Annotated in this window: 38 protein-coding genes (2 of these 38 only partly in view); 23 read left to right on the top strand and 15 right to left on the bottom strand. The window is 34.9% G+C overall.

Annotated features, from left to right (window positions below; genetic code table 11):
• The 4 genes in view from P5P89_RS13580 to P5P89_RS13565 are tightly spaced (each overlapping or abutting the next) and all read right to left on the bottom strand, a layout consistent with a single transcriptional unit that may run on beyond the window.
• Positions 1 to 2,196, bottom strand: the 5' portion of a protein-coding gene (locus P5P89_RS13580) for a hypothetical protein (protein WP_278008812.1). 27 nt of this gene lie to the left of the window's left edge; only the first 2,196 of its 2,223 coding nucleotides appear in the window; its start codon is at positions 2,194 to 2,196; its stop codon lies beyond the left edge, outside the window.
• On the bottom strand, positions 2,193 to 2,792 hold the full coding sequence (locus P5P89_RS13575; RefSeq protein ID WP_278008811.1) for a hypothetical protein: 600 nt from the start codon (positions 2,790 to 2,792) through the stop codon (positions 2,193 to 2,195). Before P5P89_RS13575 ends, P5P89_RS13580 begins: the two co-directional genes overlap by 4 nt.
• Positions 2,779 to 3,018 (bottom strand): OmpH family outer membrane protein, encoded by a 240-nt coding sequence (locus tag P5P89_RS13570; protein WP_278008810.1) that lies wholly within the window; start codon positions 3,016 to 3,018, stop codon positions 2,779 to 2,781. Before P5P89_RS13570 ends, P5P89_RS13575 begins: the two co-directional genes overlap by 14 nt.
• On the bottom strand, positions 2,985 to 3,281 hold the full coding sequence (locus P5P89_RS13565) for a hypothetical protein (RefSeq protein ID WP_278008809.1): 297 nt from the start codon (positions 3,279 to 3,281) through the stop codon (positions 2,985 to 2,987). Before P5P89_RS13565 ends, P5P89_RS13570 begins: the two co-directional genes overlap by 34 nt.
• A 324-nt stretch (positions 3,282 to 3,605) precedes the next feature.
• On the opposite strand from P5P89_RS13565, the gene P5P89_RS13560 reads away from it, so the two are divergent.
• The 8 genes from P5P89_RS13560 (at position 3,606) to P5P89_RS13525 (ending at position 19,840) form a co-directional block, all read left to right on the top strand.
• The gene (locus tag P5P89_RS13560) at positions 3,606 to 3,971 is read left to right on the top strand and encodes a hypothetical protein (protein WP_278008808.1); all 366 of its coding nucleotides are present in this window, start codon (positions 3,606 to 3,608) and stop codon (positions 3,969 to 3,971) included.
• A gap of 660 nt (positions 3,972 to 4,631) precedes the next feature.
• Entirely contained in the window at positions 4,632 to 6,836 is a 2,205-nt protein-coding gene (locus tag P5P89_RS13555; RefSeq protein ID WP_278008807.1) for a fasciclin domain-containing protein, read from the top strand.
• A gap of 1 nt (position 6,837) precedes the next feature.
• On the top strand, positions 6,838 to 10,125 hold the full coding sequence (locus P5P89_RS13550; RefSeq protein ID WP_278008806.1) for a SusC/RagA family TonB-linked outer membrane protein: 3,288 nt from the start codon (positions 6,838 to 6,840) through the stop codon (positions 10,123 to 10,125).
• A 16-nt stretch (positions 10,126 to 10,141) separates the two neighbouring features.
• Positions 10,142 to 11,641 carry a RagB/SusD family nutrient uptake outer membrane protein gene (locus P5P89_RS13545; protein WP_278008805.1) on the top strand — a complete coding sequence of 500 codons (1,500 nt, stop codon included), beginning with the start codon at positions 10,142 to 10,144 and terminating at the stop codon, positions 11,639 to 11,641.
• Between the two features lie 11 nt (positions 11,642 to 11,652).
• Positions 11,653 to 13,353: a fasciclin domain-containing protein gene (locus P5P89_RS13540; RefSeq protein ID WP_278008804.1), complete on the top strand. Its 1,701-nt coding sequence runs from the start codon at positions 11,653 to 11,655 to the stop codon at positions 13,351 to 13,353.
• A 97-nt stretch (positions 13,354 to 13,450) separates the two neighbouring features.
• Positions 13,451 to 14,872: a fasciclin domain-containing protein gene (locus P5P89_RS13535; RefSeq protein ID WP_278008803.1), complete on the top strand. Its 1,422-nt coding sequence runs from the start codon at positions 13,451 to 13,453 to the stop codon at positions 14,870 to 14,872.
• A 20-nt stretch (positions 14,873 to 14,892) separates the two neighbouring features.
• Positions 14,893 to 18,072 (top strand): SusC/RagA family TonB-linked outer membrane protein, encoded by a 3,180-nt coding sequence (locus P5P89_RS13530; RefSeq protein ID WP_278008802.1) that lies wholly within the window; start codon positions 14,893 to 14,895, stop codon positions 18,070 to 18,072.
• A gap of 28 nt (positions 18,073 to 18,100) precedes the next feature.
• The gene (locus P5P89_RS13525; protein ID WP_278008801.1) at positions 18,101 to 19,840 is read left to right on the top strand and encodes a RagB/SusD family nutrient uptake outer membrane protein; all 1,740 of its coding nucleotides are present in this window, start codon (positions 18,101 to 18,103) and stop codon (positions 19,838 to 19,840) included.
• Between the two features lie 619 nt (positions 19,841 to 20,459).
• Here P5P89_RS13525 and P5P89_RS13520 read toward each other — a convergent pair.
• The 8 genes from P5P89_RS13520 to P5P89_RS13485 all read right to left on the bottom strand — a co-directional run bounded on the left by P5P89_RS13520 (position 20,460) and on the right by P5P89_RS13485 (position 35,969).
• On the bottom strand, positions 20,460 to 21,959 hold the full coding sequence (locus P5P89_RS13520; protein WP_278008800.1) for an aminotransferase class V-fold PLP-dependent enzyme: 1,500 nt from the start codon (positions 21,957 to 21,959) through the stop codon (positions 20,460 to 20,462).
• Positions 21,960 to 21,979: 20 nt separating this feature from the next.
• Complete coding sequence (locus P5P89_RS13515) at positions 21,980 to 23,995, bottom strand: protein-disulfide reductase DsbD family protein (protein ID WP_278008799.1); 2,016 nt, start codon at positions 23,993 to 23,995, stop codon at positions 21,980 to 21,982.
• Positions 23,996 to 24,270: 275 nt separating this feature from the next.
• Entirely contained in the window at positions 24,271 to 27,063 is a 2,793-nt protein-coding gene (locus P5P89_RS13510) for a M16 family metallopeptidase (protein WP_278008798.1), read from the bottom strand.
• Between the two features lie 75 nt (positions 27,064 to 27,138).
• Positions 27,139 to 28,272 carry a TlpA disulfide reductase family protein gene (locus P5P89_RS13505; protein ID WP_278008797.1) on the bottom strand — a complete coding sequence of 378 codons (1,134 nt, stop codon included), beginning with the start codon at positions 28,270 to 28,272 and terminating at the stop codon, positions 27,139 to 27,141.
• Between the two features lie 30 nt (positions 28,273 to 28,302).
• The gene (locus P5P89_RS13500; RefSeq protein WP_278008796.1) at positions 28,303 to 29,502 is read right to left on the bottom strand and encodes a TlpA disulfide reductase family protein; all 1,200 of its coding nucleotides are present in this window, start codon (positions 29,500 to 29,502) and stop codon (positions 28,303 to 28,305) included.
• A 73-nt stretch (positions 29,503 to 29,575) separates the two neighbouring features.
• On the bottom strand, positions 29,576 to 30,985 hold the full coding sequence (locus P5P89_RS13495; protein WP_278008795.1) for a RagB/SusD family nutrient uptake outer membrane protein: 1,410 nt from the start codon (positions 30,983 to 30,985) through the stop codon (positions 29,576 to 29,578).
• A gap of 14 nt (positions 30,986 to 30,999) precedes the next feature.
• Positions 31,000 to 34,563 carry a SusC/RagA family TonB-linked outer membrane protein gene (locus tag P5P89_RS13490; protein WP_278008794.1) on the bottom strand — a complete coding sequence of 1,188 codons (3,564 nt, stop codon included), beginning with the start codon at positions 34,561 to 34,563 and terminating at the stop codon, positions 31,000 to 31,002.
• A 254-nt stretch (positions 34,564 to 34,817) separates the two neighbouring features.
• A complete protein-coding gene (locus tag P5P89_RS13485) occupies positions 34,818 to 35,969 on the bottom strand; it encodes a FecR family protein (RefSeq protein ID WP_278008793.1) in 1,152 nt (383 codons plus the stop codon).
• A gap of 279 nt (positions 35,970 to 36,248) precedes the next feature.
• On the opposite strand from P5P89_RS13485, the gene P5P89_RS13480 reads away from it, so the two are divergent.
• Both P5P89_RS13480 and P5P89_RS13475 read left to right on the top strand, forming a co-directional pair.
• Positions 36,249 to 36,851, top strand: coding sequence for an RNA polymerase sigma factor (locus tag P5P89_RS13480; protein WP_278008792.1), 603 nt, complete (start codon positions 36,249 to 36,251; stop codon positions 36,849 to 36,851).
• A gap of 207 nt (positions 36,852 to 37,058) precedes the next feature.
• Entirely contained in the window at positions 37,059 to 38,339 is a 1,281-nt protein-coding gene (locus P5P89_RS13475; protein ID WP_278008791.1) for an acetyl-CoA C-acetyltransferase, read from the top strand.
• A 55-nt stretch (positions 38,340 to 38,394) separates the two neighbouring features.
• Here P5P89_RS13475 and P5P89_RS13470 read toward each other — a convergent pair whose 3' ends face one another.
• Positions 38,395 to 39,006, bottom strand: a complete 612-nt coding sequence (locus tag P5P89_RS13470) for an FMN-dependent NADH-azoreductase (protein ID WP_278008790.1) — start codon at positions 39,004 to 39,006, stop codon at positions 38,395 to 38,397.
• 112 nt (positions 39,007 to 39,118) lie between these two features.
• On the opposite strand from P5P89_RS13470, the gene P5P89_RS13465 reads away from it, so the two are divergent.
• The 12 genes from P5P89_RS13465 to P5P89_RS13410 all read left to right on the top strand — a co-directional run bounded on the left by P5P89_RS13465 (position 39,119) and on the right by P5P89_RS13410 (position 56,047).
• On the top strand, positions 39,119 to 39,493 hold the full coding sequence (locus P5P89_RS13465) for a winged helix-turn-helix transcriptional regulator (protein ID WP_278008789.1): 375 nt from the start codon (positions 39,119 to 39,121) through the stop codon (positions 39,491 to 39,493).
• A 112-nt stretch (positions 39,494 to 39,605) separates the two neighbouring features.
• Positions 39,606 to 39,962 carry a hypothetical protein gene (locus P5P89_RS13460; RefSeq protein ID WP_278008788.1) on the top strand — a complete coding sequence of 119 codons (357 nt, stop codon included), beginning with the start codon at positions 39,606 to 39,608 and terminating at the stop codon, positions 39,960 to 39,962.
• Between the two features lie 278 nt (positions 39,963 to 40,240).
• Positions 40,241 to 40,936: an ABC transporter ATP-binding protein gene (locus P5P89_RS13455; RefSeq protein ID WP_278008787.1), complete on the top strand. Its 696-nt coding sequence runs from the start codon at positions 40,241 to 40,243 to the stop codon at positions 40,934 to 40,936.
• Positions 40,937 to 40,964: 28 nt separating this feature from the next.
• Positions 40,965 to 43,268 carry a TonB-dependent siderophore receptor gene (locus P5P89_RS13450; protein ID WP_278008786.1) on the top strand — a complete coding sequence of 768 codons (2,304 nt, stop codon included), beginning with the start codon at positions 40,965 to 40,967 and terminating at the stop codon, positions 43,266 to 43,268.
• A 6-nt stretch (positions 43,269 to 43,274) separates the two neighbouring features.
• Positions 43,275 to 44,711: an ABC transporter permease gene (locus P5P89_RS13445; RefSeq protein WP_278008785.1), complete on the top strand. Its 1,437-nt coding sequence runs from the start codon at positions 43,275 to 43,277 to the stop codon at positions 44,709 to 44,711.
• A 1-nt stretch (position 44,712) separates the two neighbouring features.
• On the top strand, positions 44,713 to 46,065 hold the full coding sequence (locus P5P89_RS13440) for a DUF3526 domain-containing protein (RefSeq protein ID WP_278008784.1): 1,353 nt from the start codon (positions 44,713 to 44,715) through the stop codon (positions 46,063 to 46,065).
• A 450-nt stretch (positions 46,066 to 46,515) separates the two neighbouring features.
• Positions 46,516 to 46,959 carry a T9SS type A sorting domain-containing protein gene (locus P5P89_RS13435; RefSeq protein ID WP_278008783.1) on the top strand — a complete coding sequence of 148 codons (444 nt, stop codon included), beginning with the start codon at positions 46,516 to 46,518 and terminating at the stop codon, positions 46,957 to 46,959.
• A gap of 111 nt (positions 46,960 to 47,070) precedes the next feature.
• Positions 47,071 to 47,199 (top strand): SpvB/TcaC N-terminal domain-containing protein, encoded by a 129-nt coding sequence (locus P5P89_RS13430; RefSeq protein ID WP_278008782.1) that lies wholly within the window; start codon positions 47,071 to 47,073, stop codon positions 47,197 to 47,199.
• A 75-nt stretch (positions 47,200 to 47,274) separates the two neighbouring features.
• Positions 47,275 to 53,760, top strand: coding sequence for an FG-GAP-like repeat-containing protein (locus tag P5P89_RS13425; protein ID WP_278008781.1), 6,486 nt, complete (start codon positions 47,275 to 47,277; stop codon positions 53,758 to 53,760).
• 6 nt (positions 53,761 to 53,766) lie between these two features.
• On the top strand, positions 53,767 to 54,453 hold the full coding sequence (locus P5P89_RS13420) for a hypothetical protein (protein WP_278008780.1): 687 nt from the start codon (positions 53,767 to 53,769) through the stop codon (positions 54,451 to 54,453).
• A gap of 410 nt (positions 54,454 to 54,863) precedes the next feature.
• Positions 54,864 to 55,364: a hypothetical protein gene (locus tag P5P89_RS13415; protein ID WP_278008779.1), complete on the top strand. Its 501-nt coding sequence runs from the start codon at positions 54,864 to 54,866 to the stop codon at positions 55,362 to 55,364.
• A 92-nt stretch (positions 55,365 to 55,456) separates the two neighbouring features.
• Complete coding sequence (locus P5P89_RS13410; protein ID WP_278008778.1) at positions 55,457 to 56,047, top strand: hypothetical protein; 591 nt, start codon at positions 55,457 to 55,459, stop codon at positions 56,045 to 56,047.
• 86 nt (positions 56,048 to 56,133) lie between these two features.
• Here the strand turns inward: P5P89_RS13410 and P5P89_RS13405 are convergent, their stop codons facing one another.
• Complete coding sequence (locus P5P89_RS13405; RefSeq protein ID WP_163392859.1) at positions 56,134 to 56,439, bottom strand: hypothetical protein; 306 nt, start codon at positions 56,437 to 56,439, stop codon at positions 56,134 to 56,136.
• Positions 56,440 to 56,655: 216 nt separating this feature from the next.
• A complete protein-coding gene (locus P5P89_RS13400) occupies positions 56,656 to 57,261 on the bottom strand; it encodes a leucine-rich repeat domain-containing protein (protein WP_278008777.1) in 606 nt (201 codons plus the stop codon).
• 209 nt (positions 57,262 to 57,470) lie between these two features.
• On the opposite strand from P5P89_RS13400, the gene P5P89_RS13395 reads away from it, so the two are divergent.
• Positions 57,471 to 57,671, top strand: the beginning of a protein-coding gene (locus tag P5P89_RS13395; protein WP_278008776.1) for a DUF1761 domain-containing protein. Its footprint extends 288 nt past the window's final position; 201 of the gene's 489 nt are visible here — the first part of the coding sequence; its start codon is at positions 57,471 to 57,473; its stop codon lies beyond the right edge, outside the window.

Below are 57,671 nucleotides of genomic sequence, written 5' to 3'. Positions count from 1 at the left end.
TTCGCCGGCAACACCAATGGCATCTTTTCTGTCTTCAAGATCAAAGAACGCTACATGGGTTTTGGTTACTATTCTGGTAAGATATTTAAGTTCTTTTTGTCCATACAAATAATTTCCCTTCTGATCATCTTTTTTTGAAATAAGTCCTTCGTTATAGGTTGCCTTATTTTCTTCAAATGGGACTCTCCATTGATAATTTGGCACCGTAGTATATTCAAACTTGGTAAAAGTCCCTAAATCGTTTAGTGTAGGCCCATTATCATCAATATCCTGATAATCTGATGATAAAACGGTAGATAATAAATAACTGTGGGCATAGGGAGGAGTTTTTACTCTGTTTACATACTCATCGCTGGTATTCGTTCCGTTTCCATAAAGAGATCCATTGTATTTTACAAGGCCATTGGTATTATTACCATTTTGTTTCGAAACATCAAAAGTCGTTTCTATTTTATTCGTATTGTAAGCTGTTTCGCCATACACGTAAGTATTGCCATCTGCCTGCAGCACTTTAATTCCTGCTGTATGATGCGGTTCAGCATTATCATTTTTTATGATAAACTTATCTCGCAACGCTTCTGATTTCGTGATTTTCTGAACCACCTGACTTCTTAAAAATCGTTTAGTTCTTTTTATTTCCCTGTCGCCATAATTCTGATTTGGAGACAATGTGTAAGCACTGGTGTAGGTGTTTTTTTGGTTTCCCGCAATATCGACTCTTAATACTTTTGTCTCATATAGTCTATCCTTATAGATGGTTTCCGGATCTACAATTGTAGCCCCTACCATCTTGAAAGTAACCGGTTCATAATCTATTGCCTTTTTATCGGTACTTTTTTCGTTAAAATGAGCGAGCACATTATTATTCTGAAACCAACCTCCAGTTGTACTTTCAGAGGGAGCTTTCTTAAAGTCAGCACTCGCATGAAACAAATTCCCTAAACCAACTTCTGCACCAAAATTTTGACTTTGTCCCAGATCTACAACCTCATCATTATAAACGCTACTCACTTTAGATCTGTAAGGCCTGAACATTCCGGAAACTCCCTGACCATCTATACTGTAAATATCATATGTATAATTAGTTACCGGCAATGCTAATGTATTTTGAGTTACATTCCTTTCGTTTTCCCTGTTGAAATCTAAGACTCCGGATTCTGTTATTTTTTTGTATTCAGTATTTTCATAACCGTATGCCTTTTCTTTTTTCTTTTTATATTCGTCTGCAATATTTTGATAAGATCCGTATCCGGTAACCTGTACCTGACCTTCTACACCAAAAACTTCACCTCCAAGAGCTCCGTTAAAAGAAAAATTTTCATTTCTGAACCCAATTCTTTTAGAAGGTGTAAAGCTTAAGTTATTAAATGAGATACTTCCGCCAATACTTCCACCAGCACTGACATCTTTAATATTTTTATAACCAGTACTGCCGGCTGCATTGGTAAATTTATCTGCTGTTTCACCTTTTTGACTTACACTTGCAGAAACATTCAGATTTTCAACTCCTTTCCTACTATTTAAACCTAAAGAAATAGAACTTTTTAAAGAAGTACTCTCACAGCCGTTATCTGACATTTTATTAGAAATCCCAATTCTTGGAGTTACGGTAGCACCTCCATCCAGAGAACTTGAAAAATCCATACCAACAGATACATTGCCATTAAAATTAAACCCTATCCCGTAAGAAGGCTTAAATGATATCCCTTCATAATTATTGGATTCTACTCCCAAACCAACCCCTAACTGTAAAGCATCAAATCCTGTATAAGCTGCATTTACACCTACATTAATTCCAACTGTTCTGTTTTGCTTTAAGTTGTTTTCATAGACCATTTCATCACCTCTGAAATCATCCGGTAAACCCCTAACCTGTCTTTCTATCTGTCCCACATTTAGATTCCAGCCAAGTCCTACCCAGGACGCTTCCTGATCCATTGTGATACCCGAATTGTAAGCAAGATTCAAAGGATACCCGCCAACATCCATTATGGGAATGTTATAATTAAAATCACCGCTTGCCAAATCAACCATATCCGAAGTTCCTATAGGAGTAAAAGAATTGAACTCAGGCTGTGTTGGACCACTGGTCAAGGCATAAATCTGCATTGGCTGCAGGGTTTCCAGAAGAATCATCATTGCTAAATAAATAGCAACTACTTTTTTTAATTTACTTATTTTTTTTGGCTTAATCATAAGGCTATAGGGGTAAAAGGATCTTTAAATTTAAATTTTAATGTTCCCTTTCTAAAAAGATAATCATTATAAATTAGTTGTATTTTGTCATTGGGATCAATTCCTGAGAAAAACAACAATACTTTTTGAAAAGGGGCGATTTTATAGTTACGCTCAAAATTAACCCCTGAACATGGAATAGTATCTTTTCTTGAAGTCACAACATAAAAATCATTTGTAAGCCCAAATGACATATATTTTACAGCATCTGTGTATTCCATACCTGTAAAATCTTTACCAAGCAAATCCTTTTCTTCATCTTGCTGAAATACAAATTCTATCACACGCTCTCTCTTATTTTCCTCATAAAGTGAATCAACTTGACGAAGGTTTTCAACGCCCTGATCTTTTAACAAATAGTATTGTATAGGAACTTCAGTTGCGGTAAAGCCAATATCATCTACCATTTGGGTATAAGAGCGGGATTTCCATCCTATTTTTTCAAGATTAAAATATCGATCCCTGATTGCAGAATCGTCCGGAGTATTTTTCTGTTCTTTATTACATGAAATAAAAAAAAGAATAAAAAGGATAAAACCTAAATTAAAGACCTTCATACTTTTTATTTATATAGACAAGGAGCTCATTAGTAATGTCAATTTTTTCATCTGCAAACAAAACATCTTGTTTACTATCAGTCCCAATTACTAACTCATAATTTTTTTCCTTGGAAAATTCAGCAGTATAGCTTTTTATTCGCGCCCAGATCTTTGAAGACTGCTCAGAACCAAAAGCCTGATTAAATTGCTCTAATTCTTCTTTCCCCTGAATAAATTGCTGCATAAGCTGTTTTTTTCAGCATCAGAAACTGTTGGAGACTGCAAATCTGAATATAACTTATCCAGAATCGATTTTCTGGAATTGAACTCTTTTTCACCTGTCCTTTTCATTTCTTTGGTCATTCTAAAACCATCAAATAATTTTACATTGTCAACATATACAATTTCTTTATTTGATTTAAAAATGCAAAAAAGCAAAAGAATTGCTAACACACTTATTAGCAAAACATTAATTAATCGCTGGGAATTTTCTTTATATTTAATCACAATACTTGTTAATTTTTTTACGGCAAAAGTAAAATTTTTTAGGAAACTTCAATCAAAAACTAAAAAAAGATAAAATGTAATATGAAAAATCATGTTAAACAAAAAAAATAAAATGTAAGAAAGTTTATAATGTTAAAAAAGCATATTCTGCAGCAAAATTTAATTAACAAAGATTAATTAACAGAAATATTTAGGCAACATTCTATTAATTATAGAACTATCAATCCTTTTTTTGTAATAACTGCGTGAATTCATTAGAATAAATTTGTAAATATTAAGTCAGGCTGACTGACAAAACAACAATTATTCTAAAACAATACTATCATGGAAAATCAAAACAACAACGAATATGGCCAAACAGATCCGGATTTTATTGATCAAAATACACCTGTGGATGGTAGTGAATTTCAAAATGAAAATCATTTTCAAAAGGATCTAAACAAAGAAAGCAAAGCAGAATTTGGGGAAAGCGATCCTGATTTCATAGATCAGAATACGATTATTGACAATGACAACTATGCAAAGGATGAAGATCCATATCAATATCAGGAAGAATTTATTGAGGATCTTAAAAATCCAAAAATCGATTTCGAAACCAACAGAAATATCAATTCAGAAAATATTGTGAATGAGGAAAAACCTAAAACAAGAAACGGTTCTGATAGTGATGAAGAAAAAGAGAACGAATAAATAATCATTAAGTTTAAAAATTGTAAAAACGGGTATGCTGCTGGTATGCCCGTTTTTTATTTATTATAATTTCTACAAAGACAATGAAGTTAAAAGTCAAATGGATAGATATATTTATAGAACAAACATGCAAACTAGGTAATTGGATATTCGTACTGTCTAAACACTGTTTTGTAATAAATATCCCTAAATCGTTTATTAATGAATTTAACATAAAAAATGTTAAAGCCTTAAATTTCTAAAACTCATTGAAATTTTTAAGCGTAAAGGAAAAATTTTGTTACTTATTTAAAAAACTACATCAAAAAACTATATGAATTTTCTTGAAAAAAAATCTGGTTTTTACTTTATAATTACTTATTTAACTCATCTTATCAATGATTTTTTGTTAAAATAAATAATTCTTTTCAATTGTTATTTCAATCATAAATATATAAGCGACTTGAGTCAAACCCTTATAAATACTATATTTTATAGATTTTTAAAATATTAACATATAAATTATGGTATTATCATTTAATTGAGATAAAAAAAAACACATATAAAAAAAACAGGATAGTGCAGGATAGAATTAGCAACATAACCTTTTAGGTTTGACATATCTATATTTTACTAAAAAAAAGTTAAAACCAATCGTCCTCATTATTTAAATTAACCAGAATGAAGAAAAAAATACACCAACTACTTGCCTTTTCATTTTTAATACTTCTGTCAAGTTGCAGCAAGGATGCTTATGATGATTATTATGGCCGACCAGATACCTTAGAACCGCCTATTTATCAACAGTTGGAAGCCCGAGGTAATTTTAAAAATCTTCTGGTGTTAATTGAAAAAGCGGGTTACAAGGATATCTTAGGCAAAGCCGGTTATTGGACTATGATGGCTCCTAATGACGAGGCTTTTACTAAATATTTTCAGCAGCAAGGCATTATAGATGTAAATAAAATTGACGCAGAAACTGCTGGTAAAATTGTTCGTTATGCGCTTATCTACAATGCTTTCCGTACAGAACAACTTTCAGACTACCAGTCCGGAACGGGATGGGTTGCAGACAATGCTTTTAGAAGAAGAACAGCTTTTTATGATGGGTTCATTACTAAAACAATTAATGGACAACCTAAAGTGATTGTGGGTGCCAATCGTAATGGGGGTTATGCAATTGGAGATAATAATAATAAATATATCAGTTACTTTACAGATGAGTATTTTGCAGCAAAGAGTTTAAGTGCTGTCGATTTTAATTATTTCTATCCGAATGCGCAATACTCCGGATTTAATGTACTCGATTCTAAAGTTACCCAAGCCGACATTATTGCTGAAAACGGAATCATACATGAGATTGACAAAGTAAATCTGCCGTTACCTACACTTGAGCAATATTTAGAACAAAACCCAAAATATAGTAAGTTTCGTGAATTACTGGAAGATCACGGGCTGGTTTCTTACTTTTTTAGTCAGGAAGTTACAAACACATATCGTAATTACAGTGGGAAATCAGATGATGTTTACATTAAATTTTACGATCCTTCTCTATCTTTTTCTCCTAACAATGAAAACTATTTGAAACAGGCTGATAATGATGGCCAAAGTGATTTGTATACCATATTAGTTCCGGAAAATGCACCTTTACAAGAATTTATAGACAAGGTGTTACTCAAAAATTATTCTTCTCTGAATGTACTTCCTCTATACATCTTTCGTGATTTCATTAATGCCCACATGGTCCAAAATGCTGTCTGGCCATCTAAAGGCCCGAGTAACAGTAATGCTTTAAATGAGAATTTAAGATTTGATTTTAATAGTGATATTGTTGAGGCTAAAATTTTGAGCAACGGATTCTTTTATGGCACTAAAAAAATTCAAAAATCGAATTTGTTTTATAGTGTTTATACCTCCGCATATTTAGATCCGAAATTCACCATGGCAACAAGATTAATGAATGATGGATCTGGACTGAAGGAAATGATTAGCAATATTAGTACAAGATATACCCTTTTCTTACCATCAGATGCTAAACTTATGGAGATGGGATTTGGATATAATGCTACACTTTCATCATGGACCTATATTAATCCCGCAGTTGGAGGTTCGTCAATTGCAAGTGGTCTGGCAAGGGCCCGTTTATTACGCATTTTGTATAATGGAATAGTACTAACTCCAAACGGTGAATTAGATGATTTGTCAGGTTCAGGGATTATTCGCACAGGCGATATGGATCTTCCTGGCGAATATATCAAATGGAAGAACAATAAACTATATGCCGCCGGAAATGAAGTAACAGGTGGTGTACCGGTTGGAATAATCGGTCACGAAGACCAGCAAAATGGCCGAACTTATTATGTAGATAATTTACTTCAATATAGTGAGGAAATGCAGGGTTTAAAAATAAAACGCTTATCTGAAACGGCTAATTCTGAATATCTTTCTTTTTTTAATTACCTTAAAAATTCTTCTCTATATGACGCTGTTACGGGTAAAATCCAAGGCGTTGAATTAGGTACTTCTTACACTTTTGTAATCCCAAATAATGCTGCAATTGCAAAAGCAATTACTAAAGATGTTTTACCTCCATCTGTTACCCCTTCTTCTCAATATGATAAGGACAGGATTGCAAATTTTATTCGTGCACACATCTTAGTAAACAAAATAGCTTCTGATGACGGATTGACAACCGGTGAGTTTGAAACGCTAAGAAAGGATGATTTTGGTGAAAAAACCTATGTATTAGTTCAAAGTACCCCAGGGACTTTATCTTTCAGGGATTCGTATTTAAACCTGGCACACTACATACCCGCCCAAAGCAACAACTTGGCAGACAGATCTTTAATTCATTTAGTAGATAACTATCTTACATATCAACAATAAAATGAGACAAAAAATTACAAATATATTTTACAGTTTTACTTTTGCCTTAGTTTTACTGACTGCTTTTCCAGCTTTGGCACAACAAGGAAATAAAACTTTTTTAGTTCGTGGTCAGGTTATCGACTCAAGTGATAAACTAAGTATTCCGGGAGCAACAATTGCAGAACAAGATTCTGAAAACCGTACTGTTTCCGGTGCCGTAACAGATATCGATGGAAATTTTGCCATACGTGTAAAAGATCCAAATAATAAATTATTTATTTCTACGATAGGATATAAATCTCAACGCATCGAAATTAAAGGCAGGGAATCGATTAAAATTGCACTTGTTTCTACTGTAGAATCATTGACCGAGGTAGTGGTTACCAACACAAAAAAAGCTGATAACGGTTTAATGAAAATTGATGACAGAAACAGGACTACCAGTTCAGTTTCGATAAATGCTGCCGATTTAGCTTATACTCAGGCACCTACTATTGATGAAGCTTTACAGGGACGTCTGGCCGGGGTAGACATTACATCTACCAGTGGTGATCCGGGAGCAGGGATGCAAATCAGGATAAGGGGAACTTCTTCTATTTCCGGCTCCTCAGACCCCTTGATTGTAGTTGATGGTATGCCATATGAAACAGCTGTACCGGATGATTTTAATTTTGGAACAGCAGATTCAGAAAGTTATTCTGCTTTATTAAACATTGCCCCTACAGATATTGAAAGTATCACAGTTTTAAAAGATGCTGCTGCTACCGCAATGTGGGGGTCACGTGCTGCCAGCGGGGTTTTATTAATCACGACTAAACGCGGAGGAGTGAGTTCACCTAAAATTTCTTACACTTATAAGTCAACTTATTCAAAATTACCTTCTACTATTCCGATGTTAAGTGGTGACCAGTATTCTCAGCTGATTCCTGAAGCAGTTATGAACAGAAACGGAATTCCATTGAATACCTGGCTTGTCAAAGAATTTCAATATGATCCTATAGATGTTTACAACTATAAAAATTACGGACAAAATACAGACTGGGTAGGCGCTATTTCACAAACAGGTTTAACACATGAACACAATCTTTCTTTACAGGGTGGAGGAGAAAAAGCACGCTATTTTAGTTCTGTTGGTTACTACAAACAAAAAGGGGTAACTGTAGGAACGGGGCTGGAAAGATTAAATGCCAGATTAAATTTGGATTATATCGTTTCTGACCGAATTAAATTCAGAACCGATATCGCTTATACTCATACTAAAACGCAGCGCAACTATGTAAACAGTTTTGATGATAAGGATGGCGACCGTTTACGCGCTGTTGCTTTTACTAAAATGCCAAATATGAGTATTTATGAATATGATGAAATGGGAAATCTTACACCAAATTATTTTTCTCCTGCATTTAACATTCAGGGAACTTATTCTGGCACATATAATCCGCTTGCAATGGCTGAATATGCTATGAACGATCAGGTGCAGGATCGTATAACACCCCATTTTAATGTAAATGTTGATATTATCCCTAAAATATTCATCTCCACTTTTGATTTACAATTTGATTATAAAAGCACAAAATCAAAAGCATTTCTGCCACAAAATGCAACAGGGCGTCCTTTTACTGAAACAGCAGTAAACAGAGCCTCAGATGCAGATAGTGACGAGTCTAATATTGTAACTAAAACAAACTTTATCTGGACACCAAATATTGGAGAAAAACAAACTTTACAAACCTTATTATCATTGCAGACCAATGATTTTATTTACACAACTCACAGATCAATGACCTCTAATACGGCTTCATCTGTATTAACAGACCCATCGGTTCCTTCAAGAACGCAAAACTCTGATCTATTTTTATATACCAGTAATGGTCAGGCCAGAACTGTAGGTGCATTAATGAGCGTACAATACGGTTTACTGGATCGTTACATTCTTAATGTCGGTGTACGTGGAGATGGAAGTTCTAAGTTTGGGCCGGAGAACAGATATGGTTTTTTCCCTTCTATATCAGGTCGCTGGAGAGTTTCAGGAGAATCGTTCATGAGAAACATTTCATTTCTTGACGATTTGAGTATCAGGGCGAGTTACGGAGAATCAGGAAGAGCCCCAAAAGCTGATTATACTTATTTCAACACTTATTCTAACTATACTACTCAATATTTAGGCCTTAATGGGGTTTTCCCTTCTAATATTGAATTGAGTAATTTACGCTGGGAAACACTACAAGGTACTAACTTAGGTTTTAACCTTCAATTATTTAAAAGCCGTATTACTTTAGATGTCGATTTGTATAAAAATGTTACTAAGGACCTTATTTTCGATAACCTTCAGTTAAGCAGTATCTCTGGGTACAATAGTGTGGATCAGAACGTAGGTACACTACAAAATAAAGGATTCGAAATAGCGCTTAACACTACTCCTCTAAAATCTAATAAATGGAAAATTGATTTCAATTTCAATGTTTCAAGTAATGAAAACACGGTTACGGAAATCTCCGAATACTATCCAAGTGAAAGTGGAAATACTGACAGAAACGGAGAATACAAGCGATTCCTTCAGGTGGGCAATCCTTTTGGGTCATTTTACGGTTACCGCTTTAAAGGAGTCTATACCGATCTCAATGCAACAAAAGCTAAAGATGCCAGTGGTAACACTATTGTTGGCCCTAATGGTCAGGACGTATTTATGCGTTTCAATTATCCTATTACGGATTATGTGTTCCAGCCCGGAGATGCTATGTACGAGGACGTAAACCATGATGGAAATATCGACAGTCGTGATGTTGTTTATTTAGGAAATAGTAATCCTAAATTCTCAGGTGGTTTTGGACCTACAGTATCTTTTAATAATCAATTCAGGCTATTACTTTATTTCACATACAGAGTGGGTTATGAAGTAGTAAATGAGGCTGATATGAAAACTACTAACATGTACGGATACAGTAACCAAAGCACGGCCGTTTTATCAAGATGGCGTAATCCGGGTGATGTAACCGATATGCCAAGAGCAGTTTATGGTGCGGGTTACAACTGGTTAGGCTCAGACCGTTATGTTGAAGATGCCTCATTTGCCCGCCTTCGTTCGGTCACTTTTAGTTATACTTTCGGTAAGAATTTAATAAAAAAATTAAGACTGGGTGACTTAAACTGCTACATAACGGCAGACAATTTAATCACATTTACTAAGTACAGAGGTCAGGATCCTGAAGTAAGTATGAAGTCAGGAGATCCTTTCGCTATTGCAAGGGATAATTCCAGTACGCCGCCAACAAAACGTATTACAGTAGGAGCTTCAGTTCGTTTCTAATAATAAAATTTGAATTATGCAAACTAAAATAAAAACCATTCTCGCCATCTTCACCCTCTTTATCTCTGTAACATCATGCGATGATTACTTAGATTTACGCCCACAGGACGGAATTATCCGCGAAGAATTTTGGAAAACCAAAGAAGACATTCAGGGAGCTGTAATAGGTATGTATTCTTCTCTTTTAAACTCGCCTCCTGGGGTAAGTGATCTACCTATGTCTCAGTATTTATTCATGCACGGAGAATTAAGAGGAGATATGATTGCCCCGGGTCCAAATGTTACTGAGGATCAAAGAGACATTATGTACTCGAACATTATGGCATCCAATGATTTGACTAACTGGGCTATCTTTTACAGAACTATCAATTACTGTAATACTATAATAGATCTTGCACCTACTGTTCTAAAAAATGATCCAACATTAACTCAGGTTCAGCTCAATCATTTTCTTTCTGAAGCTTTGGCAATAAGAGCCTACTTGTATTTTACACTGGCACGAACTTTTAAAGATGTCCCTTTAAAATTAACAGCAACACTTACTGATGAAGATAATTTTCAATTGCCTGCTACTCCCCAAAAAGAAATATTTGCCCAGGTAATCAAAGACCTCAAATTAGCAGAAGGATACGCTGTTACAGATTATGGTGATAATGCATCTAACAAAGGACGCATTACGGTTTATGCCATTAATGCAATGCTGGCAGATGTTTATCTGTGGAATGATAATTTTCAGGAAGCTTATGATGCAGCTGAAAAAATAGTTAAATCGGGTAAATTTGATTTAATTGAAGCTTCAAACAATGTATGGTTTAATACTGTTTTTGCAAAAGGAAATTCGATTGAAAGTATTTTTGAATTTCAGTATACAAAAACAAATTTAGGTCCATTTTACGGTATATTTACTTTTAGACCACAGTTTTTGGCTTCAGCAACTGTTTTAGAAGATGTGTTTGGGGTTGACTTTGAAAATCCTGCTAATAAAGATATTCGCGGTGACCGTACTGCTTTGGTTGCCGGAACAAATGAGATTTATAAATATGTAGGTTTAGATAACGATAACAGAAAAGATTTGCAGGATGCAGATACCCATTGGTTTGTATATCGTTATGCAGATGTATTACTGCTCCAGGCTGAAGCACTAGCTGAATTGAACAGAGGATCAGAAGCCCTCGCAATTATTGATTATGTCAGGTTAAAGCATGATGCAATAGACCAGACAGCTGAGTCAATTGGTACTGATAACAAAAAAGAAGTGATTGACTACATATTAGCAGAGCGTTCGCGTGAACTTGCTTTTGAGGGCAAACGCTGGTTTGATATGCTTCGTAATGCCAGAAGAAACAACTACGAAAGATTAGATATTTTAACTGATGCTGCTCTTTTAAGCGCACCTCCTGAGCAACAGCAATCGATAGTTGCAAAATTAAAAGACCCAAACAGCCACTATTTGCCTATTAATACTTACGAGCTTTATACCAATAAAAAACTTGTACAAAATCCATTTTATAAATAAAATAACAAGACATGAAAAGACTATTAAGATTACCTGGCCTCTTGAGATTTACTTTAGTGTTTTTGATTGCTTTAGTGTTTCAAAATTGCTCTGAGCAAAAAATTAAGGAAAGTACAGATGAAACTCTTAACATTACCGAATATTTAAGAGATACTCCTGATTATTCTATGTTTTTAGAAGCTCTGGAGATTACTAATTATGCTTCATTTATGAATACTTATGGAACTTACACCTTATTTCTTCCCACTAATGATGCAGTAAATGCGTATTTAAAGGATGTAGGTGTCAATTCATTAAAAGAAGTCCCTTTGGCAGATTTACAGAATGTTGTTAAACTTCACATCTTAAGCCAAACAATAAATACCACATCCTTTACCGATGGAAAAATAGCCACGCCAAGTTTATATGGCCAGTTTTTAGTAACAGGTGCGACAAATAAAAATGGGCAATCCAGTATAACAGTTAATAAACAAGCCAGTATCCTTAAATCGAATGTTGAAGTTGGAAATGGCGTTATCCATGTTATTGACAAAGTATTGCGTGTTGCAGATAAAACATTAGCAAAAACTATTGAACAGGATACAAACCTTTCTTTATTTACTGAAGCATTAAAAATTACAGGATGGTATGATGCACTTGATAAGCCTATTGATTATACAAAAAATGATATAGATAGTTATCTTACTGTTTTAGCTCAGACTAATGATGCTTTTAAAGCGGCTGGTATTAATAATATAGAAGAGTTAAAAACAAAATATAGTCATTTGCATGAGCCTTTAAATCCAAAAGACAGTCTGAATTTATTTGTAAGCTACCGTATTTTACCAAAATTACAGTATTTAGCCGATGTAGCAATTTCTCCAGCTTTAGTTACTAAAGCTCCGCTTGAAGTTATTAGTGCAAAACTTGACAAGGATGTAATACTGTTAAACGAAGAGGTTTTTAATGGCGTATTAGAAAAAGGTGTTGCTATCACAAGAGAAAAAAGTGATGTCACTGCCTCAAACGGTGTCTTGCATATTGTAGGTGCTAATTTTGCAATCAAAAAACGTTTACCGGCTCCTGTATATTTTGATTTTTGTGATCAAAATGAATTTAGGCAGCTTACATCTGTTTTTAGAATTCCTGGAGCAGCTCCTAAAACCTCTTTGGCAAAAGCATTATTCAAAGATGTTACCTGGGATGGAAATGATGTTCTTACTTATTTCAAAGATGCAGCCAAAGGGGGTACAGTAGGGTTTGGCTGGCATGGTGATTGTCTGGAAATCAATCGTTTCAGAGACGGAAATTGCCAAAATATCACTTTTACGACTCCAGTCATTATAAAAGGTAAATATAAATTATGGATTTCTTACAGAGGACAAGATACAAAAGTAGGCCTTGTAAAAGTATTTGTTGACGGAGTAGAAATGTCCCGACAAATAAACATGCTGGAAAACGGGAACAAATTCAGCAGTATAGAAGCAAGAGTATTAGAGTCGCAAGGCTACAAACGTCATGTTTACCCTCATACCACCAAAATGAATTGCCGCTTAGTAGGTACAGTAGATATTACAACTACAGGAAGACATAAGCTAATGTTGCAAAGTAATAATGCATTCTCAGCGCAGGCCTGGTTTGATGTGGCAGAGTTTCGCCCGGTAGATATGGATCAGTTGTATCCACAATTCAATTCTGGCACAGGTGGTTTTTATACTCCGCCAGCTCCATAATTCAATAGTCGACTCAAAAATCTAATTTCAAACTTAATTAAGTAAAAATGACTTTATTAAAATATATAAAACTTCTTTTTTCATTCTCACAATCGGATTGGTTGCATGTTCCAGTCCGTGGGATGATAAAGAAGATAATGGTGATGCAAATTTAAATGTGACGCTAAATGAGGCTATCAGTACTACACCGGAAACAGCTGAATTTGGTAAATTATTAGCTCAAACGGGCTATGACAAAATATTAGCAGCCTCTAAAACCTATACTGTTTTTGTACCAACAAACGAGGCTGTGAAAGCTGTTAGTACAATAATATTAAATAACCCTGAAGCACTAAAGAAATTTGTTGAAAACCATATTACATTAACCTCTTTTTCATCTGTAAGAAATACAAATGAGGAAAGAATCAAAATGTTAAGTAATAAATATTTAACATTCAAAGGAAGCACAACAATTGGTGATGCTACAATAGTGACTGCAGACCATTATGCTGCCAATGGCGTATTCCATATTGTCAATAAAGCCCTTGCTCCAAAGCTGAATATCTGGGAATATGTTACTACACAAGCAGGTACTTCGGCAATGAGCGATTATTTACTAAGTCTGAAAGCGTTTAGTATTTATGATGCTGATGCAGTTGCGAAATCTACTGCTGTTCCGGGATTTCTTGCGGATTCATTATCAAATTCGTATTTAAAAAATGTTTATAATCTTAATAACGAGAAGAATTCATATACGCTTTTCTTAATGGAAAATGATGGTTTCGATGCTGAAGTAACCAAAATGAAGCCGTATCTGATTAAAACATCTAACAATCCTGCTGTTGATTCAACTGCTATTTATTCAAAATATTTTACAGTAAGAGACATGGTTTTTCCAAAAGCCTATACAAAAGAGGCACTGCCTGCTACGTTAACATCCAGATTTGGTGTTGAGTATAATGTGGACAAAACACAGATTGTAGGAGAGCCAATTGTGTTAAGCAACGGAATTGTTTACATTATGAAAAAAGTAGATGTTCAGCTGGAAAAACGTTTAGTCACTACAAAGATTGAAGGAGAAAAAAATATCGGATATTGGGGAGTTCGTAGCAGAATGCTTTATCGTGATAAAAAAGGGCCAATTAGTCCACTTTACCCGGATGGTCTTTACAATGATCTTATGGTAGAACTTCCTGCTCTGGCTAAGTTTACTATATTTTATAATACGCAAGACATGTACAGCACCAAATACAAGGTGTACTGGAGAGCAATAAACGACAGAACAGCCAATCTTTTTGAGCAACAGTTAGGTATTGGTGGAAAAATCAACCCAACTGCTACAGGATTCCCTGTTGAAAATATTACCACCTTGTTTCCTATTGTTGTAGTGCCTCTTAATAATTATGAGGAAGTAGAAATAGGAGAAGTTACATATAGTGCTGCAGGTAATAGCGGTTTGATTTCTCTAATAGGTGGGACAAAATCAACCAGTGCCCTTACCCTTGATTATTTGAAGTTTGTTCCTGTCCTTAAAAATTAATATTTTATAAAAAGTTAATTATGTTAAAAATTATAAAACTAACTTGCCTTGTAAGCCTCTTTTTTGCCGGTAGTCTTGAAACGCAATTATACGCCCAGGAAGTTCAGGATTCAACTGCAACAACTCCTCAGAAAAAAATACAGGGAATTTTAGTGCAGGGTGTTGTTAAAAGTGCAAAAACTAAAGCACCTCTATCAGGAATCAACATCGCTATTGAAGGATTTTCTGCAGCCATTACAGAAGATGACGGTAGTTTTGAAATTGATGTACCCAATTTAGGAGTACTTCTTACCGTAAGTGGTCAGGATTTTCAAACTAAAGTTTATCCCATCAAAAACAGAAAAACAGGTTTAGAAATATTCTTAAATGAAACCAACTACTCTGCTACCTATCAGATAGCAAATTTGCCATCAGGAAATGTGATGCAGTATAACAATACCAATGCAGCCAGTGTTGTTGACTTCGAAAAAGATCAATGGTCCAGTTCTGTAACCGAATCTGTTGCTGGATTTCTTCAAGGCAGAGCAGCTGGACTAAATAGTGTCAGAAATTCCGGTGCCCCCAACGCCGGAAGTTATCTGGCCTTGAGAGGCTTTAATTCATTATATGGCAGTAACAGACCTTTAATTATTGTAGACGGAATGATTTATGACGATGAAGATTACGGTTCCGGAATCATACAAAACAACAGCTCTTCTCCTTTAACAAATATTGATGTTAAGGATATCGAAGACGTAACTATCATTAAAGACGGGACTTCATTATACGGGACAAAAGGAGCTAATGGTGTGATAAACATAACAACGACCAGAGCAAGCGAGTTATCAACCAAAATTGATTTCACGATGTATGGAGGTGTTAACCAAACTCCTGATGAATTACCACTTTTGGGTGCTGATGCTTATCGTACGCACATCTCTCAGCTAGAAGCAAGCCGTGGTTTGTCACAGCAGCAAATTGCTGATTTGCCTTATATGAATGACCTTGTTGGTTCTCCTGGATATTACCAATACCATAACCAGACCAATTGGCAGGATCAGGTTTTTAAATCCAGTTATAATCAAAATTACTTCCTAAAAGTTCGTGGAGGTGACGATATTGCAAAGTTTGGTTTGTCTGTTGGTTACTTAAACAGTCAGGGAATTATTACAGGCACAAATGCAAAACGTTATAGCGTTCGTTTAAATGCTGCACTGAAATTAACAGAAAAACTAACTATAGATGCTAATCTTTCTTTTATTGACAATCAGCAAAATCAGTGGAATCAAGGTTTCGCTTATAAAACAAGTCCGCTGTATTTAGCATTGACAAAATCTCCTTTTTTAACTTATAATGATGTTAGCGATGCCGGAGAAGTTTCTCCTAATTTTGCTGATACAGACTACTTTAATGTAAGTAACCCAAATGCTATTCTGGCAAATGGATTTGCCAAAAATAACAACTATCGCTTTTTTGGTAACTTAAAATTTAACTATGCCCTAAATAAAGCATGGAATATTACTTCAATAGTTGGTTTGAATTATAATAAAGAAAGAGAATCATTTTTTCTTCCGGATATGGGGGTTGCAGATCTTATCTTGCCTACTGCTATTGGTAAAAACCAATCAGGAAGCGAAGTTCAGATTTATAATGGCCTTTATACAGACACTTTTGCGAGTTATATGAAAAACTTTTCTAATGACCATAATTTAGATGTCCGTTTCGGATTCAGGGCTCAGACCAATAAAACAGAAAGCGATTTAGGTTTAGGATACAATTCTTCTACTGATGATTTTACAAGCGTGGGTGCAGGTTCTAACTTGTTGCGCCAGGTAGGTGGAGCGTTAGGTGAATCGAACTGGATGAATATGTATGCTAATGGAAATTATAATTTCCGTAATAAATATTTTCTAACCGCAAGTTATGCTGTAGATGGTTCAAGCCGTTTTGGAGATGATGCAGCAACAGGAAAAAGTAAATATGCCTTGATGACTTCAATTTCAGGTGCATGGTTAGTATCATCAGAAAATTTCATGAAAGATATAAAAGACATCGATTATCTTAAACTCAGAATTGGTATCGGTACAAGCGGAAACGATGATATTGGTAATTATACGGCTCAAACGTATTATGTTTCTCAAAATTTATTGGGAATGCAAGGTTTGGTTCGTGGTAATATTGGAAATCCTGATTTGCAATGGGAAACCGTTTTAAAAAAGAATTTAGGTATGGATTTAGGCTTGTTCAAAGAACGTATCAATCTTTCTGTTGACTATTATTTAAATAAAACATCCAACATGATTACCTACGAAACAATCGCTGCTGAAAGCGGATTTGATTATGTAGTTACCAACGGTGGCGCAATGCGTACATATGGAACTGAACTTGCTTTGAATGCACGTGTTGTCAACACTAAAGACTTTACTTTTGACTTTGGATTTAATGTTAGCCATTATAAAAATAAAGTTGAAAGTCTGCCAAGCGGCGATATTCTTACGCAATTTGGCGGAGCTACTTACTTAACTTCTGTTGGTAAAGATGCCAATTTATTTTACGGATTAAATAGTAACGGAGTATACAGCACAACTGCTGAAGCAACTGCTGAAGGATTATCAAGACGTTTAACAAATGGCAGCTTAGTTCCGTTTAGTGGTGGAGATATGCGTTTTACAGATGTGAACGGAGATAAAGTAATAGATGATAAAGATCGTATGGTTATCGGAAACCCGAATCCGGATGTAACAGGAAGTTTTAGCACAAATTTCACATACAAGCGATTTAGCCTGCAGGCATTGTTTAATTTCTCTGTTGGCAACGATCTTTACAACGGAGTGCGTTACAATCTTGAAAAAATGAGCGGATATGAAAATCAAAGTATAGCTGTTGCAAACAGATGGAGGGCCGAAGGACAGCAGACAGATATGCCAAAAGCAACCTGGGGAGACCCAATGGGCAATGCCGAATTTTCAGACAGATGGATTGAAGATGGTTCTTATCTGAGATTGAAAACATTAGTGTTAGGATATAACATTCCTATCAACAGTAAATATGTCAAATATATTCAAGCGTACGCTACAGCCAACAATTTAGTTACTTTCACTAAATATCTTGGATATGATCCTGAATTCAGCGCTACCTCATCTATTTTTGGACAGGGAGCAGATATTGGTCTGGTTCCTCAGTTTACAAACTATCAGCTTGGATTACGTTTAGGGCTTTAAAATTATTATTACAACATACAACAGACCAATGACAACAACAATAAGAACAAAAAAATCGACCAAAGCCATTTTATGGGTATCAGTGCTTTTACTGAGCCTTGGCTCTTGTGAGCAATATCTGGATGTAGAGCCTCAGGATAAAGTAGCCGAAGAGCAAATGTACCGCAACGTATACGATGCCGATGCTGCTGTTATAGGGATTTATGGGAAATTTATGGGACTTGCAAAAAAGTACGTTATCCTTAATGAAATGCGGGCAGATTTGATGACAACAACCAATAACTCTGATCCTTATCTAAAAGAACTTTCAGAACAAAATGTTTCGGCAGAGAACCCATATGTAAGTCCAAAAGACTTCTATCTGGTGATTCAAAACTGTAATGACGCCCTTAAAAATTTCGACATTATGGTTGCCGAAAAGAAATTCACGCAATCGCAATACGAACAGCGTTATGCAGATGTTGCCTGTATCCGTTCCTGGATTTATTTACAATTAGGGATTCAGTATGGTACTGTTCCGTACGTCACTGAACCTTTGGCAAACCTAGAAGATGTTAAGAATATTAGTAAATTTCCAAGACTTTCTTTTAATCAGCTTTTGGATGAACTGGTAAAATTTACTGAAGGATTGAAGTATAAAAAAATATACGAATCAGGCAGCAGCTTATTAGTAACTGTGGACGGTTATAATACAGAGAAGTTTTTTATCAATAAAGAATGTTTATTGGGCGATTTGCAGCTTTGGAAAGGAAATTATTTACAGGCGGCTACACATTACAAAAATGTAATGGAAACCGGAACCCCAAGAAACGATGTTGACATGTATAGAATTAAATATGCTGAAGTTGTGACAAACAATGACTTAGCTGTAGGTTATTTAAGATATTACGAACAGGACGCAACAACATTAGTAGATAACAATACGCAAGGCTGGAGATCCATATTTGGAAGAGACAGGGATGTATTGTGGAACACAGAATGGATTTGGTCATTACCTTTTGATAGTGATTTTGCACCTAAAAATCCATTTATTGAAATTTTTTCAAAAACAGGTGGAAAATACTTAGCAAAACCATCTAAACGAGCAATAGATCTTTGGCAAAGCAACACACAAAGCAATGGGTTTCCTTATGATGCGCGTGGGCAAAAATTCACTTATAAAATGGTGGGCGGCGAACCTGTCATCATGAAATATATTTATAAATATGAAGCTGCTGCCAATACATTCAAAACAGATGGAGACTGGTTTTTATATCGTGCAGCCAAATTACATTTGCGTTATGCAGAAGCAGCCAACAGAGACAATCAACACAGAATTGCTGATGCCCTTTTAAATTTTGGTATACAGGAAGCCTATACCCCTGCAGGATATAATAATGCTACTGGAGATGCTACAAATATTAAGCAAACCAAAGAAGCCTTCCCATATGATTTTGATGCACGTCAGGGTGACTTTCCATCTTTTAGAGCAATCTGGCACCGTGGGGGTGGTATCCGTGGTCGTGCGAGACTTCAAAGAGCTGCAGTCGTAGGAGACAGTTTAACTTCTATTGAAAATAATATCATTAATGAAGCTGCTTTAGAATTAGCGTATGAAGGAAATCGCTGGGAAGACCTCGTACGTATTTCTTTACGTAGAAATGACCCAGCCTTTTTAGCTGATAAGGTCCGTGATAAACTTAAGGAGGAAGGAAATGCAAATGCTGATGCAGTACGATCTAAATTGATGAATGTTAATAATTGGTATTTGCCCTTTACCTGGAAATAACTTTAGAATGATAATTCAATAAAAAGACCTTAGCAGTAATTCGTTTACTACTAAGGTCTTTTGTTTTTTCAGGAGCTACTCCAGCCATCCACTCTATCTTTGCCTGCTTAAAGAAAGCAGTCAAAGGATGCCGCTTCTGTCTGGGCTAAGGCAGCTGTATTTCAAAAGAAGCTCAATTTAAAAAATTACCTTAAAACTATTTAAAAATCCAAAACAAATTCCCTCGAAACAGATTTTTAAAAATACATTTTAAAGCTGCCATATTCATTAAGCAATGTCAAAGCAGCAGCATCGGTATTCTTTACATCTTGCCATTCCGGAAATAAGTCCCCACTTCGTCCCTACTCGTTTATTCTGTTTTGACAAAAGTACCTTCAAACAACCGTTGTCATAACCAAAAACAACACAATCAATTGTGATCTCATTCACAACTAATCGCTTTTGTATTAATAAAACAGATAAGATTTCTAACCAAATCTGGTATTCCTATTAACGAACATATTTATTAGAAACAAAACCGACCTGTCCTGTCGTGCTTGTAGTTTATGAAATCACTGATTTTTTCAAAAAAGCACACTACTAAATGGAGTGACTTTATTTTCTTTTCAAAAAATTACCTTTAGTCTAAACAGAACCATTCTTTTACATCTTCTCCAATCTTTTCTTTTGCTAAAATACTTTCAAATTCATTATTAGAGGGATTGTATTCATACCCTATTTGCCATTCTTTATAATTAAGAACTACTTTTTGTATAGCCTCACAAATAAATAAAAGTTCTTCATTAGCCATAGTTGGATGTAATGAAAGGCGAACCCAGCCGGGTTTATTACTTAGGTTTTTCTGAAGAAGTTCATGAGTAAAAGTTTTTGATGTATGTTCATCAATATCAAACAAATAATGAGCATATGTACTCGCACAGGACCATCCTCCCCTAACCTGAATTCCAAAACGGTCGTTCAAAAGTCTTACTATTAAATTATAATGAATATTTTCAATAGTAAAAGAAACACAGCCAATACGTTCACTTTTCAAATCTCCCAGAATTGATAAACCTTCAATTTTTTGAAGTTCTTCAAAACACAGATCTAATAATTCTTTATCTCTTTCTTTTATGTTTTGAATCCCCATTTGTTCTTTCAATTCCATACATAAAGCGGCACGCATGACCTGTAAAAAACCCGGAGTTCCGCCGTCTTCCTTTACCTCTATCGCATCACTGTAATAATAACCGCCCCAGGGATCTGTGCATTTTACATTTCCTCCTCCGGGATTGTCGGGAAAATTCGACTTATATAATGCTTCATTAAAAACCAAAACACCACAAGTTCCCGGCCCTCCTAAAAATTTATGAGGCGAAAAGAAAATCGCATCTAAACGTTCTTCTGGATCTTTAGGATGCATATCGATTTTCACGTAAGGTGCCGAAGCTGCAAAATCAATAAAACAATAACCTCCATGCTCATGCATGATTTTTGCGAGTTCGTGATAAGGCGTAATAATTCCGGTAACATTAGAACAGGCTGTGAATGATCCAATTTTTAAATTTCTGTTTGAATACTTTTTTAACTCCTCATCCAGAATCTTTGGATCAACCAGATTATTTTCGCCGGCACGCAAAACCACAACATCAGCAATGGTTTCATACCACGGCACCTGATTCGAATGATGTTCCATATGCGTGATAAAAACCACTGGACGTTCATCATCATATTTCAGTTTAACATTGTAAATATTATCAGCAGAACGTAGTCCCATGATACGCTGCAGCTTATTCAAAGCAGCAGTCATTCCGGTTCCGGTTGCTACCAAAACATCCGATTCATTAGTATTAACATGCTTTTTAATTAGTTGTCGGGCATGTTGGTAAGCATAAGTTGATGCTTTTCCTGTTTCACTTGAAAAAGAGTGTGTATTGGCAATCATCGGACCTATCTTATTGAGCATAATATCTTCTATCGGAATGTACAATCTTCCGCTGGCAATCCAGTCGGCGTAATATAATTTTTGTTCCCCGTAAACCGATTCGAAGGTATGATTCACGCCAATTATATTGCCTCTAAACTTTGAAAAATGTTGTTCTAATTGGGTGATTTCAGTTTTATTCAGAATAGTATCCATCCTTTAATTTCTTTTAAAACTTATTTTTTAAAATTTTTAATTCCGCTTTGAAGCCAGTTGTAATAGGCTTCGATATCCGGATTGTAAGCAGAAGGCTCAGTCAGATTGGCACTGTTATGATCTACAATTACATAAAATGGCTGTGCATTGGCTTTGTAGGTTTTGATCTGAAGGTCGCTCCATTTATTCCCAATCGTTTTGATTTTTTTACCGGTTGTTTCAGAAACATATTGCTCACTTTCAGGCAGTTCCCTTTTATCATCAACGTACAGCGAAATCAAAACCACATCGTTATTTAAAACACCTAAAACTTTAGGATCAGACCAAACCAGTTCTTCCATTTTTCGGCAGTTTACACAGGCATAACCTGTAAAATCAAGCAATACAGGCTTTCCTTCTTTTTTGGCAAATTCCATTCCTTTGTCATAATCATGAAAAGTAATAATGTTCTGCGGACCATATTCTGCTCCCTCAGGCAAAGGTACTTTTGTTGCCGATTCATTTTTAGCCCCAAATCCGTCCGGAGATTCGCTGTAATGCATTGCCGGAGGAAATCCGCTGATCAATTTTAAAGGTGCACCCCAAAGTCCGGGAATCAGGTAAATCGTAAATGCTAAAACAACCAAGCCAAGACTTAATCTTCCAACAGAAATATGATTTAAAGGCGAATCATGCGGCAGTGTAATTTTTCCGAATAAATAGAAGGCTAAAGCTCCAAAAACGGCAATCCAGATGGCAAGGAAAACTTCTCTTTCAAGCCAATGAAGCTGTAAAACCAAATCGGCATTCGATAAAAATTTAAAGGCTAAAGCCAATTCTAAAAAACCAAGAACCACTTTTACCGTATTTAGCCAGCCTCCGGATTTTGGCAAAGCATTCAGCCAGCCCGGAAAAGCAGCAAATAATGAAAACGGCAAAGCAATCGCAATCGAAAATCCTAACATTCCGACAATTGGAGCGATTCCTCCTTTTGAAGCCGCTTCAACCAACAAGGTTCCGACAATTGGACCTGTACACGAAAATGACACAATAGCCAAAGCCAAAGCCATAAAGAAAATTCCGATCAGTCCTCCCCTGTCGGCTTGTGAATCTACTTTATTCGCCAATGCATTCGGCAACATAATTTCGAAAGCTCCCAAAAATGAACAGGCAAAAACGACTAATAAAATAAAGAAAATAAGATTGAACCAAACATTTGTTGAAAGGGCATTCAGCGAATCGGCACCAAAAACCGCGGTTACAATCGAACCCAATAAAACATAAATAATTACAATCGAGAATCCATAAATCAAAGCATTTCTGATTCCGGAAGCTTTGGTTTTACTCTGCTTCGTAAAATAACTTACGGTCATCGGAATCATCGGGAAAACACAAGGTGTCAATAAAGCCGCAAAACCTGAAAGAAAAGAAATAATAAAAATGCTCCATAATCCTTTTGAAGATGCTTTAAGTGATAAATTTACTAATGGTTTTTGAGAATCTTTTTCATTAACAATCGGAGTTTTGTTTACTGCTGATGTATCATTCTTTGCGATTACAGTATCATTTTTTGTAACAGTAGTTTCTTCGGCAGCGGCCACTTTTGAAGCCGGAATTTTAAAAATCAATTCTTCTGAAGATGGCGGTAAACAATTGCTGTCATCACAAACCATAAATTCAACCTCAGCATTTACAACTGTTATGGAACCTGAAACAATTTTGATTTTTTGTGTAAAAAGCGCTTTCCCTTCAAAATATTTAATTTTCATATCGAAAATTTTATCCTGAACTTCATGTCCTTTTTCTTCTGTTGTTTTACCTATTAATTCGAAATTTTTATTCGGATTTTTAAAACTAAAAGCAGTTCTTGACGGACCTCCTTCTTCAATATATTGTCCGTATAAATGCCAGCCTGACTGAATTTCGGCCTGAATTTTTAAAAGATATTCTTTTTCTGAAAGCTGTTCTGCAGAAGTTTTCCATTTTACGGGATTATACATCTGCCCAAACATGCCCGCACTCAGCAGCAGCATGAAGGTAATTATGCTATTTTTCATTGGATTTTTGATTTGATATTTTTTAAAGAAAAAGCTGCTTGCCGACAGCTTCTTCGGGTCTTTCACAGAAAATGGCTTACTAATTCAGATTCTAAAAATGAGGTAATGAAAGACTTATGAATGTTGTTTTTTTGTTTCAGGTTTAAAGTTTCAGGTTGAGAGAACTTTGTCAAAGTTTAAGAATTTGACAAAGTTTCTTTATCCACATAATTATGGGTGTTTTTGTCATTCCGAGGGACGAGGAATGAAATAAATTTAGGCTAAATAATTAAAAACTATTTCAAAGGATTCCCATCTTTATCCAAAGAACCTGATTTGATGATGATCATTTTATCCAGCTGAATGTATTTTTTAATCGCATCGTTAACCTGTTTCAAAGTCACTTTTTCGATATCATTCGGATATTGCTCAATGTAATTTGGCTCCAGCCCTCTTTCTACAAAACTCAAAATCGTTCTTGCCATTCCGCTTGTAGTAGACATTCCAACTTTAAAACTTCCAATCAAATTCGTTTTTTTGTTCTCCAATTCAGTCGCTGTGATTCCGTCTTTTACCCATTTATCCACCTGAACCATAGTAGCATCCAGTCCTTTTTGAAATAAATTTGGATTGAAAGAAGCGTTTACCATCCAGTAGCCTCCCGTTTGAATATTTCCTCCTAAACCAGATGAAATGCTGTACGTTAACCCATCATTATCACGAACGGTCTGCATCAAACGACCAGCAAAACCGGCACCTAAAGTATAGTTTGCAATGTAAAACGGAATATAATCGGCATCGGCTCTTTTTAAACCTGTGTATTGTCCGATGTATAATTCGGCACTTGGTTTTTCGGCGATTGTAACTACTTCTGTTTTAGGAGCCGCTTTTACAGCATCTTCAAATTTTAAGGTTTCAGAAACGCCGCCATTCCAGTTCTTGAATGATTTTTTCAAAGAAGCATTCAAATTAGCACCTTCTGTATCACCAACAATTACCAAATGCATCGAAGCCGGTCCGAAGTATTTTTTATGAAATGCTTTTACCTCATCAAGGGTTGCATTTTTAATATTGTTTAAATTGTCTTCAACACTTAAACTGTAATTTGGATTCCCTTTCGGATAAATCGCCTGAGACAAAGCAATTTCTCCTCTTTCACCCGGATCGTTTAAGCTTTGCTGCGTGTTTCCTGTAAACTGCTGTTGCAATTTTTCGAATTCTTTTTGATCAAATAAAGGATTACGAATTTCTTCGGCCAATAAAACAATTACCTGATCCAAATCTTTTTTAAGGCATTTAAAACCTATATTTATTTTGGTAGTTGAAGCACTTACATTCAGATTCACCCCTAACTTTTGAAGCTTTTCTGAGAATTTAAATTTGTCATTCAGCGTAGTACCTTTTGATAACATCGAAGCTGCTAAAGAAGAAATCATCGGATTTTTAGTTTCATTAATGAAATTTCCCAATGAAATACTGGCTGCAACGGTAACAAAATCCTTAGCAGATGTTTTTACAGAAATTACGTCAATTCCCGCTACTTTTTCTCTTCTGTAAGCTGAAGTTCCTTTTTCAACTGCATTATTATCTTCTGCTGATATTGTTGCTAATGTTGTTTCTCCTTCAAAATTCTCATATTCAAAAGCTTTTTCAGCATCATTATGTTCCGGATGTCTATAATAAAACGGCTGGTTTTCTGGAATAAAATTATTAGCATGCGCTGCATCCTGATTTTGAGTTCCGGATTGTTTCGGAATAAAATAGCCTGTTGTGCTTTGGTCTTCCACTAAATATGTTTGAGCCACACGCAAAACATCAGCCGGAGTTACTTTTTTCAATCGGTCAACTCCTGTTACAAAATCTGTCCAGTCGCCTGACGCAATCGCTTCGTTCAATTCTGAAGCAATAACGCCCGAACCATCACGCCCTAAAATAGTTTGTGCACTAATTTTGGCAACAACCCGGTTTACCTCATCCTGAGTTACGCCTTCTTTTTGAATTTTAGCCACAACTTCGTTTATTTTAGCCTCGATATCTTCATGTTTTGAAGTGGTTGGAAAACCAACTCCAATAGTAAAAAGACCAACTTCTTTAAAATTCGTTGCACTAGCATATGAATAAATTCCCATACGGGTATCTACAAAAGTTTTATTCAAAATTGCCGAAGGTCCTGCTCCGATGATTTCACCTAAAATATTCAGAGCCGGCAAATCTTCGTGTAAAGCTCCTGGAATTTTATAGGCTTTGTTTACTACACCTAACTCGCCCGGTTTTTTAACGATAATTTTACGCGGACCATATTGTTGCGGCTCTTCGGTATAAGGCTGTGGCAAAGTATGCGGCGCTTTTGTGATCCCTCCAAAATATTTCTCAATTAATTCAAATACATTTTCTTTTTTGAAATCTCCGATAATGGTTAAAGTCGCATTATCAGGCCAGTAATAGGTATTGTAAAAATTACGTAAAACTTCAATTGGCGCTTTTTCAATATCCGATTTCCAGCCAATTGTAGAGTGATGATACGGATGTGCAATATAAGCCGAAGCCCAGATTTCTTTATCCAGTAAACTATTCGGATCGTTTTCTCCACGTTCAAATTCATTGCGTACAACGGTCATTTCTGCTTCTTTATCTTCTTTGGTCAATAAAGAATTACGCATTCTGTCGGCTTCAATCTGCAAAGCCAATTCAATTTTATCACTTGGAAGGGTTTCAAAATAATTCGTTCTGTCATACCAGGTTGTGGCATTTAGCTGAGCTCCTGTATTTTGAAGCACATCTGTAATTGTAGTTCCGCTTTTTTTATTAAAAGTTGGAGTTCCCTTAAACATTAAATGTTCCAAAAGATGGGTTGACCCCGTGTTTCCTAAAACTTCATGTTTTGAGCCCACACGATATACAATTTGTACAGTTGCAACCGGAGAAGCATTATCCTGCAAAAGCAAAACATTCATACCATTTGGCTGATACAAATATTCTTCTATCCCACCTAATTCCTTGATTTTTTTAAAGTTAACCGATTTGCTCTGCGCAGAAACAAGCATACAGAAAGCCAGTGAGCAACAGCCCAGAAAAATGTATTTTTTCATTTGTTTTTGATATTTTATTAAAGGAAACTATAAAACGATCATCATTAGCAACCGTTTTATAGTGTAAAAGAATTTTTATGATTTACTGAAAATTTCTTTTAGTTTTGACTGAAGTTCAGCTTCTCTAAGGTTTTTAGCCACGATTTTTCCGTCAGGACCAATCAAATAATTGGTTGGAACTAATTTTACACCGTATAAAACAGCAGCTTCATTTTTCCAGCCTTTTAAATCTGAAACATGTGTCCAGGTCAAACCGTCTTTTGCGATTGCTTTTTCCCAAAGGTTCTTTTTATCATCCAGAGAAACTCCCAAAACCTCAAACCCTTTATCATGGTAGGTTTTGTATGCCAAAACCACATTTGGGTTTTCTTTTCGGCATGGACCGCACCAGCTTGCCCAAAAATCAAGTAGTACGTATTTCCCTTTGTAATCTGATAATTTTACGACTTTTCCGTTTACATCTGTTTGTGAGAATTGCGGAGCTGCAACGCCAATGGCTGTTTTATTATTCAGTTCGATTCCTTCTTTTATTTTTTTACCAAAATAAGATTTTTGTACTTCCGGGCTTAAAACAGCAAAATATTCTTTTACCTGTTCAGGCGTTCCATAGGTTACCAAACGATCGTCTAAAATCAATGCTCCTGCAACCTGATCTTTATGTGATTTGATAAATTTGAAAGTAAGATCGTCTGCTAAAGTCTGCAAATCCTTCCATTTTTTATCCATCATAGTTTTTTGCTCCTCAGAAAGTTTAACTTTTCCGTTTTGACTTAAAGAATCGGATAGCTTGTAAATTGGACCTGCAATATTCTGAATCTTTTTAAATTCATTTTTATAATATGACGAATAAATAGAATCCTGAATTGCTCCGGTCAGTTTTGCATTGTAAATGGTGTCTTTATGAGCTGTAAATGAAATCGTTTCATTTCCTAAAACAAAAACTTTTCCGTATTCCTGCCCTTTTAGCTTAATGCTGTATCGCAAAGGCTCTTCTACTTTTCCTGCAAAAGAAAATTTGCCGTCCACAATTTTGGCAGAATCTTTAACTACAGTCTGATCACCATCCTGAAATTCTAAATAGATCATCCCGTCTTTTTGTTCGGGAATATTTCCGGTGATTGTAAAACCTTCCTCTTTCTTAGAACAGGAAGTAATTGAGGCTACCATCGCTAGTGCCAATAAACCTGTTTTTAAAATTGTGTTTTTCATGTTGATATTTTTTTATTTGTTAAAACCAGATTATGATTTCAATAATTCTTTTAATTTTTCTTCTAATGCTGCTCCTCTTAAATTATCGTTGATGATAATACCTTTACTGTCTACTAAATAAGTTGCCGGAATTGTTTTTACATTAAATGCTTTGCTCACTTTATCATCATCGTGCAAATTTGGCCATTGCATATTTTCTTGTGCCAATGCTTTTTGCCATGCTTTTTCATCTTTATCGATAGAAATGCTTAAAACTTCAAATCCTTTTTCAGCGTAGGCTGCATAAGCATTTTTAAGGTTTGGAATTTCTTTACGGCAAGGTGCACACCAGGAAGCCCAAAAATCAATCAGAATGTATTTTTTACCCGAAACAATGTCTTTTACACTTTTAGAATTTCCGTCTTTATCATTTAACTGAAAATTAGCAACGCTGGTTCCTACCAAAGATTTAGGATTTACTTCTTTGTCAACCAATTGTCCGTAGTAGCTTTTTTTGGCTGCATCGGAGAATTGCTCATACAATGGCTTTTGATCCGGTGTTAAATACGAAAACTGCGTCATCATAAAAAACGGTCCCCACCAATTTGCTTTATGTTTTGTGATTACATCGGTTGTTGTTTTTTCTACTTTAGTGAAAAAAGCTTTTTCATCTGCTTCAAATTTTTTCCATTGTGGCGTATTGTAAACAGAATCTAACAGTTTCTTGTTGTTTTCTTTTCTGGCTTTTCCTACAATGTTACTTAGTTCATCAATTCCTACATGATATGCTTCATAATCTTTATTTAATTCCTCTTTGAAAGCAGTTTGCTGTACAAAATAATCGTTTGATTTTGAACCCGTAATTGTCTGCCCTTTGAAACTGATTCTTCCGCTTTCCTGTTTTGGAGCCTCTGCTGTAGCAGTAACTTTTATTTTTGAATTTTCGATTACTACAGGTATGAATCCTTTGTTATCTCCAAATGTGAGGTAAAAAAATCTTGGCTCATTTAATTTTCCTGTAAAAGTAAATTTTCCGTCTTTAATTGTGGTTTCTGCCACTGCGGGTTCCGAAGAATGTGTGGCGCTAGGAACTAATTTTACAATAGTTCCGTCTTCAAGGCCTGTAATATTTCCTTCAATCGTATAAGAAGTTGCTGCCGGAGTGGCTGCTTTTTTCTTTTGAGCCTGAATGTTCGTAATCATAAACAGACAGATACTCAATCCTAAAATTTTAAATTTAATTGTATTCATTTTTGATTGATATTTTTGATATTTTATAAGAAGCTCCCCTTTCGGAATACCTACTCAGGAAGCTTTGGGATTTTTATTTATCTACATTTTGAGTAATCTTTCCATTACCCGGATTTCTTGTTGCTCCCTGAGGGAAAGGCATCGTCCATAAATGAGACGTTGACGCTAAAGTGTAAGTCGTTCCCGCATTTACTTTTGAGAAACTCACTTTATAAGTGCCCTCTGCGTTTAAACGGCGAGCATCTGCAAAAGGAATAATCGTTAAAATAAGTTCATTGTTTTTAGTTCTAAAAATAGCATTTAGAGCAGTTGTTTTATCTGTAGTTACAATATCCTGATAAGATGATGGCTGAATACGTGTTTTACGCACTGTATTTAAAATATCTAACGCCTGGCTAATTTGATTGGCACGGGCCAGACATTCTGCTTTAATCAAATATATTTCAACAGTTGTGATTCCGCCGTAATTAAACATTCCGGACAAAGTTCTTCTGTAATACGTATCTGCACCAACAGTTCTAAGTTCCCAACGTGATCTAAAACGAACATCTCCACTTTCAAAACGTTGCGCACGCTCTACCGGAATACTATATTCTGTAGATAAATACGTTCTTTCACCATGACGAAATGTGTAATTTTCAACATAATCATATCCCATTGGAGAGGGTGTATTAGTATAATCATTTGGAATATCAATTACTGCTTTATTCGCAATATAATAAGCGTTCCAATCGTATAATTTATTGTTTTCGGCTAAAGCCAGATCAGCATACTTCAAGGCTTCTATGTAATTACTCATTTGCAAATACACACGTGAATAAAAAGCATAACCTGCTCCCAAATTAGGATGTAAAGCTGTTTGTGAAACTTTTGGCAAATAAGGCAAGGCTTCTTTTACATCGTTCAAAATAAAATCATACAATTCCTGAATGGTTACTTGTTTACTTGGTGCATTGATGTCAGCACTTGTAATTAAAGGCACTGATAACTTTGTCCCTGCTGTTGAAGCCAAATACGTATCTGCATAAAAATTAACCAGATTATAATAGGACATGGCACGCAAAATTTTTGCCTGGGCCCAAACGGCTCTTTTTTGTTCCTCAGTTGCCTCAGTTGTTATTAAAGCATTCTCAATAATTAAATTAAACGTTGAAATTCCTTTATATTGCATATAATAAGTGCTTTCATCTTCTTGATTTAACTGGATACGGTCTGCTGTTTCATCCCACATGTAATTTGCTTTTGTCAAACGCTCAGCTGCCAGAGTAGCTATATCTATAAACTTATCGTTCATCAGGTTTAATGCCTGTGCAACATTTACACTTTGGTTAGCGTATTCATCCCGAAGAAAAGCTTCATAATCAGCTAATGTTGTTGGAATTTTAGAGCCTTTTGGTGCATCATCCAGATAATCGTCGCAAGAGGCTAAAACCAATCCTAATGCAAAAATGCACAGTATCTTTTTATATATATTTTTCATCATCTAGTCTTTTTAAATTAGAAGTTAACATTTACACCCAAAACAAAACTTGGAGACTGGTAGCCGCCTATCATGTATTTTGCATCACTGTTTTTGGCAAAAGTGTAGACATTTTCCGCATTCAGATTAAAGCGCACATCTTGTAATTTTACTTTTTCGATAAGCACTTTTGGCAATTGATATGCCAACGAAATATTGCTTAATCTCACATTTGAAGCATCCAAAATATTGATGTCCGCATAACGATAAATATCACGGGAATCTGAAGTAAAATCAGCTTCATATTCGTATACCGCACGAGGTATATTTGTAAAAGCTTCGTCTCCGGGCTGCTGCCAACGGTTTACGATATTTTTATTTACAGTTGTAATATTGCTTACATAACCACCCAGTGCACCATTATAATTATTCTCTAACATTGGTAAAAATGTATTTCTTATTTTATGCCCTAACTCATATATAAACAATGCCGTAAGTGAGAAATTTTTGTAGTTTACTGCTATGTGAAAGGAACCACTATGCGTTGGTACAATTGAACCATAATCATGAATGGCATCTAAATCGTACGGATTGAAAATTACTTTTTCACCGGCTGCATTATAAACCTGAGGTAAACCTTTTTCATTTAAACCTGCCCATTTATAACCATAAATAGTATTGTAATCGTTACCCACTCTCGGATAAGCATAAGGAACATCTAGCAGCAGGTAAGATGCCGGTGCTTCTACTTTTACGAAATCGACTTTATTTTTGTTATAGGCATATAAAACTGAGGCATCCCAAGAGAAAGAAGATGTTTTGATGATGGTTCCTCTTAAACTCGTTTCGATACCTTTGTTGGTCATTTCTCCATTATTTATCTTATTAGTATCATAACCAAAACCTTCTGTTGGGATTCCGTTACTGTTTGCTAATAAATCCTGTCCTTTTTTGTTGTACACATCAAAAGTTCCGCTTAATCTGTTTTTAAAGAATGTAAAATCTAAGCCTATATTGGTTGTTGTTGTTTTTTCCCATGATAATTCAGGATTTGGTCTTGAACTAATATACCCCTGATTTCCTCCAACATTTGGATTAGCGTAATAACCTGCCGTTAAATAAGGTGCTGAATCCTTAGCCACGTTTCCTCCGATACCATACGAAGCACGAATTTTAAGTGCATTTATCCAATCAACTGCAAAAAAAGATTCTTTATCAATATTCCAGGCTGCTCCGGTAGACCAGGTTGGCTTATTTTGATATTTATTGTCTGTTCCCCAAAGATTAGAACGGTCCCAGCGTAAACTTCCTGTTACTGAATATCTTCTGTCATATGTATAACCTCCCGTTCCGTAAAAAGAGACATAACGGTTTACCAATTCACGATCTCCTGCGAAATCATTAACTCTCATAGATCCTCCAAAAACAGACCCGTACACTTTAAGCAAATCTGCCTGATTTACGGGTGTGAAAGATAAAGTCTGCTCATCCCAGCCGTAACGTGTGTTGTCACCATATTCTAATTTTGCATGACGTATTTCCATACCTGCAATGGCAGTTACGTCATGCACTTTATTAAAAGTCTGATCAAAGTTTAACTGCTGACGGAAGTTGTAAGCATTAGAAAACTGATTCGTTTCTTTTAAAATATCTCCGTAAGGCAGATTATAAACGGCTTTGTTATTAGCAATAGTTGCCAAACCGTTTACTGTAGCCCTAACATCAAAAGATTCTTTTTCTCTTATTAAACTACTTCGGTCAACACCATACTCGTACTGAAACATTGCGTTGTAAGTAAGTGCTTTACTAAACTTTACATTAAATTTTGCAAAAGTTCTGTTCAGGAAGTTTTGCCCTTCATTTATATTTCGTCCAAATTCTTCCATTGGCGTAATATCCATGTTGTAAAGACCATACGTCTGCATGGATTGCAATGTAAAGTTATTATATCGGGATGCTGCAGTAGAAATAAAATTTGACCCATCATTATTTACTAATTGATTGTACATCTGAGTTTTAAATCCTGATACAAAAGCATTATATGTTTGTGTATTACTTTTGCCGTAATTAATGTAAGTACCTAAATCTAAAGTAAGCCAGCTCGTAATTTCAGTTGAGTTTTTCAAATTCAAACCAACCAACTGATTGTCAGAATATTTATCTTCAAATTTATTTCCTTTATAAGTCAATGAAGCATTAAAACTATTTGATTCAGTTGCTTTGCCTAAACTTACGTTATGCTGAACAAAATATTGGTCACGTTTTGCATATCTGGCAATATCATCATAATATTTATAACCTTGTTCAGCAAGACTATTCAGGCGATTATTTGCTTCGGTCTGCGAAATATTTCCTGCATATCCATTTAGCTGTGTCTGCATTCCTAAGCTTGTAAATACAGCATTATTTAATAATGATTTTGCATAAGCAGCACTATTTGCTCCTTGTAAGTTAGGGTTTTTTGCAGCCCATTCTCTTTCTAAATCAATTATATCTGCTGAACTTGTCAGATTTCCGGTATAATTTCTATAAGGAGTTATAGTCAGATTACTGGAAAAAGAAATATTTGTTTTTCCGGCTTTTGCTTTTTTGGTTGTAATTACAACTACACCATTTGCCGCACGTGCACCATAAATAGAAGACGCTGCCGCATCTTTCAAAACCGTAATAGTTTCAATATCTTCTAAGTTTAAATTGGGAAGATTTTCCTCTAAACTAAAATAAGGAGTGAATTTTGTATTTTCTATCGGAAAACCGTCAATTACATATAATGGAGTTGTTAATCCATTCATAGTCGTAGTACCACGGATTTTACCATCCTGATATCCAACAATACGTCCTTCTAATATTTTATCTAAACTGCTTAAACGCTGTTCCTGAAAATCTTTCGCTTTTAAATTAGAAAAAGATCCTGTTGCCTGTTCCGCCGAAATATTTTGATAACCAGTAGTTAATACCACTTCGCCTAATTCAACTGTATCTTCTTTAAGTACAACATTGATTACACTTCTTCCTCCTACTTTTATTTCCTGTCTGATGTATCCTAAGTAAGCAAAAGCCAATGTAGTTTCACCGCCCACTGTAATAATCTGATAGTCACCATTAAAATCGGTCTGAACACCTCTTCCTGAACCATTATCAGAAATCGCTGCACCTACCAAAGGCATTCCTTTTTCATCGGTTACCCTTCCTTTTACGATAAAATCCTGTACTTCAGCTTTTGGTTTTTCAACCGGGGCTTTTTTAGGCGTTAAAACGATATGTGAACCGCTCACTTTATAATCGGTACCTGAATCTTTAAAAATGGTATTCAGTATCGTTTCTATAGAGGCATTGGTTAAATTAACATCTATTTTACGATCTAAATCTACCGATCTTACGTTATATACAAATCTGTAATCACTTGTATATTCAAGCTTTTCTATCGCTTTTCCAACAGTCATGTTATTAACGCTGAAAGAAAGTTTGCCCTTTTGAGAATAGGTCACACCTGCCTGCATTACTGACAAAGTGGTTAATAATAATAATGTCGTCAATTTCATCTTCAAATCGAATTTCAAAAAAGGCTTGTTGAACCTGATTTTGTTCAATAGTTTTTTCATACTTTTAAAATGTTTTTTAGTGTGATTGGTTAATTACTGATCGCATTCCTATTTGCCGGAAAGTGTTGGCGCATTTTCCGGTTTTTTTAAATAACGATCCTTCGGTTTGGATTTTTGTTACATAGGCATTCCTTATTATTTTAGATTGTTGATTTTAGATTTTAGATTGCATATCTATATATTATTTACTAAAATTTATTTTTGACATTGCCTTTGACCTTCGATATTGTCATTGATATTGACTTTTGATATTCTTATTTAATAGTGATTTTATCTCTGTCAATAGTGTAATCAATTGCATAGCTGTCGCTAAAATATTTCAGGACAACTTCAATTGGTTCGTTATCAAAACGGGCATTAAAAATTTCTCTTCCCAGCATTTTATTTCTGTTTATGAAAGTAACATTGTAATGTCGTTCCAGCTTTTTGATAATAGCTGCAAACGAATCATTTTTGAATACTAAACTTCCTTTTACCCAGGCTGTGTAATAATCTGTATTCACCTCATCTATTTTAAAATCAGATTGTCCTTTTATATGTGAACCTCTTGAACCCGGTTTTAAATACACCTGATTTTCATTTGTTTTATGATTTTTATATAGCGAAACTTTCCCTTCAACCAATACAACATTGGTACTTGCATTATCCATGTACGTATCTACATTAAATCGGGTTCCCAAAACCTCAACGCTAACTTCCTGAGCATTCACCGTAAACGGATGAGCCTTATCTTTCGCAACTTCAAAATAAGCTTCGCCGGTTAAAAACACTTGCCTCCCCTGATTTTTCAGAAACTGAACCGGATATTTCAATGAAGTTCCGGCGTTCAGATGTACAATGGTTCCGTCTGATAATTGAACCTCAAATTTTTTCCCGTACGGAATCTTAATCGAATTATAGATCAATTTCCCGTCAGTATAAGCCTTATTGTAAACCAGCCTGTTTTTTTCCTGTCTTCCAATGATGTCGCCGTTTTGATCGGTTAGATTTCGGGTATCAGCGGTATCAATTTCTTCTTCCGAATTATTACCCAGCTGTAAAACAATTTCATCCTCCCGCGGAATGACTACATTTTGTTTTGATGTCGAGCTATTCGAACTTTTATAAAAATAAAATCCACCTAAAGCGATAATCAAAATCGCTGCATATTTATAATAAAAAGAAAATCTTCTTTTATAAAAAATACTATTCTCTCTCTGAATTCTTTCTGCCAGCTGTTTTCTAACTTCAGTTGAATCAAAATTATTCATAGCGGTATCAATTGCGTAATTGGTTTTTACAAAATCCTTAAACACAATCTGGTTTTCTTCATCCTTTAACCATGCTGTCAGCATTTCAATTTCATCCTGACTTGCCTGATTTGTGATGAATTTCACCATTAATCGTTCTGACTTTTTCACTGTCATTGTGTCTTTTTTTAATATTATTACGAAGCCAAAAAGCAAAACCCTAACAATTTGATAAAGTTTTTTTGATTTTGGTGATTTTTTTATTTTCACAAGTTTTTCCTGTCAATTAAACCATATTAATTTTATAGAATTAAAGAAGTAAAAGTTTTGTCTTTGCATTATTATCACTTTTTATTTGTAATAAAATTCGAATAGAAAACCGAAAATTGAGGTTTTTTTACGAAATGCACCTCAAAATCTAAACCTGAAAAATTATAAATCTATATATTTGTTACTATGAAAACCGATGATTATAACGAAAAAGATGTCCTAATTGAATCTCTGAGAAACGGAGACGAAAGGGCGTATACTTTTCTAATTGACACCTATCATCATAAACTTTGTGTTTACGCTAACAGTCTGGCAAAAAATATTTACAGTGCCGAAGACATCGTTCAAAATGTATTTATAAAAGTCTGGGAACAGCGCACAAGATTAAAATCAGACCATTCCATAAAAAGCTTTCTTTATAAATTGGTTTATAATGAATTCATTGATTTATACAGAAAAAACCAATCGCTGTTTTCTCTTGAAAAAACCTATTACGATGCTTTAAATTCAGTTGTTCTTGAAGATGAGTCCGAATCTTTTCAGCGTGTATTAAAGGTAGTAAATAAAGAGATAGAAAGTTTGCCTCCTAAATGTAAAGAAGTTTTTATTTTAAGCAAAAAAGAAGGTCTGACGAATATTGAAATTGCGGAACATCTCGATGTGTCAATCAAAACAGTTGAAGCGCAGATTACCAAAGCATTTTCAATTCTGCGTTCTTCACTTGAAGAAAAGGTGAAAACAGTTTTGCTTTTGTTGTTCGGAAAAAAGAAAAAACTACGGTTAAATTAAAATCGAATATATTTTAACGCAATTAGTTTTGAATAATTACAGCTCTTTTATTGAAAAAATAATTTAATCGTTTTTCTTGTTTCGAGTAAAAATTTCATATCTATACTTTTCTTAAAACAAATCTCATTTCATTTTAGTAGCCAAAATTTAGAAATTCCTGCTTATCTTTAATCTCAGGAAATATTAAATTGTCATAAAAATCGAGATATGAGTACTCCCAATACCATTAGAAAAGTCGCTATTGTAGGTTATAACCGAATTCCGTTTGCAAGGGCCAATACAGCCTATGCAGAAGTTGGAAATCAGCAAATGATGACCGCAGCCTTAAACGGACTTATTGATAAGTATAATTTAAGCGGGCAATTATTAGGTGAAGTAGTTGGCGGTGCAGTTATCAAACATACATATGACAGCAATCTGATGAGGGAATGTGTTATGAAAACTACGCTCGATCCTGCTACTCCTGCCTGCGATTTACAGCAAGCCTGTGATACCGGAATAGAAAGTGCCATTTATATTGCCAATAAAATTGCTCTGGGGCAAATTGAATCCGGTATTGCCGGAGGCGTCGATTCTATCAGTGATATGCCGATTGCAGTGAGCGAAAAACTAAGGAAAATTTTACTGAACGCCAGAAAAGCAAAATCATTAGGCGAAAAAATCAAATTATTTTTAAAACTCCGTCCAAAAGATTTAACGCCATTGGTTCCCCGAAATGAAGAATCCCAAACCGGACTTTCGATGGGCGGACATACAGAAATCACGGCAAAACATTATAGAATATCAAGAGAAGATCAGGATAATCTGGCGCTTAAAAGTCATTTGAATATGGCAGAAGCCTATAATGAAGGCTTTTTTGATGATATGATTACTCCGTTTAACGGACTCGAAAAAGACAATAACCTGAGGAAAGACAGCACTATTGAAAAATTAGCCAAATTAAATCCTGCCTTTGATAAAACAAACGGAACTTTAACAGCTGGGAACTCAACTCCTCTTACGGATGGAGCTTCCTGTATTCTTTTAGCCAGCGAAGAATGGGCAAAAGAACACAACCTCCCGATTCTGGCCTATATTACTTATGCAGAAGTCGCTGCTATTGAATACGTAAAAAACCAACAAAATCTTCTATTAGCCCCATTATTTGCAGCAAGTAGAATGCTTGAAAAAGCCGGATTGACTTTACAGGATTTTGACTATTATGAAATTCACGAAGCTTTTGCTGCACAGGTTTTAGCCACGCTGAAAATTTGGGAAAGTCCTGAACTTAGCAAAGAAATAGGTTTGAAAAAAGCATTAGGATCAATTGACAGGGAAAAACTAAATGTAAAAGGAAGCAGTCTTGCAGCTGCGCATCCGTTTGCAGCAACCGGAGGCCGAATTATTGGCGTTATGGCAAAACTATTAAACGAAAAAGGATCCGGAAGAGGATTTATTTCAATTTGTGCGGCAGGCGGACAAGGCATTACAATGATTATTGAGAAATAAGAAATACTTTAAAAACAAAATCCCAGCTATAAACTGGGATTTTTTTATATAATTCTTAAAACGAAAATTCTTCAACAGCTGCCAAAGCCTTTGGTAACGCACTTTCAGCAAAATCAGGAATTGACGTTCCTTCTACACGAAAAGTAGTCACATCTGTCATGCCTAAAAAACCTAATATTGCACGTAAATAAGGATCTGCAAAGTCATTACTTTTGTATGGTCCTTCAGAAAATATAGCCCCTGAAGCTACAGACAAATACACTTTTTTATCGGTTACCAGTCCTTTTGGATATCCGTCTGCATAACTAAAAGTGACTCCCGCTCTTGAAATCTGATCTACCCAGCCTTTTAAAACCGCCGGAATTCCAAAGTTGTAAAGTGGTACTCCTATCACAATAATATCAGCATCAAATAATTCTTTTACAGCATTATTTGAACTTATAATAGATTCTTTTTGCTCATCAGTATGCATTTCTTCAGGAGTAAAAAATGCCCCAACTTGTGATTCATCCAGATAAGGTAAAGGTGTTTTTGAAAGATCCAGTGTCTCTACTTCGATTTCCGGGTAAGCGATTGTCAGTTTTTCAATAACTGCGTTCGATAATTTATTACTAAAGGAAGCATCTCCCTTAATACTTGTGACGATATTCAGAATTCTTTTGCTCATACTATTTTTATTTTGTTTACTACACAAACTTATTTACATTTACTATCTCTTTTATAGTACTATCCTCAAAGATAGCGCTATCGTTGAAGATAGTAACGTAAGCAATATCAAAATGACAAGCGAAAACACGAATACATACGAAGATAGCGCCTGCTCAAAAGAATCCTGTTTAAGTGCCTTATTACCGGTAAGGGATGCTTTGGAAGTACTGAACGGAAGATGGAAATTACCAATTCTGATTGCTTTGTCTGATCGTCCAAAACGATTCAAGGAAATCTCAAGAGATCTGGATGGAATTACCGATAAAATGCTGTCGAAAGAACTCAAAGATCTGGAAATAAATAAACTGGTTATAAGAACGGTTTACGACACTTTTCCACCAACTGTTGAATACCGTAGAACACTGCACAGTCAATCTTTGGGAAATGTCATAATGGCCTTAAAAGACTGGGGAACTTTACACCGGAAAGAAATCATTGGAAAATAGTTTGTTAGATTAAGCTTTTAAAAAGATAAAATGATTTGCTTTTATTTTAAAATAAGATCTTTATATTTGCAACCTAGTTGCATTATTTGCCGCTAAGATTTCCAAATCAAGAATGAATAAAAAGAAATTTTTACTAATTAATCTTTTCATGTCTTTAATGGTATTGTTCGCAATGCTTTTTCAGACTATTCACTCTTATGAGCATATTTACACGCAAATCCACGAGAAACATTGCGACCATAAATACACTCCCAATCAAAAGCAGATTACACATAGTCATGCTGTCGATACTAATTGTCCTGTTTGCCATTTTGCATTCAGCACTTTTATTTCAGAGATATTTCATACTTTTTCATTTCATACACCAAACGTTGTAACTTCAACTGTATTTTTCTTTTACAACAAAGTTACTTCAACATTTTTCAAAGGTAGTCTTTTCGCTTTAAGAGCACCTCCTGCCCTATTTTAGTTTACCGGATTTTACTATTTAAATATTGAAAATCATTCTTTTTGTTTAGGACAAAAGGCAATGTATGGTATTTCAGATATTGATCTGATGAAATCTATTTTGGCGAATAGATTCCATCAGCAAATTTGATCAATCTTGTATATTCAAGTTTAAATAAAATAATTCTCTTCTGTAAACTCTTTCTTTAACATTTATAAAATAGCACTGGTCGTTCCTCCTATGGAACGAACGGAAACAGCTATATATTTCAAAATAAATAATTTCCAAATCCATACATTATGCTCACAGCAGTAAACCTGACTAAAAAATACGGTGACCAAATTGCTTTAAACGCTTTGAATTTAACCATAAACCAAGGAGAAATTTTTGCGCTTTTAGGACAAAACGGTGCCGGAAAAACTACCACCATAAACTTGTTTCTCGGATTTATAAAACCTACCGAAGGCGAAATTAAAATAAATGATATTTCGGTTGTTACCGATGCTGATAAAACCAAAAAAGATGTGGCATACATTCCGGAAACAGTCATGTTATATCCAAATCTTACGGGCATGGAAAACCTGAAATTCTTTTCTTCCCTTGCCGGATTCAAATATTCAAACGGAGAACTGACTTATTTTTTAACCAAAGCCGGTTTACAGATTACAGCTCACAATCAAAATCTGGGAGGTTACTCAAAAGGAATGCGACAAAAAGTAGGCATCGCCATTGCTATTGTTAAACAGGCAAAAGTGCTTTTACTGGATGAACCTACAAGTGGTCTGGATCCTAAAGCATCAAATGAATTTTCACAGATTTTAAAAGAACTTTCGGCAGACGGAACAGCTATTTTAATGGCAACACACGATATTTTCAGAGCAAGGGAAGTCGCAACACACATTGGCATTATGAAACAGGGAAATCTGGTGACCGTTATTGAAGCCGAAAAAATCTCTGCTAACGAACTCGAAGATTTGTACTTACAAACTGTTTAAAAGGAAATCAGGATTTCCATCAACCAAAATGAAACATCTATTTTTATTTGCCTTATTATTTTTATTAGGCATACCATCTATACAATCCCAAACAATTAACGAAAAAATAAGGGATAGCATTGTGAAGGATTCTGTTGAAACGGAAGCTAAGCGAAATGAGTTACAAACAGTTGAAATTATTGGTCGTTCAACCAAAAAATATTACAGCGACTATTCTTTTGCTGCTACAAAAACGGCAGCATTAAACAAAGATATTCCACAATCTATTTCGACTGTAACCAAAGAATTAATTGCAGATAAAGCCGCTTTCTATCTGGCCGATGCAGTAAAAATGACAAGCGGTGTTATTCCGGCGAGTTATTACAATCAATATACAATTCGCGGTATCAGTCAAAATGAGGAAGGCCAAATCATTAACGGAATGAGAACCCGGCAATATTATTTTCTACAGCCGCTGACTACCAATATCGAACGTGTTGAGGTCATAAAAGGCCCTTCAAGCGGTACGTTTTCCTCTGTAGATCCGGGTGGGAGCATCAATCTGGTGACCAAAAAACCTTTGGCAACAGAACATAAAGAGGTCAGCATGAGTGTTGGAAGTTTCAGCACTTTGAGAGGAACTCTGGATTTTACCGGACCTGTCAACGAATCCAAAACATTATTGTACCGTGTAAACGGTGCTTACCAGGAAGCCAAATCGTTCCGTGATCTGGTTAATAATAAATCCTTCCTGATCTCGCCATCTTTCAGTTATATTCCGAATGAAAAAACGGCTATCAATACTGAATTGATTCTGAGTGACATGAAAGGAATTCTCGACAGAGGACAGCCTATTTTTGGTGCCGTTGCCGGAGTGACAGATTTAAACAAAACCCCAATAAGTTTGAATCTGGGTGCTCCGAGTGATTTTTTCAGGTCTAAAGAAATGATTCTGATGACGAATTTCGCGCATAAATTCAGTTCTAAAATTAGTTTCAATACCTCGTACATGAAACAAACCTGGACAGAAGATCTTCAGGAACACAGAACCACTAATGCCTTTGCCGTTGACATGAATAATCAGCCTGTAACGAGCCTGGCGATGATGCAGTTTGTACAGCGTCAGCAAAACTGGGATATCGACAATTTGAGCGCTTACTTAAATTTCGATCTAAAAACCGGAAAACTGACCCATAAATTATTGACAGGATACGATTTAAGCAGCTGGAACAAAAACATAGGCGGCGGTCAAAATGCAGCCAGAGGTTATCTCTTAAATGACGGCACTGTTGCAGGTTCTTTCGTTTTGGCAAATGCTGCAAATTATCAAACAATCACTATCGACGGAGTTGTTATGCCGAAACCAAATGTAACTTATTTCAATTTGAACAATCCAAAATATACCGTTACAAGTCCCGAAGATTATACTTTGAATGTTAGAACCGCACTACCATCGGCTTTAACGACAACGAACGCTATTTATATTCAGGATCAGATTCAGTGGGCTAAATTTACCTTTTTATTGGGTTTAAGAAACGAATGGTTCAAGGATATTACGAATTATAAAGCCAACAACGAACTTACTGTAAAAAAATCGGTTTTGCTCCCAAGAGTTGGGATAACGTATGCCGTAAACAATTCAATTAATGTTTATACGACTTATCTTGAAGGCTATCAGCCACAGTCGAACACAGTGACTTTGATGCCACAAACCGGAAGTTTACCTGCCGGAAGCCAGTTTGATCCGTTGGAAAGTAATTTAAAGGAAGTCGGAATTAAAGCTACTTTCTTAAATAACACCATGAGTTTTAACGCGGCTGTTTACGAAATCAACCAGCGTAATATTTTGATGAATGCCAATGATCCTGTAAATCCTGATTTACTGGTAACAAGAGGAGCCGAAAGAAGCCGTGGTTTTGAGTGCGATCTTGCTGGTTATATTATTCCGGACTGGCAAATTAACGCTTCTTACAGTTATATCGATGCTGAAATTACCAATGATCGCAATGCTTCATTAATTGGCGCCAGAAAACAAAACACACCGAAAAACAGTGCCAACTTATGGACACGTTACAATTTCAGATCTGATTCTGCTCTGGATAATTTCGGAATTGGAGCGGGAATGCAATACCAAAGCAGCAAAATTCCGTGGTTTACAAGAGATTTTACAATTCCGGATTTTACTGTTTTTGACGCAGCAGTTTATTATAAACCGACTAAAAGCAACATGCAGATTGCTATAAACGTAGGAAATGTTTTTAACAGAACATATTGGCTTGGTGCCCAAAACTACCTTCGCCTATTTCCCGGCGCGCCACGAAATGCAACGCTTACCGTAACTTATAAATTTTAATAAAGCATGGCTTTACACATAGAAATTTTAATTGCAAAACATTTAAAAAATTCAGCTTTTAAAAATGGGACTGTTTTTATAATCACATTTTTTATTGGTATTTTATTGATTTATGCCGTTTTATCCGGATGGAAAAACTACATCAATCAAAATGAAACCAGTGAAAAATATCAGCATGAATCCCGCGAAGACTGGCTGAAAAATCCGGATAAGAACCCGCACAGAATGGCGCATTACGGAAATTTTGCTTTCCGAAAAAGTACTTCACTGAGCGTTTTTGAATTTGGAATGGAACCGTTTTTTGGAAATGCGATATTTCTGGAAGCGCATAAGCAAAATACAGCCAATTTTTCTGAAGCCGGATTCTCGAACAGCATGCTGCGTTTTGGGGAAATCAGTACTGCTATGGTTTTACAGATTTTATTGCCGTTATTGATTTTTTTCCTGGGATTTAATTCGGTCGCAGCCGAAAGGGAAAACGGAACACTAAAACTGCTTTTGAGTCAGGGTATCAACTGGAAACAACTTTTATTAGGCAAAATACTCGGAATTGCTTCTGTAATTATGATACTGTTTATTCCGGTAATTCTTGTTTTGGTTTTCATCTGGTTATTGCTTCAGAACTTTGCCGTTTCATTTGATGAAAGCCTTAAAATAATCTTGTTTATTGTGTTTCATTTTCTATATCTGTTATTTTTTTGCGCCATTGCCGTTTTGATTTCTGCTTCATGCAAAACTTCAAAAAAAGCGTTGGTTTCGTTAATTGGGATTTGGTTGGTTTTCACAATTATTTTACCGAGAACAACGCAGGCAATTGGCGCTTATATTTATGAAGCGCCTTCAAAAATTAAGTTCAACAGCGATATCGAAAAAGATATTTTGAAACAAGGTGACAGTCACAACCCAAATGATCCGCATTATAAAGCGATTAAGGATTCTTTGCTGGCGGTACACAAAGTCGATTCGGTTCAAAAACTTCCCTTTAATTATTCCGGTTTTATCATGACCGAAGGTGAAAAAATTAGTTCGAATATCTACAACAAACAGTTAGAAAATTTGCTTCATGTATACGAAAAGCAAAACAGTTTTTCAAGAGCAGTATCGTTTTTGAATCCGTATATCGCGATGAAAAACCTCTCGATGGCATTATCAAATACAGATTATGATTCGTACATCGATTTCCAGAAACAAGCCGAAACGTATCGTTATGATATGGCGCAAAAAATGAATGCTTTGCAAATTAAATATATCAGTAATAAAAAAGACAAACCGGCTGTCATTGACAAAGATCATTGGGCTGAAGTTCAGGAATTTCATTATGAGCCCAAAGGAGTTCTGACCGTTTTAAAAAACGAAATTGTCTCAGTTATTTCACTTTTTCTATGGATTAGTCTGTTGTTTATTTTAATCCGGTTAGCTTCAAAAAACTTAAAAGCCATTTAATATGTTAGCATTAGTATTTAAAAATTTCATTCGCTCTAAGGGAACAAAAGTTGGATTATTGTCTCTTTTGACGATCGGATTTATAAGCCTTTTAATTGGACAGCAATTCCAGCAAAAGCAACATAAAAATATCACGGAAGCAGCGGTTTATCAAAAAGAACACATTGTCCGTAACACTTCTTTTCACAAAGACGAAATGGGTCTTTTGCTTTATTATGTAAAATTTTCACTGGTCAACAAAACATTTCCTCTCAACAGCCTGGCAATTGGTCAGCGAGATATAAATACATCTATTCAGAGTGTTACAATTCGAGGTCTGGAAGCTCAGAAATACGATTCGGAACTGAATAATCCAAATAATCTTTTGCTGGGAAACCTTGATTTTAGTTTTGTACTCATTTATCTTTTTCCGCTTCTGATCATTGCTTTTACGTACAATATCGTTTCAGAAGAAAAAGAATCCGGAACCTGGAAAATTGTTGCCTCGCAAAGCGACAATACTTTTTTATACATTCTGAAATTATTCTATATCCGGATTTTAAGCTTGCTTGCATTGCTGACAATTATCCTAGTTGTTGCTGTCATACTTTTGAATATTCCATTTGACAGTTCACTTCTCACTTTTTACATCATCAGTATTTTGTACATTCTCTTTTGGTTTGCCGTTTGCTTTTTTATTGTTTCGCTTCAAAAAAATTCGAATTTTAATTCTGTAATCTTATTGACGGTCTGGCTGTTTCTGATTATCATTTTGCCGGCAACGATCAATACTTATATTGTCAACAAATATCCGGTTCCCGAAGCATTAGAACTGACACTGAAACAACGAAATGCCTACCACGAAAAATGGGATATGGATAAAAAAACGACGATGGATAAATTCTACAGTCATTATCCACAGTTCAAAAGCTATATTTTACCAGATACCGAATTCAGCTGGCTTTGGTATTATGCGATGCAGCAAATGGGCGATGATGAATCGGCAAAACAGTCTCAGGAATTGCAGACCAAATTAAAGCAACGAAACGAGGCAAGCCAGATGATAGCCCAATTTATTCCAACTTTACATACCCAAATCCAACTGAATGCAATTGCAAAATCGGATTTGGAAAACCAGCTTTTGTTTATGGAAAAGACAAAAGAATTCCATGAAAAAATGAGGCTGTATTTTTACCCTAAAATCTTTGATAATGCTCCAGTAGCCAAAGAAAACTGGTCTAAATTTAAGGTTGAAACTTTTGAAGATACTTCTAAAATCAATTTAACAACAACATTTTTACCTTTGGTATTATTCAATTTACTGTTGATTGGTTTTGGATGGAGGAATTTCAGGAAAGAAAAACAAATTGTATAAATTACCGGTTAAAACCATAGCAAAAAATGTTATTTATTTCAATGCCCCCAAAAAGTGAGATTCACTTCGGGGCTTTTTTTTATGGAAAGAAAATCACGCCAATTTATAAATTTACTATATCAATTAAGATTTAAAAAAATCATATTTTATTACACAAAAAATGATTTTAAACATTAAATCAATATAAATCACCTCTCTTTTGCATACTAAATAAAGAAAAAACTTATTTAAAATAGCTATTTATATTTAAGGGAATTAATTATTAATCCATTTTATAAGAAAATTTTTCGAATATATTATTTTTAAACAGCAAAAAAGGCTATTTTATAGATAAAAAACTACAATTAGTAGATTTTTATTAAAAATAACTACAGGTATTGTACTGTGAATTTATTTACCCTTCATTTGCACTTTTTAACATTTTTCGAATACGAATAAACATCATAAATAATGAAAAACATACTAGCAATTTTATGGTTTGGAACTTTTTTTTGTTCTAATGCCCAGAATAAAATCACATTTAGTTATGACTCCCTGACAGGAAATCAAATTGTCAGATCTCTTTGCCTAAACTGCCAGACAGCAAAACCGGCGAAAGAAATTGAAGCAATAACAGACGAAGACTTAATTAAATTTTCATCTGAAGATGTTATTTCTTATTATCCGAACCCAGTAAAAGAAGAGTTATACCTAAAATGGGAACTTACTAATGACAACTCTGTTATTTCCATACAAATAGTTGGAATTTCTGGTCAGGTATTAAAAAAATACAATACCAACGGAAATATCAATTCTCAAAATATTCCTTTTCAAAGTTATCCGGACGGCGTTTATATTGTTTCGCTGACCTATAAAAACGGGGAACAAAAAACAATAAAAATTATTAAAAAATAGCAGCATGAAGCAATTTTACTTTTCGATTTTATTTCTAAGTTTTACCTTTTTTTATCCGCTCAGACCAACCCAACAGGTTCCTCTAAAGAAACAGGTGTTACAGCGGGAGATTTGGCTGTTACCTTATCCGGTGGTGCGTCTTATACTATACCTATTGCAGTACCTCCGGGAATTAACGGAGTCGTGCCTCAAATTAGTCTGTCTTACAATAGCCAAAGCGGAGTTGGCTCAGCGGGATAAGGATGGAACGTTACCGGAATTTCTAAAATTACACGAATTCCTAAAACTAAATTTCATGATGGAGAAATAAAGCCTGTGGATTTTGTAAATGACTGTTTTGCCTTAGATGGTGAACGATTAGTAGTTAAAAAAGGGACAGGTGGAGTATATGGTGCAAATGGTACCCAATATGAAACTGAAAATTTCTCTAATCTAAAAATAACATCTTATAGTGTAGATCAATATATTCCAAATCGAGGTCCAATATATTTTGTAGTAGAATATCCTGATGGATCTAAAGCCCGGTATGGATTACAGACAGACACACGTTCACCTCTTATGTGGGGAGTAACATACTGGGAAAATGCTCAAGGGGTCAGCATTCAGTATGAATATTACACTCAATTAGGCGATATATACAAAATCAAATACGGAAGCCGGGGATCAGCAGCCCCTATCAATGAAATTAAGTTTAACTATCAATCCAGAACACGTAATGAAAGCTCTTATATTGGAGGATATAATTATATAAAATATTATAAAATAGGCGAAATTGAGATAAAAAGCAACAATATAGGATTCAGGAATTATTCATTAGAATACAGCTTATCCTCTCAAAATTATGACCAGTTATCTAAAATTACTGAAAAAAACGGTGATAAATCAAAAAGTTATAACCCCACTGTTTTTCGCTACAATACTACCGAAAGTATTATAAATTATATTCCTAATCCAAATACTATAGACGTTAACAACGTTTCTTCAATAAATGGTTCTACAGTATCCGGAGATTTTGACGGAGACGGTTCTATGGATTTTATTTTATATCCTACTACAGGATCTGATGCTAAAAAGAAATATTGGCTTTTTACAGGTATTAGCCCTAACACAGGGGCTCAGACATTCCCTAATTATGGAATCCCATTAGATTCTGGCAGTTTTGAGGAAATTTTTGCGGTTTCCTTTTTGACATCGAATAATAAATATTGGTACAGTAAAGGATGGACGGTTGTAAAAACAAATCCAACTACAAATCTGACAAAATTTTCTACCTACGCTACCTCGGGCAGCACTTTAATCTATCCACAGGATGAAAAACAGTATAATTTTCCAAAATTTACCCGCCATTATATTTATCCATGCTCGGGTACAGAACCTCTGAATAGAACGCAATCGAGCAATTTACTGAACTCTGAATTAAGTGCTTCTGCAACTACTTATAAAGATGGATATGTAGAAGCAGATATTCCTAAATCTTTTTTAAGCGGAGATTTCAATGGGGATGGTTTAACAGACATTGTAGCCATTGAAAAAACATTTAATTATTATATATATACTAATTGTTCTGTCACTTCTTCACAAACGTATACTGGAGGTAAATCTTATTTTGTCAACCTAGACAGAAGAACAACCGTCAATTTTGTTAATCCGTCAGGAATTTTACCAATTACCCCAAGCAGCAAATGTTATGTAGCCGATTTTAATGGAGACGGAAAATCAGATATTTTTATATTTGAGACTGGTGTATTAAAAGTTTATACCCTAACTGAAAATAATACTTTTGTCGAAATATCTAAAACGATAAATTCAAGTATAAGACTTGACGTGCCAATTGTTATAGGAGATTTTAATGGAGACGGAAAATCTGATTTTTTAATACCAAACCCAGGCACTGCTAATTGGTGGTCCAGATTTCCATCAAAAGGAATTGCTGATTATAAAGATAATGGATATACCATAGAAGAATTGCCTAATTATGCACCATTTACCACTAATAACTCCAATAATAGCTACAATTATTTTGCAACTGATTATGATAATGATGGAAAAAGTGATTTAACAATAGTAAAAAACACAAGAAAAACTTTTCCCCTTAGTGGAACTATTCAAGTCAGCACCTATACGGAAATTGCACCCAATACCTATATTACAAAAACTGCAATTAGTTCAGAACAACCGAACATTGACATCTATGCGTTGCCTATTTATTTGCCCTCCAGCGAGCAACAACTTCCACGATTTGAAATTGCGTTTATAAATAAAAATAAATTACATTTTTTTAGTTCTACAAAAGATACTTCAAAAGAATTATTAAGCACAATTACAACCGGCAATGGTGTACAGGAATTTATCACATATCAGCCATTAGATGAAATTTATGAAAATGATTATTATTCTATTTATAAATCTAGTAAAGCAACCGAAAGTTATCCTTATTTTGATTTAGTAACTTCACCGAATTCTCATATTGTCACCAAATTAGAAAAAAAGAGCGGGACTGTTTCTAAAAAGAAACTATATGGTTATTATGGCCCTGTAACTCATCTGGAAGGCTTAGGTTTTATGGGGTTCCGATCTATTATGGAAACTAACTGGCATGATGACAGCAGCAGCATTATGAGCTCTGTTATCGTTAAAGATGTAAAATTGAGAGGTGCAACAACTGAAAGTTATGTAGTGCCATATTTAACTTATCCCTATAGTAATTTTTCACCATCTAGCTTTACTTCTAAAACCAATTTATCCTATACACCCTCAACCGCGGAGAATGCATTGCAGGAAAATAAAGTTTTTAAATTACAAAACACAGGTATTATACAATATAATGGTTTAGATAACACAAGTGTTATTACTACTAATACTTTTGATTCTTATAATAATATCAAAAGCATTACCAGTGTTACTCAGGGATCAGCAGATACCCAGAATTCTACCACCACGATAGATTATCAGGAGCCGATTACAAGTCCGCTTTATATATTAGGAAGGCCTTCTCAAAAAACTCAGAGTGTCAGCGTTACCGGTGCTCCTGATATGAGCAGTACTGAAGTTTATACTTACAATTCTAACCAGTTACTTTCGGACATTGATAAAAGCGGAACAGGAACAGCTACCATAAAGGAGCATAATGATTATGATTCCTTTGGAAATGTTATCAAAAAGACCCTTACGGCACCACTTCCTTTACAGCCCAGAACTACCCAATACGAATATGATGCATCCGGACGCTTTGTAACCAAAATAACGGATAATGATTTGTTGTTTTCTACTTTTGAATATGATATCAATAACGGGTTACTAAAAAAAGAGACGGATACCAACGGATTTTCCACCTCTTATACCTATGATTCGTGGTTTAAACCTTTAACCGTAAAAGACGATCAGTTAAACTTAACAATCACGACATCTTATACCCAATCCTTTAATCCTCAAATCAGATCAACAACCACAGTTACAACAAATGCAACAGATGGCAGCGCTTCCGTACAAATATTTGACGATCTTGGACGAAAAACAAAATCCGGAGTAAAAGATATCAATGGCGTTTTTTCTTATGTATCCTATTTATATGATATCTATGATCGCATTTATAAAACCAGTGAACCCTACTTTGGATCCACTCCTACCCAATGGAATGAAACCAAGTTTGATATGTACGGCAGGCCAACAGAAACAAAACTGTTTAATCAAAGAACAACAACTGCCAATTATCCACCAGGACTTGTATCTACTGTTACCGATGGCTTAAAAACCAAAACCATCACTAAAAACGCAGTGGGTAATGTAATTTCTACTGACGAAACACTGGGCGGAACTATTAATTATTCGTACTTTGCCAACGGTAATTTAAAACAGACCCGTTATAATGGCATCAGTATCGATATGGAGCAGAATGGCTGGGGTCAAAAAACTGCCCTTATTGACCCTTCGGCAGGTACATTCAAATATAAACACAATGACTGGGGAGAACTTGAAGAAGAAACCTCCCAAAATGGCAATGTAAAAACGACCATTACCCGTGATCCAAGCGGAAGAATTACTAAAAAAACAACGACAGGAGCGGGTACCAACAGTGAAACCACTTATACGTATGATGGTGCAAAGTTACCGTTGAACATAAGCTACAAAGATTTAAATGAGCCTTCCGGGGCAAATGATATTTTGACTTCTATCATTTATGATGCTACATTTAAACGTCCAACCTCTATTACAGAACAAAAAACCGGTTCTTATAAATTTACCCGAGATCTTGATTATGATGGCTTGGGAAGGGTTATTACCGAAACAAAAACTGCCGAGGCCGGTGGAAAAAGCAGTACTGTCGTTACTAAAAACGTTTATAAAAATGGTGCTTTGTATCAGATTCTTGATATAAACAACAAAGTATTATGGCAGGTCAATACCGTTAGCGCTAAGGGACAGCTACTTGAGAGCATCACAGGAAATGGCATTAAAATGACCAACACTTATGATACAGACGGTTATTTATCTAAAATACAGCATGATAAAACCACACAACCAATAGGCAATATCCTCACGCTTACCACTAAATTTGATAAAAATACAGACAATCTGGACCAGCGTATTAATAGCGCATTTGGCAATTATACAGAGGATTTTGACTATGACGAACTGGGCCGATTAAAAGAATTTACGAACAAATACGGCGTTCAGGAAACTCAAACTTATGATGCTTCAGGAAAAATAACTAGCAATAATCTGGGCACTTACGATTATGATCCGAACAAAAAATACCAGAATACAGCCATCACGTTAAGCCCCGAAGCGATATCATATTATGCAAACAGAGAAGGTCTGTATAATGATAATATGGAAAATAAAACCGGATGGGGAGCTTCAAGATATCCCGGTACTGTTTTTTATAATTATGACGACACAAATGCCCATGAAAGTAAAACTTCCCTGAAATTAACTAATACTTCCACAACGGAACAATACGTTCATGCAGATAAGTGGATTGCTATTGATAATGCTCAGCCTACTGAATATACTTATTCGGTTTGGGTACGTGGTGACAGTCCGTCTGCTGAGATTTTTTTATTTATGAATACGAACCAGGAAACCGGTTATTTTACTGCAATAGATACAAAATCAACAGTACCAACAAACCAATGGACTAAAATAGAAAAAACAGTTCTTGTTCCTGCAAATATTAAAAAAATAAATATTCGCCTGGACAATAACGGACAAGGCAATGTCTGGTTTGATGATGTGCAAATCCGTAAAACCAGCAATGCCCCTACAACTGAACGCAAATTGAATATTACGTATAACGCCTTTAAAAGCCCTATCCAGATTGAGGAAACTGGAATTGAGAAAATTAGTTTTACTTACAATGACGACAACCAGCGTAGTACCATGTATTACGGCGGTTTGGAAGACAAAGAATTAAGACCATTACGTAAACATTATGCTGCTGACGGCAGTATGGAAGTTAAACAAAACATCACCACTGGTGCTATAGAATTTGTAACCTATATTGGAGGTGATGGCTACACTGCTCCTATTGCCGTAAAAAGTGATGGTATAAACCCTGCAAATTATTTATATTTACACCGTGATTATCAGGGAACCATTTTGGCCATCACCAATGATGCCGGTACGGTTGTAGAAAAAAGATTATTTGATGCCTGGGGCGACCTTATAAAAGTACAGGACGGAGCGGGTAATACTCTTAACGGATTAACTGTTCTTGACAGAGGTTATACAGGTCATGAACATCTGCAAAGTGTTGGGCTTATCAATATGAATGCCAGACTGTATGATCCTTTATTACACCGGTTTTTACAGGTTGATAATTATATACAGGATCCTACTAATAAGCAGAACTATAATCAGTATGGTTATGTATTGAATAATCCGTTATTGTATACGGATCCTAGTGGGAATTTTGCAAATTGTGATTTCTGTCCAAACAATAATCCTCCTAAAATTAATGAGAATAATGGACCAAGTGATACGCAACAACAAATAGGTGGAAATATCATTTCGTCTATTGCCAATTTCTTTAAAGATGGAAGAAATGCAGCATGGTTTAGAAGAAATGCAGGAGAGGCTGGACAAGTTGTAGGCAAAAATGTTCAGAATGCAGCTAATTTTGTAGGACGAAACATAGAGTCCCTTGGAAGAGATATAGGTAAGTTTTTCGGTTTTGGACGAGGAGATGGACCACCACCTAATTTGAGTAATTATGTAGATCTAAATACTGCGACTAATTTCGGACAGGGGTTTGGAAAAATGGCTATCCAAACGGTGATTGATGGTTTTGATACAATATCACCCGGTTTTAGCCATATATTTGATTCCCTTGGAGGCACAGACTACTTAGGCATAAGACCTACAGATGATCAAAAAGCAGGTTATTATACTGCTATGGCTATTACCTTTTTGTCGCCTGGGGGAGCGGAAGTTGGTGCTGAGAAATTGGGAGCTAAAGGAATATATTCATTCGTTAATAAAATACGTAACAATATTTTAGTAACAAGAGCGGCACAAAAAGCAGAAATAGCAATTGGAAAACTAGGGGGAGCTGCTGGAACTGCAAAACATACTTATGCTATTAATTTATTAAAGCGCTACGAAAGTAGATATGGAAGTAGAGGCCTAAGTTATAATCATTATTTTGATGGTAAAGCAGGTAAAGGTTTTCTAGATGTGTATGATGAAGCAAATGGAGTAATTTACGATTTCAAATTTGGAAAAGCTTTAATGAATAAAGCTCAATATGAAAAATACACAAATAGTTTTTATGGAGCAACAATTTATATAGTAAGACCATAGATAGACATGAAAGTAGACAAAACAACAAAAAATGCAGTTAATTACGACTGGTTGAATTCTTTTAAAGAACTTAAAATGTATTCTCAGAATAAATTTTATAAGATCGCTGGATCCTTAGTTTTTGGGATTGAGCTAATAAATTTACCCAGAACCAATGAATATAGACCTTATTTAGTCCTTTATCCACTATGGAAAGAAAATATAAAAGAGTGCCTAAAGATACCTGTAGTTTTGCAACAATTTTATAATAGTAGAAATTTTCAGTTTGACATTCCATACACAAATCATACATTTCTTTTTGAAGAAGCTGTTGAAATTATAAAAAAAGAATGTCCTTTTTTATTAGATGACAACATTTTAGTTGAAGATATGATTTCATTAATAGATAATTACTCCCAATCTAAGCGCTTCAGTATTTCTCCAAATTCTTATTTTCAAGCAGAATTTTTGCAAATAAAAATGGAAATAACATTACATTATAACACTTCTAAAGCCCAAGAGATTCTAAGTATCATAAAAAAAAAGGATTGGGATAAAGAACATTTTCAAGCGTGCGGTGTTGAGCTGACACAATGGATTACAGATCTAGAAAATGAAATTGATAATCGAGATTTGTTTCTGAAACAGATTGAATTAAATAAACAAGACAAAAAATTGTTAAAAATAAAAATATCTAAATTAATTTGTGATTAATTTTTTGTATGCCCTTTGCAGAGTGTAGGTTTGATTAACATGAATGTAAGGTTATGTGATCCTTTAATTCATAGGTTCTTACAAGTTGGCAACAATAGCGCGTTCCTATGCAGGCACGGATTGCAAACCAAATAGCTCGGAATTTTTCGAATTACGATTTTTGTCCAAAAAATAACCAGGGACCAAACGACACACCAACAAATGGGCGGAAGCTTTATAGGTTCAGTTTCCAACTTTTTTAAAGATGGTAAAACGCAGAATGGTTTAGAAGAAATGCAGGAGAGGCTGGCAGATTTGTAGGCAGAAATGTTCAGGATGCAGCTAATTTTGTAGGACGTAATATAGAGTCCCTTGGGAGAGATATAGGTAAGTTTTTCGGTTTTGGACGAGGAGACGGGCCACCACCTAATTTGAGTAGTTATGTAGATTTGAGTCAATATGTGTCTTACACATCAACCCATCAAACAGGTAAAAAGGGACAATGGAACTCCAACTTAGGTGATCAATTTAAGTTAAAGACTTATGTGTCTTTAAGAATTGGTAATCAAAAGATGTTTGATATAAATGATACTTTTTTTAATGGTAAAGATGAGGGAAGGAATTATCAAATTAATTTTGGAAGATATAATTTAAATTACATACCAAAGGATTATAGGCTAAGAGTTATGGGACCTTCAGATGATCATGTTTCGCAAGGAGTCAGTTTCGGTAAAGATGGAATAGGTTATCATTACAACTTTAGGGGTAAAAATGGAAGAAGTGCAGGTTTCGATGCAGCTTTTAGACCTGGAGAACACACACTTATACTATTAACTAAAATTATTGTTATGTTTGTGCAACCAGAAACAGCGCCTATTATTATGGAAGAATCAGTAGGAGAATCAATGATACTTCCTATTCTTGCCTATTAATTTAGAATATTAAACTTCACATTATAATAACTATGAAATTTTTCTATATTATACTATTATTAATCCTTTTTGTGAGCTGCAAAAAGCATATAATGACTATTAGTGAGAACGGAATAAATTTTGTTCCCCATAAAAGCATAGAAATAAAAAATTTATCGTTTTTTAAAAAGAAGTATGTTAGTATTGGAAGCTATACAGCAGGAAAAGATTCTGTAATTTCACAATTTGAAATTGAATCTAAATATTCTTTACTATTGATTAAATTAAAAAATATTTCGAATAACTGTGAATTTAATAATCATCTATCCGATAATTATCCAACATCTGGTTATTTTAATACTGTTAATGAAGGTTTATACGAAACTAATGTAAGCCCCGATGTATTTGAAAATAATTACAAGGTAAACAAAATTGACTTTTTCTGTGACAGTGCAATACAAAATCAAATAGATAATGACTCTGTCAAGAGTTTTAGCATTAATTTTAATAAGTATGCTATAAAAATCAATAGTGAAAACGCAAAAGTAATATATAGCAAAATAGAATACTATGGATTAAAAAGTCTGAATGCAAATGTGTTATTTTATAAGATTGAAAATGAAGGATACATTTTTATTATGACACCTCTTAAAAAAGATATTAGGTTAGATAAAAACATATTGTACGATTATGTATTTGAATAATATCTAATCTATCTCTTTATACATACTAAAAAAGGGGCTGTCTCGACTTTTGAGACAGCCCCTTTCTTTTTTAATTTCTAAATAAATTAAGCTCTAAACAAGGCAAACTTATTATAATCGTACAAAACTTTATCATAAGGAACCAATAAAGTTTCAATTTTTTCAGACGATTCTTCAAAAGTAATTCCGTTATGTTTTCTGAACAAATAAATCTCTCTCAGGCAATTAGACAAACTCTGATGAATTTCAGAAGTAAATAATGGCAATTGATTATCTCCTACCAACAAATCAATCTGGTAGTTTGAACTGCTTTTTGAAAGGTTATTACCAATTATCCTAATAGTGAATTTAGTACTTTTTCCGTGTTGTTTTCCCTGATAATGTATTACCATGACGTTATTATTAAAGGTTAGAATTTATTTTTTGTTAGTTTAAATTGCTTTTTAATTCAATATTTAAAGTTATAAAAAAAAGCAAAATGCTACTGTTCCTATATTAAATTATACTTTTTTTAGCATAAAAAAACCGTAACGAAGTACGGTTTTTTCACAATTAACTAAATAGATTAATCAACTTTTTTCACGAGTAAAATTCATTCATAAGCACGATTAATTAACGGTAATATTGGTAATATCTTTTTCTTCATGTACATCCAGTAAAAAAGGATCTCCATTTTCATCTAACATGGTCATATTTAAAGCGTCCAGCAAAGTGAGCTTTTTTGAAACTGAACCTTTAAATTTATTGTATGAAAGATTCATTTCTGACAAATTTTGAAGGTCTTCAAGTTCTTTCGGAACTTCACCTTCAAAATTATTATCAAATAAACTGAGGTTTTCTAAAAAATTAAAACTCCCTATTTTGTGACTCAGGTTGCCTGAGAATTTATTATTATTCAAAAGCAGCACTTTCAAAGTCGAAATTTCATATACAGAATCCGGCAGATTTCCTTCTATCTCATTGTTAAAAAGTACCAGTGTTTGCAAATGCTGTAAATTTCCAATAGCCGAAGGCAATTCTCCTTTTAAATTATTATCAGCCAAATTAAGTCCGACAACCTGACCATTATTAATTTCGACACCAAACCAGGTGGAAACTGATGATGTCAAATCCCATTTTATTTTCCATTCAGCTCCATTTGTTGATTGATATATTTTAATCAACGTATCTTTTTCTTTATCAGAAACCGTATCTGCAAAAATTGAATTTGACAATGTAAATAGTAAAAACAAAAAACAAAATTTTCGCATAGATTTGGGGCATCAATGTTTGCTGCAAAATTATGTGATTTAAAAATTCAGCACAAGCTATGTCGATAAAGTGTTAATAAGTAAAATAACACGTTTAATACTCAAAAAATAAAATATCCTTCACGCTGAATTTTTAATTAAATTTGATCAACTAATTATAAAAACCTTATTTTATGGAAATTAACTTTATTACATTTCTGGCAGCTGCTGTTGTTACACTTGTAACAGGCTTCATCTGGTACAACCCAAAAGTATTTGGAACCATCTGGATGAGAGAAAATAATTTTACACAAGAAGATCTCAGAAAAGGCAATATGCTCAAAATATTTGGCTTTACTTATATTTTCTCTGTAATGATTTCAATGGCTTTAATG

Origin of the sequence: Flavobacterium gyeonganense (genome assembly GCF_029625295.1) — a bacterium.
GTDB classification, from domain to species: Bacteria; Bacteroidota; Bacteroidia; order Flavobacteriales; family Flavobacteriaceae; genus Flavobacterium; species Flavobacterium gyeonganense.
This window is presented reverse-complemented; position numbering and strand designations above follow the sequence as displayed.

Bases quoted from the DNA above. Each gene is read 5' to 3' on its own strand.
- P5P89_RS13575 (WP_278008811.1), bottom strand. From the start codon at position 2,792: ATGAAGGTCTTTAATTTAGGTTTTATCCTTTTTATTCTTTTTTTTATT.
- P5P89_RS13570 (WP_278008810.1), bottom strand. From the start codon at position 3,018: ATGCAGCAATTTATTCAGGGGAAAGAAGAATTAGAGCAATTTAATCAG.
- P5P89_RS13560 (WP_278008808.1), top strand. From the start codon at position 3,606: ATGGAAAATCAAAACAACAACGAATATGGCCAAACAGATCCGGATTTT.
- P5P89_RS13555 (WP_278008807.1), top strand. From the start codon at position 4,632: ATGAAGAAAAAAATACACCAACTACTTGCCTTTTCATTTTTAATACTT.
- P5P89_RS13550 (WP_278008806.1), top strand. From the start codon at position 6,838: ATGAGACAAAAAATTACAAATATATTTTACAGTTTTACTTTTGCCTTA.
- P5P89_RS13545 (WP_278008805.1), top strand. From the start codon at position 10,142: ATGCAAACTAAAATAAAAACCATTCTCGCCATCTTCACCCTCTTTATC.
- P5P89_RS13540 (WP_278008804.1), top strand. From the start codon at position 11,653: ATGAAAAGACTATTAAGATTACCTGGCCTCTTGAGATTTACTTTAGTG.
- P5P89_RS13530 (WP_278008802.1), top strand. From the start codon at position 14,893: ATGTTAAAAATTATAAAACTAACTTGCCTTGTAAGCCTCTTTTTTGCC.
- P5P89_RS13525 (WP_278008801.1), top strand. From the start codon at position 18,101: ATGACAACAACAATAAGAACAAAAAAATCGACCAAAGCCATTTTATGG.
- P5P89_RS13520 (WP_278008800.1), bottom strand. From the start codon at position 21,959: ATGGATACTATTCTGAATAAAACTGAAATCACCCAATTAGAACAACAT.
- P5P89_RS13515 (WP_278008799.1), bottom strand. From the start codon at position 23,995: ATGAAAAATAGCATAATTACCTTCATGCTGCTGCTGAGTGCGGGCATG.
- P5P89_RS13510 (WP_278008798.1), bottom strand. From the start codon at position 27,063: ATGAAAAAATACATTTTTCTGGGCTGTTGCTCACTGGCTTTCTGTATG.
- P5P89_RS13505 (WP_278008797.1), bottom strand. From the start codon at position 28,272: ATGAAAAACACAATTTTAAAAACAGGTTTATTGGCACTAGCGATGGTA.
- P5P89_RS13500 (WP_278008796.1), bottom strand. From the start codon at position 29,502: ATGAATACAATTAAATTTAAAATTTTAGGATTGAGTATCTGTCTGTTT.
- P5P89_RS13495 (WP_278008795.1), bottom strand. From the start codon at position 30,985: ATGATGAAAAATATATATAAAAAGATACTGTGCATTTTTGCATTAGGA.
- P5P89_RS13490 (WP_278008794.1), bottom strand. From the start codon at position 34,563: ATGAAAAAACTATTGAACAAAATCAGGTTCAACAAGCCTTTTTTGAAA.
- P5P89_RS13485 (WP_278008793.1), bottom strand. From the start codon at position 35,969: ATGACAGTGAAAAAGTCAGAACGATTAATGGTGAAATTCATCACAAAT.
- P5P89_RS13480 (WP_278008792.1), top strand. From the start codon at position 36,249: ATGAAAACCGATGATTATAACGAAAAAGATGTCCTAATTGAATCTCTG.
- P5P89_RS13475 (WP_278008791.1), top strand. From the start codon at position 37,059: ATGAGTACTCCCAATACCATTAGAAAAGTCGCTATTGTAGGTTATAAC.
- P5P89_RS13470 (WP_278008790.1), bottom strand. From the start codon at position 39,006: ATGAGCAAAAGAATTCTGAATATCGTCACAAGTATTAAGGGAGATGCT.
- P5P89_RS13465 (WP_278008789.1), top strand. From the start codon at position 39,119: ATGACAAGCGAAAACACGAATACATACGAAGATAGCGCCTGCTCAAAA.
- P5P89_RS13460 (WP_278008788.1), top strand. From the start codon at position 39,606: ATGAATAAAAAGAAATTTTTACTAATTAATCTTTTCATGTCTTTAATG.
- P5P89_RS13455 (WP_278008787.1), top strand. From the start codon at position 40,241: ATGCTCACAGCAGTAAACCTGACTAAAAAATACGGTGACCAAATTGCT.
- P5P89_RS13450 (WP_278008786.1), top strand. From the start codon at position 40,965: ATGAAACATCTATTTTTATTTGCCTTATTATTTTTATTAGGCATACCA.
- P5P89_RS13445 (WP_278008785.1), top strand. From the start codon at position 43,275: ATGGCTTTACACATAGAAATTTTAATTGCAAAACATTTAAAAAATTCA.
- P5P89_RS13440 (WP_278008784.1), top strand. From the start codon at position 44,713: ATGTTAGCATTAGTATTTAAAAATTTCATTCGCTCTAAGGGAACAAAA.
- P5P89_RS13435 (WP_278008783.1), top strand. From the start codon at position 46,516: ATGAAAAACATACTAGCAATTTTATGGTTTGGAACTTTTTTTTGTTCT.
- P5P89_RS13420 (WP_278008780.1), top strand. From the start codon at position 53,767: ATGAAAGTAGACAAAACAACAAAAAATGCAGTTAATTACGACTGGTTG.
- P5P89_RS13410 (WP_278008778.1), top strand. From the start codon at position 55,457: ATGACTATTAGTGAGAACGGAATAAATTTTGTTCCCCATAAAAGCATA.
- P5P89_RS13405 (WP_163392859.1), bottom strand. From the start codon at position 56,439: ATGGTAATACATTATCAGGGAAAACAACACGGAAAAAGTACTAAATTC.